The following is a 53,973-nucleotide window of genomic DNA, read 5'->3' on the forward strand; positions in this document are numbered from 1 at the left end:
GCGGGCGCCTTCGCTTTGGTGCTGCCGGCGCCGGAAGACCGCGCGGGCGATTGGCGGCGGATGGCGCGCGGCGTGCTCGCGCTGCTGCTGGTCGGGCTGGCGATGCAGGTTAAATATACCGTGCTGTTCGAGGGGATGTTCCTCGGGCTGTGGCTGATGTGGCGCGAGTGGCGGCTGGGGTCGGGACTGGCGAAGGTCGCCGCCTATGGCGCGGCGATGGTCGCGGCGGCGGTGGCGCCCACCGCGGCGGCCTGGGCCTGGTTCGTGGCGGCGGGACATGGCGACGCCTTTGTCTATGCCAATTTCACTTCGATCCTCGCGCGGCGGAGCGAGCCCTGGTTCCGGCTGCTCGGCGCGGCGCTCAAGGCGGCGCTGATCCTTGCACCCCTGCTGATCCTTGCGGGCTTCTCACGCCATACCCGGGTGGAGGGCGACCGGAAGCCGGTGCGCGACCTGATGTTCGGCTGGCTGATCGCGGCGGTCGGCGGGTTCGCGATCTTCGGGTCATGGTTCAACCATTATACGCTGCCGGTGATGGTGCCCGCTGCCATCTGCGCCGCGGGGGCGCTCGGCAGCCACGAACGCGGGCGCAGATGGGCGAAGACGATCGTCATCGCCGTGTTCGTGATCGGCCAGGCGGTGCTGATCAGCAACGCCTGGTTTCGCGGCAATGCCCGCCAGCTCGAGGCGCTCGCCGGGGCGATCGGGCATGGGCCGGGCTGCCTCTATGTCTATTCGGGCACGAGCATGATCTACGGCTATACCGGGCGCTGCGCGGTGACGGCGTGGATCTTTCCCAGCCATATCGCACGCGAACGCGAGAATGGCGCGCTGGGGACCGACCAGCTCGAGGAGGTCGACCGCATCTTCGCGCGCCGCCCGCAGTTCGTGGTGATGCGGCCGCCCTTTATCGGCGAGCGGATCGAGGCGCGCGATCGGGTGAGCGCGCATCTCAAGGCCGACGGCTACAGGCTCAAGGGACGCTGGCCGATCGGCGACCAGATGCTGAGCGTCTACGAAGCGCGCGCGAGCGGCGCGGTCTCGCCGCGCTTGGCGGCAACCAGCTCCGAATAATAGGCCATCAGGTCGATCGCATGGTCGCGGTCGGTGCGCACCTTGCCCGCAGCGTGGCGGGCGGCGGCGCGCAGGAAGCCCTGCTCGCGCGTGAACATGCGATGGATCGCCGCCGACGCCGAGCGCGGATCGCGCGCGCGATAGGTCTCGGCGAACAGCGGATCGGCGATCTCGGCGCAGCCGCCCTCGTCGGGGACGATCAGCGGCAGCCCCGAGGCGAGCGCCTCCGACGCGACCAGCCCGAACGGCTCGGTATCCGAACCGTGGATCAGCGCGTCGCAGCTGGCGATGATCCGCGACAGCCGCTTGCGGTCATAAACCGGGCGGAACATGCGGATATGCGGGCTGCCCGCCACCCGCGCCTCGAGCTTGCGGCGCTGCATCCCGTCGCCGAGCATGATGAGGCCGACCGGCATGTCCGCCCCCGCCGCCTCGACCGCATCGATCACCAGCGGCCAGCGCTTCTCGGGATGGTGCCGCCCGAGCCCGAGCAGCAAATGCCCAGTGGGCGGCAGCCCGCACTGGGCGAGCAAGGCCGCGCGGAGCTTCTCGTCGCGCAGATCGGGGGAGAAATCGCTGCGCTCGATCCCCAGCGCCATCTCGGCATGGACGGTCAGCCCGCGGCGGCGGAAGCGCTTGGCGAGCGCCGGGCCGTTGGTGACGAAGGCGTCGTAATGCTCGAGGAAGCGCGCCATGTAGCGCGTGTACCAGCCGAACGCGCGCTCGACCTGATCGTGGGTCGAGATGCCGTCGAGCCAGCGCTGCGGATAGGCGGCGAGATGGTCGTTGTGCGCGAAATGGACCTTGACCGCGTCGCCCTGCCAATGCGCGACCGACCAGGCCGACATGTGCGGGCAGCTATTCTCGACCACGTCGGGCTGGAGCTGATCGAGGATGCGCTGGATGCCGATCTCGTCGACGAAGATCGAATAGTTGCGGTCGACGATCAGCCGCGGCGATTTGAGCCAGTGGATCGCGCCGCCGCCCGGCCGCTCTTCGACATAGGTCCGGTCGCCCGGCGCGACCACGATCAGCTCATGGCCCAGATCGGCCATGATCCCCATCTTGCGGTCGAGATAGGTGCGTACCCCGCCGCCGGTGGGCGAATAATATTCGTTGACGTCGACGACGCGCATCAGTCGAGCCCCGCCTGGCGGGTGCCGCGGATGCTGCGGATCAGCGATTGCACGCCGAACGCGGCGATCAGTGCGATATGCGAGAGCAGGGTCAGCGCCGCGATCAGCGCGAGCAGCTCGGTCACCGATGCGCCCGATCCGCCGAGCAGGATCGCGAGCATCGGGGTCACGCCCTCCTTCATCGGGATGAAGGGCACGCGCGAGGCGAGCATGCGCAGCGCCGCATAGAAGAGCCAGGTGCCGACCGAGACCTCGGGCAGCGCGAAATGCCAGGCGAGCGCGACGAACAGGGTGCCGCTGGCGAGCCGCGCCATATGGAGCCCGAACACGCCCCACAGCTCGGACCGGGTCAGCGAGAAGACGCGCTTCGAGAAGAGGAAGAAGGGCAGGCTCATCGCGATCATCAGCGCCGCCGACGCGGTAATGGTGCCGGGATTCACTACATCCTTGGGCAGCATCCCCATGAACGGGATCACCAGCAGGATCAGGATCAGCGTGAAGGTGTTGCCCGCGATCGCCGACTGGATCGTCACGTCCTTGACCGCGCCGAAGGGCGCCGCGACCATCTGGGTCCGCTGCCGCGCCCAGGCATAGAAATAGGCCTCGCCCGAGTAGCCGACCAGCACCTCGTTCGCGATTCGTTTCTTGTGCAGCGCAACCATTCCGTCGAGCGGAATGCCCCAGAGCCGCCGGAAGATCAGGTAATCGAACGTCGGCGGACCAAGATAAAACAGCGCAAAAGCGATGTAGAAAAGCGGATTGGTTGGTATTTTATGTTGCAATCCAGCCAATCCGGACCCGAATAGCTCGCGCCCGAGCGCGGCCACCATCAACAGGCTCAGCACCGCGCCGAGGATCGTCGGCCAGCGCCGCTTGATCCGCTCGATCGGCTCCAAACCCGCGAGATCGGGCGCATTTGCGAGCGCCGTGCCAAGCACCGGCGTCAGCGAGGCTTCGGGACCTGTTCCGCTCACTTAGAAAAATTCCGCATCCGAAATGAAACTTTCGCGCAACAAACTTCGTTGAACTACGTACAAACCCCTAGAAAGGGATGCATCCGGCTGGTGACAGCCGAATGCGGTTTCTTCGGGGGGCGATTTGGGCATCAGAAAGGCCGTTCGCAAGCTATGCCGCACCGCAACGTTCGCATCGGTGAAAATATTCCCGCCGCGAAACATATTTTGGCCTTTGCCCAGACGCTGAAGGGCGGCGGGGTCGAGCGCGCGCTGATGCGCCTGTCGCGCGGATGGATCGGCGCCGGGCGCCGCGTCACCCTGGTGATCGGCAACACGGAGGGGCCGCTCGCGCAGGAATTGCCCGAGGGCGTGACGGTCCGGCATCTTCACAATGGCGACTACGGTTCACTCGTGCGGGAGGTTCCCGCGGCGGTGCGCGACACGAGTCCCGATCTGATCTTCTGCCCCGGCAATCATTACACCAGTGTTGCGGGATATTGCAGAGTGCGGTTGGGCCGCGATTGCCCGCCGATCGTCGGCAAGGTCTCGAACGCGCTCGTGCGCCCGGATCACCATCCCGCGCTCGCCTGGGGCTATCGCCGCTGGCTGGGCGCGCATCGCTGGTTCCTCGACCATGTCGTGGCGATGACGCGCGCGATGGCGGCCGAGGCGATGCGCGAGATGGGCTTCGCGCGCGATCGGGTCAGCGTGATCGCCAATCCGCTCGCCACCTCGATGCCCGGCGCGGTGCCGATAGCGCTGCCACAGGGCCGCTTCGTGCTCGGCGTCGGCCGGCTCGAGGCGCAGAAGCGCTGGGACCGGCTGATCGCGGCGATGCCCCTGCTCGACGACAGCGAGGCGCGGCTGCTGATCCTCGGCGAGGGGCGGCTGCACGGGATGCTGGAGGCGCAGGCCGCGCAGCTGGGCATCAGCGAGCGCGTCTGGCTGCCAGGCCATGCCGCCGATCCGCTGCCCGCGGTGCAAAAGGCCGCGGTGCTCGCGCTGACCAGCGAGTTCGAGGGCGTGCCCGGGGTGATCCGCGAGGCGCTGGCGCTCGGCACGCCGGTGGTCTCGACCGATTCGAGCGTCGCGGTGCGCGAGCTGATCGAGGTGCCGGCGCAGGGCGACGTGGTCGCGCGCGGCGATCAGGCGGCGCTGGTCGCGGCGCTCAACCGCTGGCTCGCGCCCGGTGCCGTCCGGCCCCAGCCGACCGGCGACAATGGCGGCGGCGACCCGGTGACCGACTATCTCGACCTGTTCGACCGGGTGACGGCTCAGCGCCGCGCGGCGTAACGCAAGCCCAGCCACAAGGTGCGCGGAGTGGCGCGCTCGACGATTCCCGGGCCGCTGATCCCCGCCTCGACACGCGCATCGAACAGATTCTCGCCACGCGCTTCGAGGCTCAAATCGCGGGCGAGCGGCAGGCGCAGCGCCGCGTCCACCGTGAAGGCCGGCGCGAGGCGACGGAGATTCTGATCGTCCTCATATTGCGCATCGGTCAGCCGAGCAGTGAGCGAGGCGCCCCAATGGCCGCGATGCCAGCCCAGGGTCGCCGAGCCCTGGTTGCGCGGGGTCTGGGCGGGGCGCAGGCCGTCGAGCGGGGCGGCGAGGCCCGAGGCGCGGACGCGCGAATCGGCGAGCGACCAGGAGGCGGAAAGGCTGACCTCGCCCGCCGTATAGCGCGCATCGGCCTCGATCCCCCTGGCCTCGACCGCGTCGAGATTCTCGCGCCGGCGGAACACCCCCGCCGCCGAGACGAAGCCCACGCCCGGAAAGGTGCCGGGGCCATTGGCGATGGTCACGTTGGCGATCGCGCCGTCGAGACGGCTCCAATAGGCGGTCGCCGACAGGGTGAAATCGGCGGAGGGGTTCAGGTCGATTCCGGCTTCCGCACCGGTCAGCCGCTCGGGATCGAGCGCGGCATTGGCGGCGGTGGCGTCGGCACCGACGCGGAAGGGACGGTAGAGCTCGTTGAGCGTCGGCAGCCGCCAGCCGCGATAGGCGGCGGCGCGCAGCGTGGCAGGGCCGGTGCGCAGCGCGGCGCCGATTCGCCCGGTCGCCTCCCAGCCGGTGCGATCGGGGAAGGCGCTGTTGGTCAGCGCCGCACCGCCCGCGAGCGGGGTTTCGAGCAGGTGCCCGCCGGCGATCGACCAATGATCGATCCGCCCGCCGAGATTGAACGTGAGCGCGCCCGATTCGAAACTGGCATCGGCGAACCCGCCGAGCGTGGTGCTGCGCCCGCCCGCCTCGCGGCGGCGGGTGGGCAGCCCGGCGACATAGGTGAACAGCTCCTGCGTGCGGCCCGAGACGGCGCGCGCGTCCATACCGAGGCGCAGGCTGATGCCGCCCCCGACCGGCGGGGCGATCTCGATCCGGCCGCCGATCCCGGTGGCGGGGACGCTATACTGGTCGAGCGTGGGCGTGGCGGCGGTGCGCGCGTCGTTGACGCTGGCGAAGCCGCTGCCGAAATCGCGCGCCTGGAGCCAGGCGAGCGCCGACCAGCCCCAGCGCCCGCGCGACACGATCCGCACGCTGGCATCGGCGCCGTCGCTGCGGATCGCGGTGAAGGGCACGCCCCGGTCGCGCCGGTCGCGAAAGGCCGAGACGTTCGCCTGAAGCTCGGGCCCGCCCAGATCGACGGCCGCGCGGACGGCGCCGCTCATCTGTTCATAGGGCGCGGCGCGGTCGATGGGGCCGCGGTCCTCGGCGGCGATCGGCACGAAGCCGTCGCCGCGGGCATATTGCGCCGCGGCGGTGAAGAAGCCCGAGCCGAGATCGGCCGATCCGACGAGGCTCGCATCGATACTGTCGCGGCTGCCATAGGCGAGGCTGGCGGTGAGCGGACCGAGCTCGCGGGGGCTGCCGCTGGTCAGCTCGATCGTCCCGGCGAGCGCCCCGGGCCCGGCATAGCCGCTCCCCCCGCCGCGGGTGACGCGGACCGAGCCGAGCCGTTCGGGCATATAGGCCGGGAAGGCGACCCAGCCGCCGAACGGATCGGCCTGGGGCACCCCGTCGAGGATCAGCAGCGCCCGGCTCGACGCATTGCCCCCCAGGCCGCGGAGCGTGATCCCCTGGCTGGTCGGATGCGCCGAACGCGAATCCGAACGGCGGAACGAGGCGATCCCGGCGGCGTCGCGCAACGCGTCTTCGAGGCGGTTCGAGGCGGTACCGGTGAGGCGCGTGCGGTCGATGGTGGTGTTGGCGTAGGCAGCCTCGCCGGGCGGGGCGTCGAGTCCGCGGCCGGTGACGACGATCTCGTCGGTTTCCTGCGCAAAGGCGGGGAGCGGGAGGAGAAGGGCCATGAAAAACACGGTTCCCCGGAACCATGGTTTCATACCGATGCGACCCGGTCCGGATGCGCCGCCGCGAAAGCCGGGAGCGCGGTCGCCGCCGCGTCCGCCGCCACCAGCCTGGGATAGTCCCCCAACGGCGTATCGAAGCGGCGCGCGTTGAACATTTGCGGCACGAGGAACAGATCGGCGATGTTCGGCGCCTCGCCCCCGAGGAACGGGCCGTCCCCCGCCATCGCCTCGAGCGCGGCGAAGCCCTCGGCGATCCAGTGGCGGGTCCAGTCGCCGCGCCTGGCTTCGTCCACGTCGAGCTCGTGCGCGAGATAGCGCATCACGCGCAGATTGTTGATCGGGTGGATATCCATCCCCACCGCCAGCGCCTGCGCCAGCGCGTGCGCGCGCGCCGCGGGCTCGGCCGGGATCAGCCGCGGTTCGGGATGGGCGTTGTCGAGCCAGTCGATGATCGCAAGGCTCTGGGTCAGCACCATCCCGTCCACCTCGAGCGCGGGCACCAGCCCCTGCGGGTTGAGCGCGAGATGCGCGGGGCTCCGCTGTGCGTTTTCGAGCAATTTCACCTCGTGCCGCTCGTACGGCAGCCCCTTGAGGTTCAGCGCGATGCGGACGCGGTACGCCGCCGAGGAGCGGAAATAGTCATGGAGCAGCATCGGGGGCCTCGTCGCGCTTCTTCCACCGCGATTTGCGCTCGGAGCGCGCCCCGGCCTTGGCCGCGCGCTCCGATTCGCGTTCGAGCGCGACCTTGATCATCGCGACCATCGGATCGGCCAGCGCCAGCCCCAGCACCCCGAACAAGGTGCTCGCCAGGATCTGCGCCGACAGCGTCAGCGCGGGCGGCAGATCGACGGTGCGCCTGGCGACCAGCGGGATCAGCACATAGCCGTCAAAGGTCTGTACCCCGAAATAGATGGCGATCGCCCAGAAGCCCTGGTCGGTCCCCGCGCTGAACCCCACCGAGACCATCAGCACGCCCGAAACGAACGCGCCGATATTGGGGACGAAGGCGAGGATGCCGGTGATGATCCCGAGCAGCAGCGCCATCGGCACGCCCGCGATCCCCAGCAAAATCCCCGTCAGCACGCCTTCGAACAGCATGCCGAGCAGCCGCCCCGCAAGCAGCACCCGGAGCGTCCGCGCCATTCGGGCGAGGGTCACCGCGAACTCGTCGCGCGCGCCCATCGGCACCATCCATTGCAGCCCGCGTTCGTAGAGCCGCGGCTCGATCGCGATGAACAGGCCGATCGTCATCACCATGATCAGGCTTCCGACCGCGCCGAGCACGGTCCCCACCGCCGAGGTAAGCCGCCCGACCGATCCCAGGGCCTGTTGCGCCATCCCCGTGAGGTCGGAGGCGCCGGGGGTGAATCCCAGGCTGGTGATGAAGGTGGTGACGCGGCTGGTCTGGTCGTTGAGCCGGCCGCGCAATTCCTCGATCTGCTGCGCGATCTGGATGCCGGTGAGATAGAAGATGCCCGAAACGAAGGCGATCACCAGCACCACGACGATCAGCAGCCGCAGCCAGCGCGGCAGGAAAGGCAGCCCGCGCCCGATCAGCCGCACGCCGCCGTCGAGCATCGAGGCGAAGACCAATCCGCCGAAGATGATGAGAAGCGGCTGGACCAGCAGCACCACCAGCGCCATCGCCGCACCGACCCCGAACCAGACGCTCGCCTTGCGCAGTTCGGCGCGGAGCACCGGATCGCGCATCTCGTTGGGACCGGGCTCGTGGACCACCGCGACGGCTTCGCGCGCGGCGTCCTCGGTGCCCGCGTCGCTCACTTGGCGGGTTGATCCTGGGGCGCGCGCTCGGGATGGAGCGAGGCGCCGGCGCGGCCGGGGCGGAACGAGCGGAACCAGCTCGCCGGGTTCCACCCCGCGCTGCCGTCGAGCGAGAAGGTGATGAACTCGGCGCGCCCGCCGATATTCTCCCACGGCACCGGCCCGCCCAGCCCGTCATTGAGCGTCGAATAGCGGCTGTCGGCGCTGTGATCGCGATTGTCGCCCATCAGGAAGACCGTTCCCTTCGGCACGCGGCGTTCGGCATAATTGTCGCCGGTGCTCATCCCCACGCCCAGATCGATCGTGTCGTAGGAGACGCCGTTGGGCAAGGTCTCGCGATAGATGGGCAGGCGGCAATATTTGCGGCCATTGGCGCCGATCGTCAGCGCGCCGGGATATTCGTCTGGCTTGCACTGGGTGTTGGTATCGACCGGGATCATCCGGAAGCCGAGCGGCTCGCGCGGCACCGCGACATCGTTGATATAGACCACGCCCGCGGTCACCCGGATGCGGTCACCCGGCAGCCCGATCACGCGCTTGATATAATCGGTGTCCTTCCCCGGCGGCGTGACGATCACGACATCGCCGCGCTCGGGCAGCCGGCCGAGCAGGCGGCCGTGCATGAAGGGCAGCAGATGGAAGGTCGGGGTGACGAACGAATAGCCATAGGGATATTTGGTCACGACCAGCCGGTCGCCCACCAGCAGGCCCGGCATCATCGATTCGGACGGGATGTAGAAGGGCTTGGCGATCAGCGAGTGGAAGCCGAGCACCGCGACGACCAGCCAGAAGATGCCGCGCACCTCCGCCCACCAATCGGTGCGGCGCGGCTCGTCCTCGATCTCGAACGGCAAGGCTTCGGCGTCGGTGGCCATCACTTGTCCCAAACTCTCACTCGCTCGGCAGCGCTTCGATGACCACAAACGCCATCGCCCATGGATGATCGTCGGTGAGCGTCAGATGAACCTTCGCGGCATGGCCAACGGGCACGAGCGCGTCGAGCCGCTCCCGCGCGCCGCCCGTCAGCGCCAGCGTCGGCGCTCCCGAGGGCGAATTGACCACACCGATGTCCTTCATGAACACGCCTGCCTTGAACCCCGTTCCCACCGCCTTCGAAAAGGCTTCCTTGGCGGCGAACCTTTTCGCGAGCGTCCCCGCCTTGGTGTGCGGCCGCCGCGCGGCCTTCCTTAGCTCGATTTCGGTAAAGACGCGGTTCTCGAATCGAGTCCCGAAACGGTCCAGCGAGTTCTGGATCCGCTCGATGTTGCACAGGTCGGAGCCCATGCCGATGATCATGTGCCCCACTCCAGCGTGGCGAACAGCATCGCGAACGACGCGACCGGCGCACCGAATAACAGCAGCACCCAGCGCTGGGGCAGACCGCCGCGCAGCTGGATGCGCCAGGCAAGCGTGATCATCGCCGCGCCGATCAGGAAGACCGGCAGCTTGCCCGTGACCAGCGCGGCCGGAAGCGATGCGAGCCGGATCACCGCGAATGCCGAAAGCAGGGCGGGGCCCCAGAACCAGAGGTCCTTGCGCTTCATCCGCGCGCGCCGCTCACCTGGCGGCGTCCATCAGCGCGCGCATCCGCTGCACCACCGGCGCGAGACCGTCGAAGATCGCCTCGCCGATCAGGAAATGGCCGATATTGAGCTCGGCGAGCTGCGGGATCGCAGCGATGGGGACGACATTGTCGAAGGTCAGCCCATGCCCCGCATGCGGCTCGAGCCCCGCCTTGACGGCGAGCGCGGCGGCATCGGCGATGCGCTTGAGCTCCTCGGCGCGGGCGCTTTCATCGAGCTCGCAATAGCGGCCGGTATGGACCTCGATCACCGGCGCGCGCAGGCGCAGTGCCGCGTCGATCTGGCGCTCGTCGGGCTCGATGAACAGCGAGACGCGGCAGCCGGCGTCGAGCAGCTTGGCGACCATCGGCGCGAGGTGGTTGTGCTGCCCCGCGGCGTCGAGCCCGCCCTCGGTCGTGCGCTCTTCGCGCTTTTCGGGGACGATGCACACGGCGTGCGGACGGTGGCGCAGCGCGATCGCCAGCATCTCCTCGGTCGCCGCCATTTCGAGGTTGAGCGGGATCGTCAGCTCGGCCGAAAGCCGCGCGATATCCTCGTCGGTGATGTGGCGCCGGTCTTCGCGCAGATGCGCGGTGATGCCATCGGCGCCCGCCTCCGCGGCCAACAGGGCGGCGCGCACCGGATCGGGATAGCCGCTCCCGCGCGCGTTCCTGACGGTCGCGACGTGATCGATATTCACGCCAAGGCGAAGCCTGCTCACGCCGCCACCCGGCTCCCCGGCTTGACCGCGGGGATCGCCGCCAGCTCGGGCGGGAGCGCGTCAGCGGGATAGGCGGGAATGTCGAGCTGGGCGAGGCTCACCAGCGGAATGCCGACATCGGCCTTGCCGCCCGAACGATCGACGATGCAGGCCAGCCCGAGCAGCTCTCCGGGATATTCGCGGATCGCCGCGATGCATTCGCGCGAGCTGAGCCCGGTCGTCACCAGATCCTCGACCACCACGATCCGCTGGCCTGCATGGATCTCGAATCCGCGGCGCAACTGGAATTCGCCGTCGACGCGCTCGACGAACACTGCCTTGCAGCCGAGCGCGCGGGCGGTTTCGTATCCGGGGACGATCCCGCCGATCGCGGGCGAGACCACCAGATCGACCTGGCCGAACGATTCGCGGATCACCTCGGCGAGCGCGCGGCACACCCGCTCGGTGCGCACGGGATCCTCGAAGATGCGCATCTTCTGCAGGAACACCGGCGAGCGCAGCCCCGAGGAGAGGATGAAATGCCCCTCGAGCAGCGCGCCCGCGTCACGGAATTCGTCGAGAATTTCCTGGCCTCTCACGCTGACTCCCGGGGTTGGTTAGGGCGCGTGTCACTTAGGCGCGGTGTGGCCCCGCCGCAACGGGAAGCGATTCCCAACTCAAAAACCTGTTGAGAACGGGGTTGAGCGGCGTATAGGCCCCTGCCATTGGCTTCATTCCTGCCTCCGGCGCTCCTGAACAGGGTAAAAACAGACGATGCGCATCCTTGGGTTGACCACGATTGCCTTGGCGGCGGGACTGGCGTTCGCCACGCCCGGCCACGCCCAGGCGCCTACGCAACCGGCGCCGACGGCCGCCGCGCCGGCGGCTGACGCCACGCTGGCAGCGCCCGGCGCTGAAGCGGCGAAGCTCGCCAAGCCCGCCGACCCCACGCTCAACCCGGACGGTTCGCACAAGACCGGGCCGAAGCCCGGCATCGGCCAGCCGGTCGATCGCGAGATCGGGCTCCAGCCGCAGGTTTCGCCCAACGGCCGCGAGGCGCTGAAATTCCACAATTGGGTGCTGTTCCCGCTGATCACGGTGATTTCGCTCTTCGTGCTGGCGCTGCTGCTGTGGGTGATGGTCCGCTATCGCCGCGCCGCGAATCCGGTGCCGTCGCGGACCTCGCACAACACCGCGATCGAAGTGATCTGGACGCTGGTGCCGGTGCTGATCCTGGTCGCGATCGCGGTCCCCTCGATCCGGCTGCTCGCGCACCAGTTCACCCCTGCCCCCGACAATGCGATCACCCTCAAGGCGATCGGCAACCAATGGTATTGGTCGTACGAATATCCCGATCACGGGGTCAGCTTCGACGCCAACCTGCTCAAGGAAAAGGGCCAGCAGGAGCCCGGCCAGCGCTATCGCACCGATGTCGACGGGCCCCGCCTGCTTGCGACCGACAACCGCGTCGTGGTGCCGGTCGGCGTGCCGATCCGGCTGATCACCACCGCGACCGACGTGATCCACAGCTGGGCGCTTCCCGCCGCCTGGATCAAGCTCGATGCCGTGCCGGGCCGTCTCAACGAGACGAGCTTCATCATCGACACGCCGGGCGTCTATTACGGCCAGTGCTCCGAACTGTGCGGCGCGCGCCACGGCTATATGCCGATCACGGTCGAAGCGGTTTCGCCCGAAGTGTTCGCGGCCTGGGTCGCCTCGAAGGGCGGCCACATGCCCGAAGCCAACAAACCGAGCGCCGCAGCGCCCGCCCAGCCGGGCAGCGACAAGGCCGACGACACAGCGACCCCCGCCAATGGCGCGGGCCCGGTCGAGAACGTAACCGCCACGCCGGCGACCACCAATCAGGCCGCGACCGCGAACCCGGGCGCAGGGAACCACTAAGATGACCGATATCGCTCTCGACCATGGCGCCGCGCATGACGATCACGCGCACCACGACGCCGATCACAAGCCGGGCTTCTTCGTCCGCTGGTTCATGTCGACGAACCACAAGGACATCGGCACGCTCTACCTGATCTTCGCGATCATCGCGGGCATCATCGGCGGCGGAATCTCGGGCATGATGCGCCTCGAGCTCGCGCATCCGGGCCTCCAGTATCTCGGGGCGTGGTACGAATTCCTGCACGGGCCCGGCAAGTTCGACGATGCCACCGAATTCTGGAACGTGCTGATCACCGCGCACGGCCTGATCATGGTGTTCTTCATGGTGATGCCGGCGATGATCGGCGGGTTCGGCAACTGGTTCGTGCCCATCATGATCGGCGCGCCGGACATGGCCTTCCCGCGCATGAACAACATCTCGTTCTGGCTGCTGATCCCCAGCTTCTCGCTGCTCCTCGCCTCGCCCTTCTTCGGTGGCGCGGGCACCGGCTGGACGGTCTATGCGCCGCTTTCGACCAGCGGCTCGCACGGGCCCGCGGTCGACATGGCGATCCTCTCGCTCCACCTTGCGGGCGCATCGTCGATCCTCGGCGCGATCAACTTCATCACGACGATCTTCAACATGCGCGCGCCGGGCATGACGCTGCACAAGATGCCGCTGTTCGTCTGGTCGATCCTGGTGACCGCCTTCCTGCTGCTGCTGGCGCTGCCGGTGCTGGCGGCCGCGATCACGATGCTGCTCACCGACCGCAACTTCCACACCGCCTTCTACGATGCGTCGGGCGGCGGCGATCCGATCCTCTACCAGCATCTGTTCTGGTTCTTCGGCCACCCGGAAGTCTACATCATGATCCTGCCGGGCTTCGGCATGGTCAGCCAGATCGTCGCGACCTTCAGCCGCAAGCCGGTGTTCGGCTATCTCGGCATGGCGTACGCGATGGTCGCAATCGGCGTGGTCGGCTTCATCGTGTGGGCGCACCACATGTTCACCACGGGCATGAGCGTGCAGGTGAAGATGTACTTCACCGCCGCGACGATGGTGATCGCGGTGCCCACCGGTGTGAAGATCTTCTCCTGGATCGCCACCATGTGGGGCGGATCGATGAGCTTCAAGACGCCGATGGTGTGGGCGCTGGGCTTCATCTTCATGTTCACCGTGGGCGGCGTGACCGGCGTGGTGCTCGCCAATGGCGGCGTCGACGACTTCATGCAGGACACCTATTACGTCGTCGCGCACTTCCACTATGTGCTGTCGCTCGGCGCGGTGTTCTCGCTGTTCGCCGGCTTCTATTACTGGTTCCCGAAGATGACGGGCCGGATGTACAACGAGCTGCTCGGCCAGCTCCACTTCTGGATCTTCTTCATCGGCGTGAACGTGCTGTTCTTCCCGATGCACTTCCTGGGCGCCCAGGGCATGCCGCGCCGCATGCCGGACTATCCGGACGCCCAGGCCTATTGGAACCTGATCGCGAGCTGGGGCTATGCGATCATGGGCGTCGGCATGGTCTTCTTCTTCGTCAACATCTTCTGGTCGATGTTCAAGGGCGAGAAGGCGGGCGACAACCCTTGGGGCGAAGGCGCGACCACGCTCGAATGGACGCTGTCGAGCCCCCCGCCCTACCACCAGTTCGACACGCTCCCGGTGATCGAGGATTCGCATCACCACTGAGCGCAGCGCTCAGGCTGAGAACGAAGCGCCCCGGGGGAAACTCCGGGGCGTTTTCGTTTTTCGGGGCCAGCGCGCTATGCAGGTGGTCCGATGATTTCGCTTGCGGGGCGGCGGGATGCACTACGTCACATTGTACGACGCTTCCGAACACGCCTTTGAAAACTGGTGGGTGATCGGCTTTGGCCTGATCTTCGTGGGTATCGGCGCAGTGCTGGTGTTCGCGCCGGGCCTCGTCGCGGCTTTCACCCGCCGGCCGCGCGGCCCCTTGTTTGGCTGGTTCTTCCTCCTGTTCTCGATCTTCTGGACAGGGGCCGCAGCCATGTCGGTACTCGGTCACGATGGCGAAATCGCCGGACACGCCAAGCGGCACGAGTGCGCAACGGTCGCGGGCCGCGTCCAGAACTTCCATCCGGCGCCCTACGAGGGGCATGATCTCGAATCGTTCGATGTCGCCGACGAGCATTTCGACTATTCGGACTTCGTCGCCACCGCCGCGTTCCACACCAGCGCATCGCATGGCGGCCCGATCCGCGACGGGCTGCAGGTCCGCATCTGCCACCGCAACGGGGTTATTCTGATCCTCGAGGCGGCGCGCTGACGGGGGCCTCTTCCCCGACCGCCTCCCTCCCCCTATAGCGCCCGCATCATGTCCTCCGCGTCCACGCTTGTCCCCACCGCCCTCCCCGCCGACTGGCGCGATTTCCTCGCGCTGACCAAGCCGCGGGTGATGACGCTGGTCGTGTTCACCGGGCTGTGCGGCCTGCTCGCGGCGCCCGTCACCATCCACCCCGTGCTCGGCTTCACCGCGATCCTGTGCATCGCATTGGGCGCGGGCGCGGCCGGGGCGCTCAACCAATGGTATGAGAGCGATATCGACGCGGTGATGAAGCGCACCGCCAGGCGCCCGCTGCCCGCTGGGCGGATGGACCGCCAATCGGCGCTGCATTTCGGCGTGGGGCTCGCCGCCTTCTCGGTGATCCTGATGTATTTCGCGATCAACCTGGTCGCCGCGGCGATCCTGGCGGTGTCGATCCTGTTCTACGTCTTCGTCTACACCATCTGGCTCAAGCGCCGGACGCCGCAGAACATCGTCATCGGCGGTGCCGCGGGGGCCTTCCCGCCGATGATCGGCTGGGCGGCGGCGACGGGCGATGTGACGCTGATGCCCGTCCTCCTGTTCGCGTTGATCTTCTTGTGGACCCCGCCGCATTTCTGGGCGCTCGCGCTGTTCGTGAAGACCGATTACGCCAATGCCGGGGTGCCGATGCTTCCGGTCGTCGCGGGCGAGCGCAACACGCGGATCCAGATCGGGCTCTACACGCTGCCGATGGCCGCCGCCGCGGTGCTGCCCTGGTGGCTGGGGCTGACCGGCAACCTCTATGGCGTGAGCGCGGTGCTGCTGAGCGCGGTGTTCCTCGGCCTCGCCGCCCATGTCGCGCTGCGCAACTCGGGCGCGGACGACGCGATGCTGCCCGAAAAGCGCCTGTTCAAATATTCGATCCTCTATCTCTTCCTCATGTTCGCCGCGGTGGCGGCCGACCGGTGGTTCGCATGACCGATCTCTCCAAGCCCGAATCCGATGCCATCCGCGCGCGCCAGCGTTCGCGCGCCAGGGTGATGGCGCTGCTGCTCGGCGCGTTCGTCGTCCTCATTTTCGCGATCTCGATCGTCAAGATCCAGCTGGGCTACGGATGATCAGCCGCAACCTTCGCACCGCGCTGCTGGCCGGGGTCGGCGTCTGTTGCATGGGCGGTCTCGGCTTCGCGAGCGTGCCGCTCTACCGCATGTTCTGCGCGGCGACCGGGCTCAACGGCACCACCCAGCGCGGGCTCGAGGCCCCGGGCGCGGTGCAGGGACAGAAGGTGACGGTGGCGTTCGACAGCAACGTCTCGCCCGCGCTCGCCTGGGAGTTCAAGCCCGAGCGCCGGTCCGACCGGATCGATATCGGCGGGCGCGACATGGCCTTTTTCACCGCGAAGAATCTCAGCAGCCAGACGCTCACCGGGACCGCGAGCTTCAACGTGACCCCGGCCCAGGTCGGCAAATATTTCACCAAGATCCAGTGTTTCTGCTTCACCCGCCAGACGCTCAAACCCGGCGAGGAGATACGGATGCCCGTCATCTTCTATGTCGATCCGAAGATCCTCGACGATCCGGATGCGCGCGACGTGAAGGAAATCACGCTTTCCTACACATTTTACCCGGTGGATTCCGCCGAAACCAAGCGCTAGAGCACCCGCAAAGTTACAGACAGGGAAGACCGATGGCCGGAGCCAGGAACCACCAGTATCACATCGTGAACCCCAGCATCTGGCCGTTGTTCGGCGCCATGGCGGCGCTGGCGATGGCCTCGGGCGGGATCATGTGGATGCATTCGGCGCCCAGCGCGGCGTTGGTCTTCTTCGCGGGCGTGGCCGGCGTGCTGATCACCTTCTTCGGCTGGTGGTCGGACGTGATCAAGGAAGCGCATCAGGGCGATCATACGCCCATCGTCCAGCTTCACCTGCGCTACGGCATGATCCTGTTCATCGCCTCGGAAGTCATGTTCTTCGTCGGCTGGTTCTGGGCGTGGTTCGATTTCTCGCTCTTCCCCTCGATGGCCGAGGCCGTGGGCGGCACCTGGCCCCCCAAGGGCATGGAAGTGCTCAACGCCTGGCAGTTCCCGCTGCTCAACACGCTGATCCTGCTCTGCTCGGGCTGCACCATCACCTGGGCGCACCACGCCCTGATCCATGGCCAGCGCGGCGGCGATCTCAAGGGACTGTGGGGCCTGATCGGCGTGGGCGAGAATGACAGCGTCAAGAAGGGCCTGTGGCTCACGATCCTGCTCGGCATCTCGTTCACCTGCTTCCAGGCCTATGAATATGCGGAGGCTCCCTTCCCCTTCAAGGCGACCAGCGAGGGCGGCAGCTCCTATGGCGGCGCCTTCTTCATGGCGACCGGCTTCCACGGCTTCCACGTCATCGTCGGCACGATCTTCCTGATCGTCTGCCTGGTGCGCGTCTATAAGGGCCATTTCACACCGAAGCAGCATTTCGGCTTCGAGGCGGCGGCCTGGTACTGGCATTTCGTCGATGTGGTGTGGCTGTTCCTGTTCGCCTCGGTCTATGTCTGGGGCGGCTGGGGCGCACCGGTCCACGGGGGATAAGTGACTTCCGGCTGGCATCTCGCGCAGTGCAATATCGCGCGGCTGCTGCTGCCCTTTGACGACCCGCGGCTGAGCGAATTCTTCGGCGAGCTCGCCCGCGTCAACGCGATCGCGGACCGGACCCCCGGCTTTGTCTGGCGGCTGCAGGGCGATAGCGGCGACGCGATGGCGCTCGCCCCTACCCCCGATCCCCAGGTCGCGCTCAACATGAGCGTGTGGGAGGATGCCGAATCGCTGTTCGACTTCGTCTATCGCAGCGCGCACACGCCGGTGATGGCGAAGCGGCGGCAATGGATCGAGCCCTGGGCCGGCGCCTATCAGGCCCTGTGGTGGATCGAGGCGGGGACGATCCCGACGATCGACGACGCGCTCGCGCGGCTCTGGCTGATCGACCGTTACGGCCCCACCCCCCGCGCCTTCACCTTCAAGACGCGCTTCCCGGCGCCGGGGATGGGCGGTGCGCCGGTCGATATGAAGCCCGACCCCTGGTGTGCCGGAAACGCCTGATCCCATGACCGAGGTCGCGCCCGCCCAAGCCGCGCTCCGCGGCGTCTGTCCGCGTTGCGGCAAGGGCAAGATGTTCGCGGGCTGGATCGCGTTCGCGAAGACCTGCGCCGATTGCGGCTTCGACTTCACCCGCTTCAATGTCGGCGACGGGCCCGTCGTGTTCCTGACGCTCGGGATCGGCGCGCTGGTGACTTTGCTCGCGGTCAGCGTCGAGCTGGCGTTCGAACCCGGGATCCTGATCCATGCGTTGCTATGGGTGCCGCTGACCGCGGCGCTGGTGATCCTGTGCCTGCGCTTCGCCAAGGGGCTGCTGCTCGCGCTCGAATATAAGAATGCCGCGAGCGAAGGGAGGCTCAAGGAATGAGACTGCCGCGCCTGCCGCTGATCCCCACGGCGATCGTCGCGCTGTGCATCGCCGCGATGATCGCGCTGGGCGTGTGGCAGCTCCAGCGCCGCGCCGAGAAGAACGCCGCGCTCGCCGTCTATGCGCAGAATCTGTCCAAACCCGATATCGATTTCCCGCGGCTGCCGGTTGGCGACGACTATCTCTTCCGGCATGCCAGCGCCTTGTGCCTCGAAGTGGTCGGCTGGCAGACCCAGGGCGGGCGCAGCCGCAAGGGCGGCACGGGCTGGCGCCACATCGCCCAGTGCCGCACCGGCACCGAGGGACCGCTGCTGCTGGTCGATGTCGGCGTCGCGCGCGATCCGAACTTCAAGCCCGTCTGGGGCGGCGGCCCGATCACCGGCACCATCACCCACGCCCCCGATTCGCGCACGCTGATCGGCCAGATCTTCGACCACCGGCCCAAGACGCTGATGCTCGTCGCCGATCTCGCGGCACCGGGGCTCGAGGTGACCGCCAGGCCCGATGTGTCGAGCGTGCCCAACAACCACCTGGCCTACGCGGTGCAATGGTTCCTGTTCGCGGGGGTGGCGGCGGTAATCTACCTGCTGGCGCTGGTTTGGCGCGAGAAGAAGGCTGGCCCGCCTCCGGCTTGACCGGGCGAAAGATTTGGCTCGCTTGCTCCGTCACGCCCCCGCCGCTAACCCGCCCGCATGCGCTACCAGAGCACCCGTGGCACCGCGCCGATCCTCGGCTTTCGTGACGTGACCCTGACGGGGCTCGCCAGCGACGGCGGGCTGTACGTCCCCGAGACCTGGCCGCAGTTCAGCCGCGACGACATCGCCGCGATGGCGGACCTCTCCTATGTCGAGACCGCGGTCCGGGTGATGCTCCCCTTCGTCGGCGAGGACCTCACCGAAGACGAACTCCGCGCGCTCTGCACCCAGGCCTATGGCCGGTTCAGCCATGCCGCGGTGACCCCGCTCGTCCAGCTCGACCACCGCCATTTCCTGCTCGAGCTGTTCCACGGCCCCACCCTCGCCTTCAAGGATGTCGCGCTCCAGCTGCTCGGGCTGCTCTTCGAGAAATTCCTGGCGGGCAGCGCGGAGCCGCTCACCATCGTCGGCGCGACCTCGGGCGATACCGGAAGTGCTGCGATCGATGCGGTCGCGGGGCGGCACGGCGTGGATATCTTCATGCTCCACCCCAAGGGCCGCGTCTCCGACGTCCAGCGGCGGCAGATGACCACGGTGCTCGCCCCCAATGTCCATAATATCGCGCTCGAGGGCGCCAGCTTCGACGACGCGCAGGCGCTGGTGAAGGCGATGTTCAACGATGCGGGCTTCGCGGGGCGCTTCCGGCTGTCGGCGGTCAATTCGATCAACTGGGCGCGGCTGATGGCCCAGATCGTCTATTATTTCTACGCCGCCGTCCGGCTCGGCGCACCCGAGCGCAAGGTCGCCTTCGCGGTGCCGACGGGCAATTTCGGCGACGTGTTCGCGGGCTATGCCGCGGCGCGGATGGGCCTGCCGGTCGAGCGGCTGATCGTCGCGACCAACGTCAACGACATCCTCCACCGCGCGCTTTCCTCGGGCGACTATTCGGCGGGCACCGTCACCCCCACCGCCGCGCCGAGCATGGACATCCAGGTCAGCTCGAACTTCGAGCGGCTGTTGTTCGACGCGGGCGGGCGCGACGGCGGCGCGCTCGCGGCGCAGATGCGCGGGTTCGAAGCGTCCAGGGCGATGCGCCTCACCAACGCGCAGCAGACCAACGCCGCCGAAATCTTCGCCAGCGACCGCATCGACGCGGGCGAGATGGCGCAGGCGATGCTCTGGGCGAGCCAATCGGGCGAGACGATCGACCCGCACACCGCGATCGGCCTCGCCGCCGCGCGGCGGGCCGAGGTGCAGGGGCCGGTGGTCACGCTCGCCACCGCCCACCCGGCCAAGTTCCGCGACGCGGTCGAGCGTGCCACCGGCCTGCGCCCCGCGCTGCCGGCGCGCCTCGCCGACCTGTTCGACCGCGAGGAGCGCTACGACACCCTCCCGGGCAGTTTCGATGCCGTCACCGCCTATATCGCCGAGCGCGCCCAACCCCGCTAAGGGGGTCCGCATGAACCTCGTCACCCTCACCGGCGAACCCTGGGCGGACTATGGCCTGATCGACTCGGGCCATGGCCGCAAGCTCGAGCGCTATGGCGATTACCGCTTCATCCGGCCCGAGCCCCAGGCCATGTGGGCGCCCGCGAGCGAGCAGTGGGACGCGCATGGCGAGTTCATCCCCGCCCCGGACGACGAGGGCGGCGGTCGCTGGCATTTCACCAAGCCTGTCCCGCGCGAGGGTTGGCCGTTGTCGTGGCGCGAGGTGCGCTTCACCGCCCAGACCACCCCCTTCCGCCATCTCGGCTTCTTCCCCGACATGGCGCCCGTCTGGGACTGGATGCGCGAGCGGCTCGAGGGCGTCGAAGCGCCCGAATGCATGAACCTGTTCGGCTATACCGGCGTCGGCACGCTCGCGCTGGCCGCCAAGGGCGCCAAGGTCACCCATGTCGATGCGTCCAAGAAATCGGTCGCCGAGGGCAAGGCCAATGCCGCGCTGTCGGGGATGGAGGACAAGCCGATCCGCTGGATGATCGACGATGCCGGCAAGTTCACCGCGCGCGAGGGGCGGCGCGGGCGGCGCTATGACGGGATCATCCTCGATCCCCCCAAATGGGGCCGCGGGCCCGAGGGCGAGGTGTGGAAGCTCGAGGAGGGCCTGCCCGGCCTGATCGCGGGTTGCCGGGCGTTGCTCGACGCGGAATCGCGCTTCCTGTTCCTGACGGTCTACGCCGTGCGCATGTCCGCGCTGGCGATCGGGGAGCTGGTTCGCCAGCATTTCGCCGACTTGGGCGGAACGGTCGAATGCGGCGAGCTGACGGTGCGCGAGGAAGCGCGCGGGCTCGAACTGCCAACGGCGATCTTTGCGCGGTGGAGCCGCTAAGCCGCGCGCAGCGCGGCTCCCATTCTTCTTCGCGTCTTTGCGTCTTTGCGGAACCAAACTATTTTTCCGCAAAGACGCAAAGGCGCGAAGAATTTGATGAGCTGCTTCGCAGCTAGGAGCGTCCCATCCGCATCGCCGCGCCCGCGACGAACGGGCAGCCCGCCACCAGCAACAGGCTGAACGCCGCGAGCAGTTTGAGCGCGCCGGGCGTCCCTTCCACCGACCCCGCGCCGAAGATCAGCAGCGGTACCGCGAAGGGCAGCATCACCAATCCCGCCAGCGCCCCCGCGCCGCGCAGCCCGCTCACCAGCGCGGCGGTCACAACGCCCAGCGCCGCCAGCCCGGGCGTGCCGATCAGCAGCCCCAGCTCGACCTGCACCAGCGTCTCCCCCGGCAGCCGCAACAGCCCCGCCGCGATCACCGTCGCCGCGAGCAAGGCGGGCGCGAAGCCCAGCCAATGCCCCGCCATCTTCGCCGCCGCCACGCCCGCGTCGGAGAGCCCGCGCACCGCGAACTGATCGAGCACCCCGCTTTCGGCGTCGGGCGCGATCAGCCGCTCGACCGGCAGCAGCGCCGCGAGCAGTGCCGCCGCCCAGATCACCCCGCCTCCGATTCGCGCGAGCAATTTGCCGTCGGGCCCGACCGCGAAGGGAAACAGGATCGCGACGAGCAGGAAGAAGGCGACCGGCAGCAACAGCCCGCCGCTGCTCCACGCGCGCCTTATCTCGCGCAGCACGATCGCGAGGAAAGGCCTCAAAGCGCCACCTCGACCGCACCCGGCAGGCTGACAGGCAGATGCGTCGCGACCAGCACCGCGCCGCCCGCGGCCCGGTGTGCCGCGATCAGCCCCTCGAGCATTGTCACCGATGCCGCATCGAGCCCGTTCGCGGGCTCGTCGAGCAGCCACAATTTCGATCCGCTCGCCAGCACCCGCGCGATCGCCGCCCGCCGCCGCTGCCCGGTCGAGAGGAAACGCACGGGTACTTCGGCCAGATCGGCGAGCCCCACCGCCGCCAGCGCGGGCGCCACCGCGCCGCCGTCGAGCGACGCCCAGAAGCCGAGCGCTGCCGCCAACGGCAATTCCGGATCGAGCGCCGTGGATTCGCTGAGCAAGGCGGGCAGGCATCCGCGCTCGACCGATCCCGCAGCCGGATCGAGCAGCCCCGCCGCCACCCGCACCAGGCTCGATTTGCCCACGCCGTTGGGCCCGGTCACCAGGCAGGCGTCGCCCGGCCCCAGATCGAGGTTGAGTCCTTCGAACAGCATCCGCCCGCCCCGCGCGCAGGCGATATCGCGAAGGACGAGCAGGCTCATGCCGCCGCATCCTCGAGCGCGTGGATATCCGCGTCGCTCAGCCCGAAATGATGCCCGACCTCGTGCACGATGATGTGCCACACCAGCCATTCGAGCGTTTCGCCGCCCATCGCCCATTCGTCGAGGATGGCGCGGCGGTAGAGGTGGATGCGATCGGGCAGCGCCCCCGAATCCATCGAACTCTTCTCCCCCACCGGCCGCCCCACATAGAGGCCGCTCAGATCGTACGGGTCCTCGATGCCCATCGCGTCGAGCGTTTCGTCATCGGCGAATTCCTCGACGATCAGCACCACGTCGGCGAGGTGCGACTGGAACGGCTCGGGGATTTGCGACAGCGCCTCGCGCGCCATTCGCTCGATCGCTGCCGCGTCTGGGGCTTGCCCGCTCATGGCCATGGGCATAGGCCGGACTATGAAGCGACGGCAAGGAGCGGATGATGGTGACGCGGCTGACCGAGGGATTGCGGGACGAGGCGCTGGCATCGCTCCCCGACTGGACCCACGAAAGCGAGCGCGACGCGATCGTCCGGCGCTTCACCTTCAAGGACTTTGGCGAAGCGTTCGGCTTCATGACCCGCGTCGCGCTGCTCGCCGAAAAGGCCGACCATCACCCGGAATGGTCGAACGTGTGGAACCGGGTGGACGTGCTGCTCACCACGCACGACGCGGGCGGCCTCTCCACCCGCGACATCCAGATGGCCCAGGCGATCGACGCGCTGGTCTGATTTAATCCTCCCCCGCCAGGGGGAGGTGGCGCGCGCAGCGCGACGGAGGGGGAGGATTCCCGCCGCCGATGTTCCGGACCCGCCCCCTCCGTCAGCTTCGCTGACACCTCCCCCTGGCGGGGGAGGATGGAGATCACCCCCGCCGCGTTTCCAAAATCCGGTTCCTGGCCTGTTTCCGGATCGCCCCGGGCATCCAGCGCGCGGCGAAGGCGAGCCGCTTGGCGGTCTTGCCGACGATGAGGTGGACCTTGTCGCCATGCACCCCGTCCCACACCGCCTTGGCCACCACCTCGACCGGCGTGAACTCCAGCCCGGCGTCGCGCACGCCCTCGCGCGCGGTGCGGTTCGTTCCCGGCGCCACCGTGTCGAGCAACGGCGTGTCGATGAAGCTCGGCATCAGCACGCGCACCTTGATCCCGTCCGGCGCCCATTCGCCGTCGAGCGCCTCGCTCAGGCCCCGCACCGCGAACTTGCCCGCCGAGTAGAGCGCCAGCCCCGCCGAGCCATAGATGCCCGCCGCCGAAGCGGTGTTGACCAGGCACGATCCCGGCGTCGCCTTGAGATAAGGGTGCGCGGCATAGGCGCCGTAGATCACGCCGTTGATGTTGATGCCCAGGACGCGATCCATATCCTCGGCCGAGGTGTCGGCGAAGGTGCCGCCCACCGCGATGCCGGCATTGTTGAACATCACGTCGAGCCGCCCGCCGCTCGCCGCGACGAAATCCTTGAGCGCCGCATCCCATTGGCCACGGTCGCGCACGTCCATCACATAGGTGTTGACCTTGTCCGCGGCGAACCCGGCCTTGGCCGCCTCCAGTCCGGCCGCGTTGACGTCCGCCAGCCCCACCCGCCAGCCCTGCGCCGCGAAATGCTTCGCGACCGCGAGCCCGATGCCCGACGCCCCGCCCGTGATGAAGATCGCCTTCGCCGTCATTCCAGTTCCCCTCGTCAATTCTGAAGCATGCGGATCAGCGATCCGTCGAGATCCACCATCGCCGCCATCCGCCCGCCCCACGGCATGGCGTGCGGCGGGTGATCGAGCCGCGGCCAGCCCTTGCGTGATTCCGGAATCCCGGCAGCACGGCACTCAGCGTAAAAGCCGTCGAGATCGTCGAGCCTGAGGCAGCTGCCGAATGAACTCTCCCCCGGATCGAGATCGGGCCAGGGGAAGAATTCGAGCATCAGCGTGCCGCGCTCGAGGATCATCCACACCTCGTCGCGATAGCGCCGGGTGAAACCGAGCGGTGCGTAGAAGGCCTCGGTCGCATCGAAATCGCGCGCGGGCAGGTTGGGGGTCGCCTGATCGGTCATCCTCGCCATCGCCTTTTGACGTTTCCCGCTTCATCCCGCACAACTCGGCCCGATGCCAGAGCAATCGCGCACCGTTACCTTCAAAAATGTCAGCAAGCGCTATGCCGGGGGCGTGGCCGCGGTCGATGGGGTGTCGGTCGAGGTCGCGGGGGGCAGCTTTGTCGCCCTGGTGGGCGCCTCGGGCTCGGGCAAATCGACCCTGCTCAAGACGGTCAACCGGCTGATCGAGCCGAGCGAGGGCGAGGTGCTGGTCGGCGGCGTGGCCGTGGGCGCCGAACCGGTCCATCTGCTGCGGCGGCGGATCGGCTATGTCTTCCAGAATGTCGGGCTCTTCCCGCACATGACCGTCGGCGAGAATGTCGCGATCGGCCTCAGGCTCGCGGGCGAGAAGGACAATGCGGCACGGATCGCCGAGCTGCTCGATCTGGTGGAATTGCCGGCGGAGATGGCTGCGCGCTTCCCCGACGCGCTGTCGGGTGGGCAGCGCCAGCGGGTGGGCGTGGCGCGCGCGCTCGCCTGCGCGCCCGGCATCATGCTGATGGACGAGCCCTTCGGCGCGCTCGATCCGGTGACGCGCGATGCGCTCGGCAAGGCGATCCGCGCGCTGCACGACCGGCTGGGGCTGACCACGATCATGGTGACCCACGACATGGCCGAGGCCCTCCTCCTCGCCGATCGCGTGCTGGTGATGGCGGGCGGGAAGATCGTCGCCGACGCCACCCCGCGCGACCTGATCGCCGGCAAGGGCGGCGCGGCGGCCGACGCGCTGGTCGCGGTGCCGCGCGAGCAGGCGCACCGGCTGAAGGAACTGGAGGGGTGAGGGAGGGCATCACCCAATTCCTCCCCGAGCCCATCTCGGGGAGGGGGGCCACCGCGAAGCGGCGGTGGAGGGGCGCCGTCGAAGACGGCGGCTGCGCCGCCGCCCCTCCACCATCCTTCGGATGGTCCCCCTCCCCCAGCAAGCTGGGGGAGGAATGATGGCCCAAGCCTTCGCCCGCGTCCCCGAGCTGCTCGCCCAGCATCTACTGCTGGCGTTCGCGGCGCTGCTGCTCGGGCTCGTCGTCAGCCTGCCGCTCGCGATCCTGTCCGCGCGCAACAAGACCGTCGGCCGCGTCGCGCTCGGGCTCGCCAGCCTGATCCAGACCATCCCCAGCCTCGCCTTGCTTGCGCTCTTCTATCCGATCCTGCTGTCGGTCTCGGCTTTGGTCGGCGGCGGCATTCCCGCGCTCGGCTTCCTGCCGTCCTTGCTCGCGCTGTCGCTCTACGCGATCCTGCCGATCCTGAGGAACGGCGTCACCGGCCTCGCCAATCTCGACCCCGCCGTGCTCGAAGCCGCCGACGGCGTCGGCATGACCCGCGCCCAAAAGCTCCGCCTCGTCGAGGCGCCGCTGGTCGCGCCCGTGCTCATGGCCGGCGTCCGCACCGCCGCGGTCTGGACGATCGGCGCCGCCACCCTCTCCACCACCGTCGGCCAGCCGAGTCTGGGCGACCTGATCTTCGCGGGCCTCCAGACGCAGAACTGGACGCTCGTCCTCGCCGGCTGTGCCGCCGCCGCGGGTCTCGCCCTCTCGGCCGATGCCCTGCTCGGCCTCGCCGAACATGGCATTGCGCGGCGCAAGCGGGGGCTGGTCTGGGGCAGCCTGGGCGTCCTGCTGCTCGCAGTGCTGGTCGCGCTCGCGCCCGCCATGCCCTCGGGCAAGGGGACCGTGATCGTCGGCGCCAAGGGCTTTTCCGAACAATATATCCTCGCCCGGCTGATCGGCCAGCGGCTCGAGGATGCGGGGTACAAGGTCGAATATCGCGAAGGGCTCGGCTCGGCGGTGGCGTTCAGCGCGCTCGCGAGCGGGGATATCGATGTCTATGTCGATTATTCGGGCACCGTCTGGACCAACCAGATGAAGCGCGCCGACGTTCCCGGCCGCGAGGCGATCGTCGCGGGCGTGGGAGCCTGGTGCCGCGACAAATACGGCATGCGGATGATGGGCAGCCTCGGCTTCGAGAATGTCTATGCCTTTGCGATGCGCGGCGACGACGCCCGGCGGCTCGGCGTGCATTCGCTGGTCGATCTCGCGCGGATCGCGCCGACGCTCGATCTCGCGACCGATGTCGAGTTCCTCGAGCGCCCGGAGTGGCGATCGGTGCGCGACACCTATGGCCTGCGCTTCAAGTCCGCCCATCCCTATCAGCCGACCTTCATGTATCGCGCGCTGGCGAGCGGCGAGGCCGATGTGATCCCCGCCTTCTCGTCGGACGGCCGCATCGCCGCCGACCGACTTGCGGTGCTCAGCGATCCCAGGGGAGCGCTGCCCGGATACGACGCGATCCTGATGGTCAGCCCCCGGCGCGCGAACGATGCCCACTTCCAGGCGGTGCTGCGCCCGCTGATCGGCGGCATCCGCGTCGAGGACATGCGCACCGCCAACTATATGGTCGACCGCGACACCGACAAGGCGAGCCCCGAGGCGGCCGCGCGCTGGCTGGCGCGCCGTTCCGGATTGTAGTAGGCGAGTAACACACTTGGACGGAGAGGCATGATGGCAAGGATGATCGGCACGGCGGCGCTCTGGCTGATGGCGCTCGCGGCCCCCGCCCAGGCGCAGTCCGCGCCGCGCTGGATCCCCGAGGCCGGCACTCATAGCTATCGCTACGAATCGATCACCCATATCCCCAATGCCCCGGGACAGAGCTTCCGGCTCGATTACGACCTGATCTCGGACGGCAAGGGCGGGTTGGTCGCGGTGATCAAGGCCGCGGGGCACCGCGACCGCGATGCCGGCGAGTGGAGCGATCCCGAGATCGACGATGCCTGCCGCACCGCGCTCCACGCCCAGGGCAGCGAGCTCGCGCGCGTCACCCTTTCGCCGATCGCGCCCGATGTCGCGCAGAGCCTCGGCTCGGCCTTCATGCCCGACTGCGCGCCGCCCGACATCTTTTTCCCGATCACCGATGTGCTCAACGTCGCGCTGATCCAGGTCGCGCCGCAATTCCAAATCGCCCAGCTCGCCAAGCCGGGGGACAGCCGCCGCTTCCCCGGCTACAAGACCAATATCGACCGGCCCGATACCGTGGTTGGCCTCGAATCGACCGGCGGGACGATCAGCTTCGCGTCGCTCGTCCCCGGTCGCGCGAGCATCGACTGGGCCTCCGATCCGCTCAAGATCAGCCTGATCCACCGCCGCGCCTATAACGGCGCCGATGTGACGCTGACCGGCACCGAGATGTTCGTCTTCCGGCTCGAAATCGATCCGCGCACCGGCGTGCTGCTGAGCGCCGCGACGGTCAGCGACCAGCTCGACATGACCATGTCGCTCCCCGGCGGCTATTCGCAACCGCTGCCGATCACCCGCGAGGTTTCGATCAAGCCGCTTCCCTGATCGCGCGCCTGACACCGCTGACAGTTTGGCTGGCAATCGCCCGCCAATCGGCTATCCAAGGCCCCAAGAAAACACCTTGGGAGAGAATCGATGCGGCAGGCCACCTTCTTGCTGGCGACCACCGTCATGTTCGCCGTGCCCGCGGCGGTCGCCATGCAGGATCCGACGCCTGCGCCCACCGTCGCCGATCCGGCGAACTGGCCCGCCGCCGCGAGCCAGGGTCTGGTCGATCCCAAGACCGAGGCCTTCATCACCGAGCTGATGTCGCAGATGACGCTCGAGGAGAAAGTGGGCCAGATGGTCCAGGGCGACATCAGCTATGTGAAGCCCGAGGACCTGCGCAAATATCCGCTGGGGTCGATCCTCGCCGGCGGCAATTCGCCCCCGCTCGCGGGCAATGACCGTGCCCCGCAAAAGGACTGGGTCGATACCGCGCGCGCCTTCCGCGCGGTGAACATGGAGGACCGGCCGGGCCGCAAGGTCAAGATCCCGCTGATGTTCGGGATCGACGCGGTCCATGGCAACGCCAACGTGATCGGCGCAACGATCATGCCGCACAATATCGGGCTCGGCGCGATGCGCGACCCCGCGCTGATGCGCAAGATCGGCTGGGTCACCGCGGTCGAGACCGCGGCAAGCGGGATCGACTGGGCCTTTGGTCCTACGGTCACCGTGCCGCAGGACGATCGCTGGGGCCGCGCCTATGAGGGCTATTCGGAGAATCCCGAGGTCGTCGCCTCCTATGCCGGCGAGATGGTGCTCGGCCAGCAGGGCGTGCCCGGCACCGAGCGTCGCATCCAGCAGGGCTATGTCGCCTCGAGCGTCAAGCATTTCCTCGGCGATGGCGGCACCTGGAACGGCATCGATCAGGGCGACACCCGCGTCGATGAAGCCACGCTCGCGCGCATCCATGCCGCGGGCTATCCGCCCGCGATCAACGCCGGCACGATGACGGTGATGGCGTCGTACAACAGCTGGAACGGCGTGAAGATGCACGGCAACCAGTCGCTGATCACCGGCGTGCTCAAGGGCAGGATGGGCTTCCAGGGCTTCGTGGTCGGCGACTGGAACGGCCATGGCCAGGTCCCCGGCTGCACCAGCGAGGATTGCCCCCAAACCTTCATCGCCGGGCTCGACATGGCGATGGCACCCGACAGCTGGAAGAAGCTGTTCGAGACCACCGTGGCGCACGCCCGGGACGGCAGCCTGCCGATGTCGCGCATCGACGACGCGGTGCGCCGCATCCTGCGCGTCAAGGCCAAGCTCGGCCTGTTCGATCCCGCGCGCCCGCTCGAGGGCAAGGAGGGTGTGCTCGGCGCGCCCGAGCACCGCGCGGTCGCGCGCCAGGCGGTGAGCGAATCGCTCGTACTGCTCAAGAACAACGGCGTGCTGCCGGTAAAGGCCTCGGCGAACGTCCTCGTCACCGGCCCCGGCGCCGATTCGATGCAGATGCAGACCGGCGGCTGGACCTTGAGCTGGCAGGGCGATGGCAACCCCAACGAGATGTTTCCGGGCGGCACCACCATCTACAAGGGGATCGCCGACGCGGTGACCGCCGGCGGTGGCAAGACCGAACTCTCGGCCGATGGCAGCTTCAAGACCAAGCCCTATGTCGCGATCGTGGTGTTCGGCGAACAGCCCTATGCCGAGATGCGTGGCGATATCCGCACGCTCGAATTCCAGCCCGGCGACAAGCAGGCGCTTGCCGTTCTCAAGAAGCTCAAGGCAGCAGGGATCCCGGTGGTGTCGGTGTTCCTCTCGGGCCGCCCGCTCTGGGTGAACCCCGAACTCAACCAGTCCGACGCCTTCGTCGCCGCCTGGCTGCCGGGCAGCGAGGGCAATGGCGTCGCGGACGTCCTCATCGGCGACGCCGCCGGCAAGCCGCGCCGCGATTTCCGCGGCACGCTCTCGTTCAGCTGGCCCAAGACCGCGGGCCAGTTCACGCTCAACTGGGGCATGGCCAATTACGACCCGCTCTTCCCGTTCGGCTTCGGCCTCACCTACGCCAAGCCGGGCACGCTCGGCACGCTGAGCGAGGAGCCCGGGGTCGATGCCAGCCTCGCCAACACCAGCACCTATTTCGCGCGCGGCGTCACGCCGGCACCGTGGAGCTTCGCCGCCGATGCGGGGATCACCCGCAAGGTGGTCGAGGGCCCGGCGCAGCAGGAGGGCGCGGCGCAGCTGAGCTGGACCAAGCCCGGGTCCTTGCGCATCGGCGGCAGCGGCCCGCTCGATCTGCTGCGCGAGGCCAATGGCGATCTCTCGCTCCAGATCAGCTACCGGCTCGACACCGCCGCGACCGGCCGGGTCGGGCTGCTGATGGAGGGCGGCAAGAACACCGGCGCGATCGACGCGACCGCGCTGTTCACCGGCCAGACGGGCACATGGCGAACCCTGAAAATCTTCCTCAAATGCTATCAGGCCGCGGGGGTCGATCTCGGCAACGTCACCTCGCCCTTCGTGGTGCAGGCATCGGCGCCGCTCAGCTTCTCGGTCGCCGATGTGCGGATCGTCTCCGATCCCAACAACTCGATCTGCCCGGGGGCGAAGTGATCCGCGCCCTCCTCGCGCTCGCGCTCGCCGCCCTGCCGCTCCCGGCGCTGGCGGCGAAGGCGGAGCTGCCGCGCATCGTCACCCAGAATGGCCGCCACGCGCTATTCGTCGATGGCCGCCCCTTCCTGATGCTCGGCGTGCAGGCGAACAATTCGAGCAACTACCCCGCGATGCTCCCGCTCGTCTGGCCGATGGTCGAGCGCGTCCATGCCAACACGCTCGAAATCCCGGTCGCCTGGGAACAGATCGAGCCGGCCGAGGGGCAGTTCGACTTCTCGTACCTCGATGTCCTGCTCAAGCAGGCCCGCGAACACGATACCCGCCTCGTGCTGCTCTGGTTCGGCACCTGGAAGAATGGGAGCAGCACCTATGTTCCCGAATGGGTAAAACAGAATCCTGCCCGGTTCCCGCAGGCGCGCACCGCGAGCGGCGGCTATAGTTCGCTCTCGTCTTTCGGCAAGAATACGCTGAATGCGGATCGGCGCGCGTTCGTCGCGCTGATGACGTATCTGCGCGATCATGATCCCGACAACAGCGTCATCATGGTCCAGGTCGAAAATGAGTCGGGACAATGGTCGCTCGGGCGTGATTACAGCCCGGAAGCCACCGCCTTGTTCGAGGGACCGGTGCCCGCTGCGCTCGTCAAGGGACTCGGGCGCACCGGAGGAACCTGGCGGCAGGTGTTCGGCAAGACCGCCGAGACCGCCTTCTCCGCATGGTACACCGCGCAATATATCGATGCGGTCGCGGCCGCGGGCAAGGCCGTCAAGCCACTGCCAATGTATTGCAACGCCGCGCTCAGCGATGCCTTCAATGCCGAGCCCGATCCGATGGGCGTGCCCGCTGGTGGGCCCAATTGGCCCGTTATTCCGATCTGGAAGGCCGCCGCGCCGCACATCGATCTGGTCGCGCCCGATATCTACGCGCACGATTGGAAAGCCTATCTCGCCTATCTCGATCACTATGCGCGGCCGGATAATCCCCTGATGGTGCCCGAAACGGGCAACGCCCTCGATCAGGCGCGCTTTTTCTGGCCGGCGCTGGGCAAGGGCTCGATCGGCTTTTCGCCCTTCGGCTTCGACGGCGACGACTATACCAACTATCCGCTGGGCGCGAAGACGCTCGACGACGCCACGGTCGAGGCCTTCGCCGCCAACTATCGCCTGTTCCGGCCGATGGCGCGGACCTGGGCGAAGATCGCGTTCGAAAACCCCATATGGGGTGTCGCCAAGGGCCCTGACGCGGCTGACCAATCGACCGTGATGGGCCGATGGAAAGCGACCGCGATCTTCGAGCAATGGCAGTTCGGCGAGCCCGACTGGACCTGGCTTCAGCGTGACCCGCATCCCACCAAGGGGCAGCCCGTCGGGGGTGCGGTGATCGCTCAGATCGGGCCTGACGAGTTCCTCGTCGCGGGCGCGAATGTCCGGATGCGTTTCAGCCTCGCCAAGGCCGCGCCCGGCGAACGTTCGCAACTGCTCCGCGTCGAGCAGGGCAGCTTCGACGCCAGCGGCAACTGGGTGATGCGCAACGTCTGGAACGGCGACCAGGTCGACTACGGCCTCAATTTCACGGCGCGTCCGGTGATGCTGCGCGTCCGCCTCGGGAGCGTCCAATGAGCGCCAAGGAAATGAGTGGCTGGCTGGTACAGGGCGGCACGATCGAGACGATCGCCATTTCGCGCGGGCCCTTCCGCGCGCAGCTGCTCAACCTCGGCGCGACGCTGCGCGCGCTCGAGGCGCCCGACCGCAATGGCGACAGCGCGAACGTCACGCTCGGCTATCGCGATCTCGAGGAATATCGCGGCCATCCGCGCTTCTACGGCGCGGTCGCGGGCCGCTACGCCAACCGCATCGGCGGCGCCCGCTTCGCGCTCGACGGGCGCACCTACACGCTCCCCAAGAATAACGGCGAGAACAACCTCCATTCGGGGCCCCTCGGGCTCGACCAGGTCTTCTGGGACGTCAGCCACCAGACCGATCATTCGGTCACCTATTCGACGCTGAGCCCCGCGGGCACCAACGGCTTCCCCGGCAACCTCCATGTCGATGTCGCCTATGTGCTCGAGGAAGACGGCCTCGCGATCACCTTCACCGCGACCACCGATGCCGCAACCGTGGTCAACCTCACCCACCACGCCTATTTCAACCTCGCGGGCGAGGCGAGCGCGAGCACGGTGCTCGACCACTGGCTCCAGATCCCGGCGAGCCGCACCACCCCGACCGACCCGACGATGGTCCCCACCGGCGTCTTCGCCGACGTGGCGGGCACCCCATTCGATTTCCGCACGCCCAAGCCGATCGGCCGCGATATCGGTTCGCAGGACGTCCAGCTGCTCCAGGGCAAGGGCTACGACCACAACTTCGTGCTCGACACGCCCCCGGGCCGCATCCGCCGCGTCGCCACCGCCTTCGATTCCGTCAGCGGCCGCGTGCTCGAAGTCCATTCGGACCAGCCCGGCGTCCAGCTCTACACCGGCAACCACCTCGCCGGCGGCGCCGCGGGCACGTCAGGCGCCAACTATCCCTCGCGCGGCGGCTTCTGCCTCGAACCCCAGAATTTCCCCGACGCGCCCAACAAGCCGCAATTCCCGTCGGCCCGCCTCGACCCGGGCCAGAAATACACCCATGCGATGGCCTTCCGCTTCCGCACGGCGGCGGACCAGGGCGAGGCGTTTCCCGCCTGAAAATCCTCCCCCGGAGGGGGAGGATTTTACAAGGTCGGCTTCCCGTCCACGCGCCGCGGGATGCCCGCATCGCCGTCCGCCAGATCCGCCGGCAGCAACGCCGCGGGGATGTCCTGGTAAGACACAGGCCGCAGGAAGCGGTCGATCGCGAGCGTCCCCACCGAAGTGCTCCGCCCGTCCGAGGTCGAGGGGAAGGGCCCGCCATGGACCATCGCGTCGGTCACTTCGACGCCGGTCGGCCAGCCATTCGCCAGAATGCGGCCCACCTTGCGCTCGAGCAGCGGCAGCAGCTTGCGCGCCACGTCGGTATCGCTCTCGTCGAGATGCACGGTCGCGGTCAGCTGCCCCTCGAGATGCCCGATCACGCTCAGCATCTCGTCGGCGTCGGCGCAGCGGATCACGAGGCTGGCGGAGCCGAACACTTCCTCCGAATGCCCCTCGGCATCGGCGATGAAGTCCTTCGCCGCGATCGAGAAGAGCGCCGCGCGGCCGCAATGCGGCCCGCCGGGCTCCTGGCCCGCGGCAAGCTGGCTTAGCGCGGGCGACGAGGCCATGCGCGCGACGCCGCTCTCATAGGCCTTGTGGATGCCGGGCGAGAGCATGGTCTGCGCAGGCGCCACGCCCACCGCGTCGGTGGCGGCGACGAGGAAGCGGTCGAGCGCTGGCCCGTCCACTGCGAGCACCAGCCCCGGATTGGTGCAGAACTGCCCCGCCCCCATCGTCAGCGAGCCGACGAACGCCGCGCCCAGCGCTTCCGCCTTCGCCTCGAGGATCGAGGGCAGCAGGAACACGGGATTGATGCTGCTCATCTCGGCATAGACCGGGATCGGCACCGGGCGGCTCGCGGCGAGCTTCATAAGCTGGGTGCCGCCGCTGCGCGAGCCGGTGAAGCCCACTGCCTTGACGCGCGGGTCGCTCACCAGCGCCGAACCCACCGAATTGCCCGGGCCGTTGAGCATGCTGAACACACCCGCGGGCATGCCGGTCTTCTGCGCGGCGCGCGTCACCGCGCCTGCGACCAGCTCGGCCGTCCCCGGATGCGCGCTATGCCCCTTGACGATCACCGGGCAACCGGCGGCCAGCGCCGAGGCGGTGTCGCCGCCCGCGGTCGAGAAGGCGAGCGGGAAGTTGCTCGCGCCGAACACCACCACCGGGCCCAGCGGCACCATGCGCAGCCGCAGGTCGGGCTTGCGGATCGGCTGACGGTCCGGGATCGCATGGTCGATCCGTGCACGCAGATACTCACCGAGCCGCAGCTCCTTCGCGAACAGCCGCAGCTGCCCCACGGTGCGCCCGCGCTCGCCGGTCAGGCGCGCGTGCGGCAGCCCGGTCTCGGCCATGGCGCGCTCGGTCAGCGTCTCGCCCAGCGCGTCGATCTCGTCGGCGGCGGCTTCGAGGAATTCGGCGCGCTTCTCACGCGGCAGGTTCGAATAGATCGGGAAGGCGGCCTCGGCTGCGGCGCAGGCAGCCTCGACATCATCGACGGTGGCGAGCGTGAAGGGCGGCTCGATCTCGGCACCGGTCGCCGGCGAAACCGCGCGGAAGGTGCCGTTGGCCCCCGCAACACGCTGGGTCGCAATGAACAATTCGCCGGTCAGCCCCATGGGTCGCTCCTCACCTGATTCGCCAAAGTTAGCGGTAACAATTCGAGGCGGGATTTAGGGACCAAAGCCCGTTCGTTCAAGCCGCGAGGGCATGGGCTGAATAGCGCGCGCTAGCAGCAGCCGCGGGCTTCCATCGTATCAGTCAGCCCGCGATCCACCAGCCCCGCCATCGCGTCATGCGCGCGCTGGGGGTCCTGCGCCTCGATCGCATGGAACACTTCGAGATGGACCGGCAGCGCGTCGAGCGCAGCGGGCAGGCGGTCCTGCTTGAACGCCGTGGTCAGCTCGATCGCGGTCGCGACACCGTTGGTCAGCGAGATCACGAAATCATTATGGCTCGCCTCGAGCAGCGCCGCATGGAATTCATGGTCGCACGCGCGGCCTTCCTCGGTCGCGAAGGTGTGCTTCGCCACCCCGGCAAGCCCCTCGCGCATCCGCTCGAGCTGTTCGGGGGTGCGCCGGATCGCCGCCAGCCGCGCCGCGTCGGGCTCGACGATGCGGCGAAGCTCGAACAGGCTCTCGATCAGCGCGGGCTCGGGATCGGTGGCCGCGAACATCCAGCCGAGCACATCGGGATCGAGCAGGTGCCAGTCGGCGCGCGCGCTCACCTGCGTCCCGATCTTGGGCCGCGAATGCACCAGGCCCTTGGCCGCGAGGATCCGGATCGCCTCGCGATAGGCGGTACGCGAAACCTTGAACTGCTCGCTCGCCGCGATTTCGCCCTCGAGCAGCTCGCCCGGCTGGAGCGCGCCCGTGACGATTCGGATGCCCAGGTCGCGCGCCACCGTGCCGTGCAGGCGCAGCGATTTTGGCCGCGAAGCGCGCTTCGATTTGGAGATTTTCGCCGCCGGGGCCGATAGGGCCATCCGGCTCCGGGGCTGGCGAGAGGCGCTGGCGGAGACGGAGGGATTCGAACCCTCGGTACGGGATTTACCCATACGGCGGTTTAGCAAACCGCTGGTTTCAGCCACTCACCCACGTCTCCGGAAAAAGGGCCAGAAGCCGCGGCTATAGCGGCGCTTTTGGGCGAGGGTCAACGCCTCCAACCGATCCGGCTTGATTTAGACTCGTCTTGTCGCCCGTTCATTGCCGGTGCAGGGCCACGGGCATAGCGTTTCCCATGCGTTTCTATGTGGGGATGGGGTTTATGCGTCTCGTATCGAAGATGCTGTGCATCGCTGCCGCCGGGCTCGCGCTGGTCGCGCCCGCGACGGCCCAGATCACCCGGATCGATCCGAACACCCAGATCGATTCGGACCTGCGCTCGCCGCCGCCGCCCGCGCAGCAGCCGCAGGACGCCCCGCCGCCCCAGACCGGCACCCCGGCCGATGGCGGCGATGCCGATCCCACCGCCAATCCTGTGGCGCTGCAGCAGCCGGCCGATGCCCGCGCGCGCGCGGCGGGCACCTATCAGCGCGACGATCTGATCGGCGCGGCGGAGGGGGTGTTCGGCAAGGGCGCCTCGGGCCTCGCCAAGATCATCGAGGACATCCTCAAGGACCAGGGCGAGCCCAACGCCTATATCGCCGGGCGCGAGGCCTCGGGCGCGCTCGTCTTCGGGCTGCGCTACGGCTCGGGGATGATGTTCCACAAGGTCGAGGGCGAGCGGAAGGTCTATTGGACCGGCCCCTCGGTCGGCTTCGATGTCGGCGGCGACGCCAACAAGGTCTTCGTGCTCGTCTATAATCTCTACGACAGCCAGGAGCTCTACAAGCGCTTCCCTGCGGGCGAGGGCCATCTCTATCTGGTGGGCGGCTTCTCGGCGAGCTATCTGCGCCGCGGCGACGTGGTGCTGATCCCGGTGCGGCTCGGCGTCGGCTGGCGGCTGGGGGTCAATGCCGGCTATATGAAGTTCACCGAGCGCCGCCGCTTCCTGCCCTTCTGAGGGCGCGGCGGCCGGCCAATTCGGGCGTGGAACACGGCCCCCGCCCGCCTATAGTCGCCCGATGAGCGACGCGCTTCCCGATTCGGATCCCGAGGCGCCGCGCGGCTTGCTCGCGACGCTCGGCCCGGGGCTGATCACCGGCGCCGCCGACGACGATCCGAGCGGAATCGGCACGCACAGCCAGGTCGGCGCGCAATTCGGCTATGGGCTGGCCTGGACCTTCGTGCTCAGCTTTCCGCTGATGGTCGCGATCCAGCTCGTCGCCGCCGAAATCGGCCGGGTCACCGGCGCCGGGATCGCCGGCAATCTGCGCCGGCATTATCCGCGCCCGGTGCTCTGGACGATGGTCGGGCTGCTGCTCGTCGCCAATATCGTCAATCTCGGCGCCGATCTGAGCGCGATGGGCGCCGCGCTCCAGCTGCTCGCGGGCGGCAATGCCGTGCTCTACACCTTGCTGTTCGGCATCGTCTGCGTCCTGCTCGAAGTCGCGCTCAGCTACCGGCGCTATTCGGCGATCCTCAAATGGACGACGCTGTCGCTGTTCACCTATGTCGCGGTGGTCGCGGTCGCGGGGGTGCCGTGGGGGCGCGCGCTGCGTTCGCTGGTCGTCCCCGAGATCCAGTGGAACGCCGCCTATGCGACCGCGTTCGTCGCGATCCTCGGCACCACGATCAGCCCCTATCTCTTCTTCTGGCAGGCCGCGCAGGAAGTGGAGGAACAGCACCGCCGCCATGCCAAGCCGCTCTGCGTCGCCCCGCGCGATGCGGGCCCCGAGCTCCGGCGCATCCGCACCGATACGCTGGTGGGGATGGCGTTCAGCACACTCGTCAGCCTCGCGATCGTCTTCGCCACCGCGGCGACGCTCAACGCCAACGGGATCACCGATATCGCCACCTCGTCGCAGGCGGCGGAGGCGCTACGTCCGATCGCCGGGCAGTTCGCCTTCGCGATGTTCGCGATCGGAATCATCGGCACCGGGCTGCTCGCGGTGCCGGTGCTCGCGGGCTCGGCGGCCTATGCCGTGACCGGGATGGTCAACGCCCCCGGAAGCCTCGATGCCAAGCCGCTCAAGGCGCGGCTCTTCTATGCCACGATCGCGGTGACGACGCTCGCGGGCGCCGCGCTTCAGACGATCGGGATCGATCCGGTCAAGGCGCTCTACTGGGCGGCGGTGGTCAATGGCGTGCTCGCCGCGCCGCTGATGGTGGTGATGATGCTGATCGCACGCAACCGCCGCGCGATGGGCCAGCTTACCCTGCCCTTCGGCACGACGCTGCTCGGCTGGGGCGCGACGCTGGTGATGGCCGCCGCGACCGCGATCTTCTTCCTGTTCGCGCTGTAGAAACTACCAGGGCGAGGCGCGTCCGTCCTTGGGCCCCCAATCGTCGAACACCATCGCCACGCCATCCGCCCCCACGAAGAAGCTCAGCCGCATCACGCCCTGGCGCGGGCTGAAGTCGATCGTTACCATATTGCCGCTGACCGAATAGCGCCCCTCGCACGCCGCGGGTTCGCAGTCGCTATTGGCCGCCTTGCCCTCGCCCGCCTTGCGGCCGGCGCGAAAGCTCAGCAGCCGGCTGGCGCTATTGCGCTGGTGCCATACGGGCACGCGCGAATGCTCGGGATAGCTGCGCGGGGTCTTGAGCACGCGGACGACCTCGTCCTGCGTCATCGCCCGCAGCCCGGCCAGCGGCACGCTGGCATAGGCCCCGGTCGGCGCCTCGGGCCCCAAAGTCCTTGGCCCGGCGATCCCGGACTCACCGCCCGGCGCGGGCGCCGCGGCGAGCAGCACCGCCATCAATCCCAGTCGCATCGCCGTCTCCCTCCGCGGCGAGACTAGCATCACGCGGGTTACGGCATCGTAACCCGGCGGTTATCGGCCTGGGACTCCACCAATGCCGCCAGGTTGGCGAGCGACGATTTGAGCCCCGCATCATGGTCGCGCTTGGTGATCCCCTGCGGCACATCCTCGCAGACGACCGCCACCCGCGTCCCGCCATCCGCCGACGCGAAGCGCCAGGTCACCGTCATCGTCCCGGCAAAGGCCGGGTCGTCCGCGACGAACTCGGCCTGCTGGACGATCCGCCTGCCCGGATCGAGCGCGACGAACCGCCCCTCGACCATATCCACATCCTCGCCGCTCTTGCCCGCGGTCTCGTGTTCGGCATCCAGATAGTGCAGCGCCATCCGATAGCCGCCCCCCGGCCGCGCATCGAAATCGAGCATCTCGCCGCGCATGCCCTCGGGCGGCAGCCAGCGCATCAGCAGCGCGGGATCGACGAATGCGCGATACACCACATCCACCGGTGCCTTGATCAGCCGCGACGCGCGATCGGTGCGGGTGACCGTCCTCACCCGAACTCCACGCTCTCGAACCGCACCGGAATCCCCGCCGCCGCATTGGCGAGCGCGCCTTCCCACATCACCCGCTCGCCGCGGATGATCGTCCCCAGCGGCCGCCCGGTCAGCGCCATCCCCGTGAAGGGCGACCAGCCGCAACGCGACGCCAGCCAGCTCTCCTCCACCGTCCAGCGCGCCTTGAGATCGACCACCGAGAAATCCGCGTCATAGCCGACCGCGATCCGCCCCTTGCCCGCGATCCCGAAGATGCGCTGCGGGCCTGCGCTGGTCATGTCGATCAGCCTTTGCAGCGTGAGCCGCCCCTCCGCCACATGGTTGAGCATCAGCGGCAGCAGCGTCTGCACCCCCGGCATGCCGCTTGGGGAGGCCGGATAGGCCTGCGCCTTCTCGGCGATCGTATGCGGCGCATGATCCGAGCCGATCACATCGGGCACCCCCTGCCGCAGCCAGTCCCATAGCCCGTCGCGGTGCGCGCCCGATCGGATCGGCGGGTTCATCTGCGCATAGGTGCCGAGCCGCGGATAGGCCTCCTCCCCGGCAAGCGTCAGATGCTGCGGCGTCACCTCGCACGTCGCGATATCCTTGTTCGCCCCCAGCAGCTCGAGCTCGGCCGGGGTCGTCACGTGCAGCACATGGATCCGCCGCCGCGCCGCGCGCGCCAGCCGCAGGATGCGCCGCGTCGCCAGCATCGCGCTCTCGTCGTCGCGCCACACCGGATGCGACGAAGGGTCCCCCGTCACCCGCTCGCCCAGCCGGTCCTGCATCCGGAACTCGTCCTCGGCATGGATCGCCACGCGCCGGTGCCCGCTCGCCAGCACCTTGGCGAGATTGGCGTCGTCCGACACGAGCAGGTCGCCGGTCGACGCGCCCATGAAGATCTTGACCCCCGCCGTCCCCGGCAGCCGCTCCAATTCGGCCAGGCTCGCAGCATTGTGATTGGTCGCGCCGACGTAAAAGGCATGGTCGCACCACATCCGCCCCTTGGCACGGGCGAGCTTGTCGGCGACGGCCTCGGCCGTGTCGGTATTGGGCTTGGTGTTGGGCATCTCGAACACCGCGGTCACCCCGCCGAGCACCGCCGCGCGGCTCCCGCTTTCGAGATCCTCCTTGGCCTCGAGCCCCGGCTCGCGGAAATGGACCTGGCTGTCGATCACCCCCGGCAGCACGTCGAGCCCGGTGCAATCGATCGTCTCGCCCGCATCGCCGACCGATCCGATCGCGACGATCCTGCCGCCGGTCACGCCGATATCGACCGCGGCCGGCCCGCCCGGCAGGTGCACGATCCCCCCGGTCAGCTTCAGATCGACGCTCGCCATAATCGCCTCTTTCGCTAGGGACTGACGCCCCCTACCTCTTGACGATGAGCGAAGCCACCCTCCTCCCCAACCGTGCTCTGCTCCGCCTCGCGGGCGAGGACGTACGCGGCTTCCTGCAGGGCCTTTTCACGCAGGACATGGCGCTGGTCACCCCCGGGGCGCCGCAATGGGCGGGCCTGCTCACCCCGCAGGGCAAGGCGCTGTTCGATTTCATCCTGTGGGCAGAAGGCGAGTCGATCCTGATCGATTGCGAAGCCGATCAACGCGAGGCGCTTGCCCGCCGCCTCACCCTCTACCGCCTCCGCCGCCCGATCGCGATCGAACCCGTCGAGGGCGGCGTCCATTGGTCCCCGGGCGGCGAACACGGCGTCCCCGACCCCCGCCTCGCCGCGCTCGGCCGCCGCCGGCTCGGCCCCGCGGAGGGCGCCCCCGCCACCGCCTGGCGCGCGCACCGCCTGAGCCTCGGCGTTACCGAGGGCGCAGCCGAGCTCGGCCAGGACAAGACGCTCTGGCTCGAAGCCAATGCCGCCGAGCTGAACGGCGTCAGCTTCACCAAGGGCTGCTATGTCGGCCAGGAAAACACCGCGCGCATGCACTATCGCGCCAAGGTCAATCGCCGCCTCGTCGCCGCCCCCTTGGCCGAACCCGGCGAGCGCACCCGCGCCACCTACCCCGATCTCGGCCTGATGGTGGAGCTCCGCCGCGTCGAAGCGCTGGGCGATGCGCTGGTTCCCGAATGGCTGGCGACCGCGCTGGCTGAATCGGGGCCCGCCGGATGAGGGCCCTCCCCACGCTGGTGCTGGCGGTGCTGGCATCAGCCTGTGCGCCCGATGCCCCCCGACCTGCTCCCGCCGAACGCGAAGCGCTTCAGGCCAGCTGGCGCTACGATCCGCAGTTGATGCCCGACAATCTGGCGCTGACGCTGGAGAATCGCGGCAACGCCCCGGCCTGCGTCCCCCAGGTCGATATCGATGAGGGCCTTCAGCTCTCGCAAAACGGCGCCGTGGTCTTCCGGAACGATCAGTCCAACCGGCTAGTACTGCGATGGAAGGATGCCGATCTGGCCGGAGGCATGGCGGTCATCCCGCCCGGGCGATCGATCACGGTCTTCTCCCTGTTGCCAAAATGGCCATTACGGCCGGGCGCGGTAGCGGCGACGCTTCGGATTCCCGTCTATGACTGCGAAAGCTATTTCCGCCTGCCAAAGCCCACGCCGCGTCGACTGGAGTCGCGTTTCACCTTCCGGCAATAGGCCGGCGGGCCGAACCGGGCACGCCCGCAAACGTCCCGGAATGGCGCGGGCCGCATCTGCGCGGGCGGGCATGCCGTTGCCACGTCGATTTCGGCGCGTTAACCTTATTCCATGGACTATGACCTGATTGGGAACGCCGCCATCTACGGCGCACTGGCCTCGCTGGCGGTCGCCAGCCTGGGCCTTGGGGTTTCGGGCCGCTTCAGCGGCGGGCTGGCGCTGGTGATCGCGATCGCGGCGATGGCGCTCAGCGGCTGGGTGCTCGTCGATTGGACCCATGTCACGGGCGCGCAGGTCATGCAGATGCTGCCGCGCCTCGGCACGATCGCCGGGGGCGCGCTCGCGGGCGCGGTGATCGGCGTGATCCTCCCGCTGATCCTCAATGCGATCGGCGAGGCGATGCGCGGCGACATGATCTAGCCGGCCGGCGCACCCGTCCATCCCGCGAATCCGGGAGCGTAACGAACAACGCTTGCCGGGCACCGGCGCCCGCGACTAGCCTCGCGCCATGCGCAGCGCGCTCCTGCTCCTCGCCGCACTCCCGCTCGCCGCCTGTACCGGCGACGACTGCGCCGACACCGTCGCCGCCCGCGCTCTCTCTCCCGACGGCAAGCGCGAGGCGGTGCTGTTCGATCGCAATTGCGGCGCGACCACCGGCTTCTCGACCCAGATCTCGGTCCTCCCCGCCGGCGCCGCGCCCTCCGGCACGGGAAACGCCTTCATTGCCGACAGCGCCCCTGCCGCATCCTGGGGCGGCCCTTGGGCGGAGATGCGCTGGCTCGGCCCGGACCGGCTCGAGATCCGCTATGATTCGAGGGCGGATGTGTTCCTGAAGGCGCGTGTCGTGAGCGGCGTGCAGGTCGAATTCCGTGCCACCGACCCGCCGCCCGGCGCGGTCGCACCCTGAAGGCGCCGCCGGGTTCGCGCTGATCCACGCTAGCGGCATGCTTGCCGTCCGCTCCAGCCGCACTCGCGATTCGCACCCATCGGTCATGTACGTCGCGCAAAGAAAAGGCGATTATGTAGTTTGCAAACCCAATCTCTTTGCCCGCGGCGGGTTGAAAGCCACCATGGGCATCACTGCCCTTTCAATTCGCCTCGTCTTTCGTCGAACCACGGCTCAGCGACCTCTTCGAAGAAAAGGCCCAACTCCTGTAGGCACCGATCATAGGTGCTTCCCGTCTCAGCATTGAAGCGGTGATGGTAGCAATAGCCGGTAGGGCGACGGATCATCGTCGTGGTGTGGCGGCTGAGGTAGGCGCGCTTATTGTCGCTTACTCGCGTCGATGAGAGATCGAGTTGTAATGAAATGCTAGGCGAGTAGGGCGCACCATAAGTGGCTCCGCTTCTGGAGACATGAATAGTCTCCTCCAAGCCGTCGATCTGCCGCACCCATTTTCGTCCAGCCCCTCGTTTGAAGCCGACTGGCTGCACAATTTTCGTGAATGCGCTGCAAGCTCGCTTCATCCCTTCGGCAACAATCTTCGAATAGCTTTCCATGAGGCGAGTTTAGCCTTTGGGCTAAAGTCCGCAATTGGGTGCTAACGGTCGAGCGCTGGCGGGTTTGTAAAAGACATAAACCCAAAGAAAAAGGGAGGCCGGTCGCCCGGCCTCCCCGATTCTGTTCAGTCCCTGACGGGAACCGAGGCTTAGTTGCCCGAGCCCGGTCCGTAGGTGACTTCCACGCGGCGGTTCTGCAGCTCGCGCACACCGTCTTCGGTGGCGACACGCGGCTGGCTTTCACCGAACGCCTGGGTGGCGATCACGCCGCCCGGGATGCCCCGAGCCGTGAGGTACGCCTTGACGTTGTCGGCGCGGCGCTGCGACAGCCCGACATTGTAGCTCGCCGAACCCGAACGGTCGGCGTGGCCCGCCAGCATCACCGAAGCGTTGCCGCAATTCTGGTAGTTGCTGATGGCGTTGTCGAGGATGCCCGCGGCTTCCGCGGTGATGTCCGCCTTATCCCAGTCGAAGAACACGATATACGGTCCCGGGGTGCAGACGATCGGCGTGGGCGTCGGCGCCGGGGTCGGCGTCGGGGTCCATTCCGGGGTCGGAGTCGGGGTCGGGGTCGGGGTCGGGGTCACGACCGGGGTCGGGCCACCGAAGTTGAAGGTCAGGCCACCCAGGATCGAGTGCGAGCGGAACCGGCCCTCGAAGGAACGGCCCGTCACGTCGACCAGACGGACATTGTCGGCGTTGAAGAAGCGATACTTCAGCGTGACGTCGACATGATCCGAGAGCGGAGCGCGAACGCCGGCAAAGGCCTGCCACGCGAACACGGTGTCCGAATCGTCGAGCGTCGAACCGCGGGTGCTCAGCTCGAGGTTCGAGCTGACGCGGGCGATACCGGCGCCGCCGCCAACGAAGCCCGAAAGGACATCGTCGTCGCCGAAGTCGAACATGCCGTTGACCATGAAGCTCAGCGCCGAGTCCTTGCCGCCGGCATAGTTATACGTCCCCGCCGGAAGCGTGCCGAGCGTACCGTTGGCGTTGTACACCGGCGTGCGGAGACCCGAGGTCCATGCGGTGATGCCGGCCTCGCGATAGCCGACCTCGGCCTCGGCGCGGAAACCGCCAAAGTCGTAGCCGATGACGCCATCGACGTCCCAACCGGCATAGTGGTCGACCTTGCCAGCGCGCGGCGTGGTGCCGATGTCGAAATTGATATCCTCGACGAGCATCGCACCGCCTTCGACACCCACGTACCACGAGTCATCGCGGGCGAGGGCAGGCGTGCTCAGCGCGGTCGTCGCAAGTGCCATAATGACGGCAAGCTTCCGCATCTTAATCCCCTTTCTGAGTTGTCACTACGGACAGCGCAAACTCACTACCGAAACGTTGGTTTCCGCGCAAGCTCACAAATCAGGGGACTGTTGCATCCACGTCACAGGTTAGGCCGGATCGACGAGTCCATGTTCCCTCAGCGCAACGAGAATCGCCGCGATCGCCGCGCGCGCCTCGCTGTCGATCGTCGTGCCGCCATCGGGATCGTCGATCGCCTCGGCGCGCGGCCCCACCACCTGCTCGCCATCGACGATCAGCCGGCCATGCGCCTCGCCCACATGCCAGGCGCCCTCGGAAAACAGTGCGAATCCCGCGTCTTCCACCACCCATGCAGTCATGCCGTCCCGGGGATCGAGGAAGCGCCAGCCGGCCGCGGTCCAGCCCGCGATCGCCTTTGCGTGCCCCGCCCAGGCGTCCTCCGGGGTGCTTCCCAGGATCCAGGCATCGCCGGGCGCGGGGTCCGCGGGCGGAATATTCGCATCCGCAGCGATCACCGCGGGCTGCGCCGCCAGATCGAGCCGCGCCAGCGCCTCATTATGATACATTTCCTTCTGCGCCTGTCCCGGCTGCAGCAGCGGCAGCGCCAGGCGCGGAGTCGGCAGGTCGGTCATGGTGATTCTCTCCCCCTTGATTCTTGAGCTCATTCGGCAGCTTCGAGCGTCAGGCTGGCGGGCGGCGAGAGCCCGTGCGAGCCGATCTGCCGCACCGTCACCGTCGCGCCGCCGGCGCACTCCGCCGCGCTCAGCGTCACCGCCGCCTCGCCGGTCTCGGCCGTGCGCGCATCCCCGCCCGCGGGCGCTATCGTCACGCGATAGCGCTCGCTTTCCTCGCCCAGCGGCGCATCGACCCCGTCGATCCAGCGCCACCCGCTTCTGCTGCGCCGCACCCAGGTCACCTCCGCGCCGCCATCGCCGCCCCGAATCGCCGCGAGGTGAACCGGCGCCGGCGGCACCACCGAGGCGCCGGTGACCGCCGCTTCGGCCTCGACGCCCATACTGTCCCCCGCCCCCTCCGCCAGCACCGCTGCCGTCCCCCCGATCGCCTCGATCGGCAGCGTGACCCCGGTCAGCGCCTCGGCTTCGATCAGCACGAACGAATCGCCCGCGGCCTGTCCCCCGATCGCCGCCTCGGTCCCCCGCCGCCCGCGCCACAGCCCGCTCAACCGCCAGCGATTCGCGCCCAGCGGCGCGGCGGACGCAAACTGGATCAGCTCATCCCCCAGCATCGCCAGATTGGCCCCCGAATCGCGCGAGGCCGCATCGGCATCGCCCAGCGCCATCCCCGCATGCGCCAGTTCCACCACGACGCTGTTCGCCCGATCCTCCAGCCCGGCGGGCGCCGCGCCCGGCGGGGTCACGATGCTCCCGATCACCGCCGGCAGCGCGGTCGCCCCCGCGCCCGCCCAGCGCACCCCGCCGTCGATGCTCGTCAGCAGCGCCGCGCGGCGCCAGCCCGGCGCGCTCCCCGCCGCCGCGATCGCCAGCCGTGGCGCCGCGGCCAGGCTGCCGTCGAGCGGCACCAGCTCGAACGCCCGCAGGATCGTCTCGCCCAGCGGCACATCGGGCGCGGGCAGCACCCGTCCGCCGCTCGCCTCGGCCGCCATCGTTCCGGGAGCGAGCGCCACGCAGCCGAGCGTCACCACCATCGCCTCGAGGCTCCAGCGGTCGACCCGCCACAGCCCCGGCACGCCGTCGATGCTCACCCGCTCGCCGGGCCGCACCCCCAGCGCCTCCCAGCCCATCGCGATGCTGCGCCGCTCGCGCTCGGCATCCATCCGCGCCAGCGCCGCCTCGGCGATCGTCTTGGCGCTCCCCGCATCGATCGCCGCGGGCAGCTCGAGCCGCGCCTCGCGATTCCCCGCTCGGCGAGATGCTCTTGAGCACCGCGTCGATCTGCGCGTCGATGCTCTCGGGCACCGCATAGCCGCCGCCCGAGTCGCTCGTGCCGGTGAACGCCTTCATCTCGATCCCGCCGCTGCCCGACCGCAGGAAGCCCTCGAACGCCGCACCGCCCGGCGCCCCGCCCCCCAGCATCGGCCGCGCACCGGTATATTGGGCCGGCAACCCCATCTTCTCCACCGCCTCGAAGCTCGCCTCGAGCCCGTCCGCCTTGATCTCCATTTCCCGTCTCCCCACGCCAAAGAAAAAGGGCGCCGCAATCGCGACGCCCCTGGTTGTCCCCGAAAACCAAAATGCGGCCTAACCAGACCGCTTCACCCCTATCCGTCATCCCGGCGAAAGCCGGGACCCAGAGTCACAAACGTCGTCGCCCGCCACCCTGGGTCCCGGCTTTCGCCGGGATGACGTTCGTTGCTGCCCCTATTCCTCCGCCGCCGTGATGTTCGACGCCTGCTTGCCCTTGGGCCCCTCGATCACCTCGAACGCCACCCGCTGGCCTTCGCGCAACGATTTGAAGCCGTTCATCTGGATCATCGAGAAATGCGCGAACAGATCCTCGCCGCCATCATCGGGCGTGATAAAGCCGAAACCCTTGGAATCATTGAACCATTTGACAATGCCGGTCGCCATACGACTCGCCTCCCCCATAACCCCGCGCGCAGCCTATCCCGCCGCCGCGCACTCCGCCAGCCCGGCCTCCGTCACCGCATGCACCCGCGCCAGCGGCTGCATCGGCGACGCGACCAGGCTGACCTCCTGCAGCTCGACCTGCAGCAGCTCGCGCCACCTGTTCCGGGCCGCCTCGCGCACCCGGTATCCGAACGACAGTCCGTTCACCGCCCCGCTCGCCACCGCCGCCGCCAGCCGCGGCTCGGTCACCGATCCGATCACCCTGAGCCCTCGCGAATCCTCCTCGATCCGCTCGATCGCGCCCACCGGCTCGCCCCCATGCTGCCACAGCAGCGGCACGCCGCCCCGCACCCGAAACGCCCCCCGCCGCACCACATCGCCCCCCCGGTCCGGCGCATCGAACACCGCCGCATAACCAGCGAACCTTACGCTCCCTCTCCCCTCCGGGGAGAGGAGTTCCGGGTCGGCCATGCCCCCGGCATGGCCTGAACAGCGCGGGGCGCTGTTCACCCGGAACTGGGCCCGCCGCGAAGCGGTGGGAAGGGAGAGGGGCAGTGACGAGCCCCTCACTTCACCCACCCCCAAAACCCCAATTTCACCGCCAGCCCCACCAGCACCAGTGCCAGCACCAGCCGCACCACCCAGGCCGCGGCCTCCTTCACCACCGACCGTTTGGCATCGCGCCACGCCGCCAGCAGCTCGCGCAGCTCCGCCATATCCTTGCCCGCGCCGACATCCGCGAGCCCCAGCCGGGCCAGGGCACGCCCGGCCCCCAGCTCCCCGGCTTCCTCGGCGATCGCCCGCAGCGTCGAAAGGTCCGCCCCTTCCTCCGCCGCCTGCCCGATCAGCTGCGCCAGCAACGCCCCGTCACTCATTGTTTTCTCCTCAAATCCTCCCCCGGAGGGGGAGGAATGTTCACCCCGCCCCGATCCCCAGCACCGCCCGCTTCTCCTCGGGCGTCAGGAAATCCGCCGCGCCCACCTGCCGCCACAGCCGCTCGCGGTCCTCCGCCAGCGCGGTCACCCGGTCGGCATCCACGCTGAGCGCCGCCCCCGGAAACCAACCGCTCACCCCTTGCGCGATCCCGCTGAGGATCTTGTCCGCCAGCGGCAGGATCGCCAGCCGCCACAGCGCCCGGTTCGCCTCGCGATAGTTCGCATAGGCATTGTCCCCCGGCAGCCCGATCAGCATCGGCGGCACCCCGAAGGCCAGCGCGATCTCGCGCGCCGCCGCCGCCTTGAGCCCGACGAAATCCATGTCCGCCGGGGTCAGGCTCATCGCCTGCCACCGGACCCCGCCCTCGAGCAGCATCGGCCGCCCCGCATTCGCCGCCCCCGCAAACCCCGCCTCCATCTCGGCGCGCAGCCGCTCGAACTGGTCGGGCGCGAGCACGCTCCCGTCCCCCGGATCGTGCACCAGCGCGCCGCTCGGCCTTGCGGCATTATCGAGCAGCGCCTTGTTCCATTTGGCCGCTGCATTGTGGATCGCCACCGCCGGCGCCGCCGCGCCCAGGCAGCCCAGTCCATAATGATCGTCGAGCGGGTGAAAGGCCTTGATATGCACCACCCCCGGCCGCCCGCCCGGCGCCTCGGCCGCCAGCCGCATCCGATGCTCGCCCAGCCGATAGCAATACGCCGCCGGCCAGCCGCCGGCATCGGGCTCGACCGTCACCCGCTCGGGCCTCAGCGCGAACAGCTCGCTCACCGCGCCGTCGCCGTCGCACAGGATCTGGACATAGGCGTTGCCGTGGAGCAGCAGCTGCGCCGCCACCGTCTCGGTGAGCAGCTGCCCCCCCGACCGCGCCGTCGCCAGCCTGACCAGCGCCGGATCCGAGCCCTTGAGCGGCGCCCCGCCCACGCCCTCCGCCACCAGCTTCACCGCGCGCTGCGCCACCGGATTGGCCAGATACGCCTCGCGCAGCTGTGCATCGTAGCTCCGCGGCCATTCCCCGAACGCGCTCAGCACACCGGCACGCGACAACGCCGGACGCGCATCATCGCGCCCGGTCTTCCGCCCGAACCATTTCATCCCGTCGCTCCCCAATAGTTGCGCGCCCTCACGGGCTCTGCGACATTCCCGCCCCACGGAGGGACGCCATGAAATCGCTCGCGATCCTGCTGCTATTGCTGACCAGCCAGGCCGCTCCCCGCCCGGCCTGGGAAGTTGCGGGCAAATGGACCTGCGAAATGGCGCAACTCCGCATCTGCCAGGGGCTGGGCGGCAAGTGCGAGCTGATCCCCAATCAGGCCAGGTTCCGCATCGATTTCACCGGCAGCCGCTTCGGCGTCGATATCCCGGCCAGCATCTATTCCCAAAGCGCCGCCGCGACACCGGCGCATGATTTCTCCGAAGCGATCGTCGCCCGCACCTGGTTCGCGCCGAAGGACAAGGATCCCGGTTTCACCAAGCTGGTCCTCGACAGCGGCGACGGCGTCACCCTCGCCGGCCGCCCCCGCACCGGCGAAACCCGCGAAGCGATCCTCACCCGCAATGGAATCGACAGCCAATATCACTGGTACGGCACCTGCAGCCCGGATGAGGCCAAACCCTAGCGTCGCACCCCGAACCAGATCACATGCCGCGGCCCCTTGCCGTTCGCCCGCGCGCGCACCGCCACCTCTTCCACCGCGAAATCCGCTTCCTTCAACCGCCGCGCGAACCGCGGATCGGGCCCCGCCGACCACACCGCCAGCACGCCCCCAGGCCGCAGCGCCGCCCGCGCCGCCTCCAGCCCGCGCGCGGTATAGAGCCGGTCGTTCGCCAGCCGCGTCAGCCCGTCCGGGCCATTGTCGACATCGAGCAATATTGCGTCGAACGACCCGCGCGCGCCCGCGATCATCGCCGCCACATCGCCGATCTCGACGTGCACCCGCCGGTCGTCGAGACACCCCGCCGCCAGCGCCGCCATCGGCCCGCGCGCCCAGCCGATGATCTCGGGCACCAGCTCGCCCACCACCAGCTCGGCATGCGGCCCCGCCACCGCCAGCGCCGCGCGCAGCGTGAACCCCATCCCGTATCCGCCGATCAGCACCCGCGGCGCATCCACCTTGAGCCGCGCGAAGGTCATCGTCGCGAGCTGCTCCTCCGATCCGCTCATCCGGCTGTTCATCAGCTCGTTGCGGTCGAGCACGATCATATAGTCGCCCCCGCGCCGGAACAGCCGCAGCTCCTCCTCCCCGCCGGGGACAATCGCCGTATCGATCAGTTCGCGCGGTACCATCGGGGTCCCCTGCCAGCCCGGGCGCTTTCATGCTAGCCTCGCGCGCATGAACCTCCCGCTCCTCTTCGCCCTCGCCCCCCTGCTCGCGCAGGCCGCCGACCGTCCCGCCTGGGAGATCGCCCCGCGCTGGGATTGCCAGGCGGACAATCTGCGCATCTGCAAGGGGCTCGGCGGCGACTGCACATTCGCGCCCAACGCCGCCCGCTTTCACATCGATTTCGAGACCGCCCGCTTCACCCCCGGCATCGGCGGTGGCTCCGAGCATATCGTGGGGCGCAACTTCTACGAGGGCCGTTACGGCCCGGGCTTCACCAAGCTCGTCTTCGACAGTGGCGACAGCGCCGCTCTCGCCTCTCGGCCGAGCGCGGACGGCAAGAGCTGGGAGATGGTCGTCACCCGCGCCCAGCCCGCCCAGCAATACAGCTTTCTCGGCACCTGCAGCCCCGCCGCCTGAGCTACATCAGCCGCACCCGCGGCGTCCCCCGCTTGGTCAGCATCAGCTCGGAAAGCGCCCAGACCAGCGCATCCGCCCGGTCCGGCGATCCGCCCGGCCCCGCATAGCCGCCCCCCGCCATCAACCCGCACAATTCGTCCTCGAGCACGGGAAACGCCCCCGCATGCTTCACCCTCCCCGCCTCATAGAGCAGCGCCACCGGCTCGGCCCGCGCGCTCTTGCCGCGGCTGGCATGCACCAGCGCGAGCGGCAGCCGCGCATCCGCCGCGCGCAGCACGCTCGCCACCATCTCGCCGCCCTGGTTCTTCTCGGCGATCACCCGCTCGGCCCGATGCCGCGCCGCGCACGCCGCCACCGCCCGCGCCCAGCGCTCGGGCGAGGCGCCGGCCACGCTCGCATCCTCGATCACATAGCCCTGGCCGCCGCGCCCCAGCCCCACCGCCACGATCCCGCAGGCGTCCCCGCCCGCGCTCGCGGGCGGATCGACCCCCACCACCACGCGCACCAGCTCGGGCATTTCCGCCACCCGGCACCCCTCGATCATCGCCCGGCTCCACAGCGCGCCCTCGGCATCCTCGAGCATCTCCCCGTCCAGCTCCTGCCGCCCCAGCCGCGTGCCGCCATAATCCGCGGTCATCGCCTCGGCGAAGCTCGCGGGCAGCCAGATATTGTCGCGGGTGTGCCCCCGCGTCTCGATCATGTCCGGCCGCGCCATCACGCGCCGCATCAGCGCGACGGGCTTCGGCGTCGTCGTCACCAGCACGCGCGGATCATCGGTCAGGCGCAGCCCGAGCATCAGATTGTCCCAGGCCGCGCCCGCGCTCGCGGCGGGCCATTTCGCGAGCTCGTCGCACCAGGCGGCGCTATGCTCGGGCCCGCGCAATTTCTCCGCCGCCCCCGCCGAATAGACATAGCCGCGGGCCCCGGACGCAAAGATCAGCTCGCCCCGGTTGCGCAGCCATTGGTGGCGCTCGTCGGGACGCGCCACGCTGAGCAGCCCGCTCACCCCGCCGATCATCACCGCGCCCACCTCTTCGGCGGTCGCGCCGACCAGCGCGATCCGGGCCGCCGGATCGTTGCGCGCGATCTCGCTCACCCATTCCGCCCCGGCGCGCGTCTTGCCGAAGCCGCGCCCGGCACGGATCAGCCACACCCGCCATTTGCCGGGCGGCACGCGCTGGCTCGCCAGCGACCATTGCCACCAGCGCTCGTCATACTCGCGCAGCTGCGATTTGCTCAGCGATCGGATCACCTGCCCCCGCTCCTCCGACGATAATGTCAGCAGGCGCGCGAACACGGCATCGCTGTCCGGTTCACGCGCGGCGCGCCGTTTCCGCGCGCTCAAGCGACGCCGGCCTTCCGGGCGCGCTCGATCATCTCGATCTTCTTCAGGATCGCCATATCGGTTTCCTGGCGCGTCGCGCGCTTGAGCGGCGGACCGCCCCGGTACGCCTTGCCGGTCAGCGTCGCCCGATGCTGCGCGAGCAGCCGCAGCCCTGCCTCGAAATCGAGCTTGCCGAACGGCATCGCGACCGTCCCGTCATCGCTGCGCCCGAGCGCATGGCCGAGCAGCGCCGTCTCCAGCACGGCATAGCCCGCCAGCAGCGCCGCGTGCCATTCCGCCGCGAACGCCTCCTCGCGCCGCCGCAGGGCATAGGCGCTCTCCGTCGATACGCCCGCCGCCTTCGCCGCAGCGGTTACGTTGCAGCTCCCGGCAAGATGATCGAGAAACGTCGCACGGTCCTTCAATGGCCAACGCACCCATGTCCGCCCCGGCGTTCCCATCGCCCTCTCCCCAAACGCAATCGGGCCGGCGCACCTAGGGTGCCCGGCCCGACTCGCAATTCTCCGCATGAGGCCCAAGACCAGCGCGAAGCGCTGGGCGCGGACCAGCCGAATGCCGGCCGGCGCGGCCTTGCCGCGACCGACGGCGTGGCTTTGCCACGACGCTACGCCGCCGACCCGAGCCACCCGACTCGCAATTCCCCAGCGTTCCTGATTTGTACCAGATCAGCGTTACGATGTCAAGCGAAAAGTGCCTATTTGGTTATTTCTGTCTCGGAAGTTGAGCCTGCTTGGCCGCGGCTGTCTTCAGAAACTCCCCGACAGGCAATAGCCAGGTCCGCTGCAAGACAGTGTAACTCCCGTGAAGCGAGACTGGCACCACGAGTTGGACGCCATTCGCTTGCATCTGGCTGGTCTGAGCCTCCGAGATGCCGGTTTCAATCGTCACGAGATATTTCTGCTTCACCCGGGCGGCCTCAGGCAGAATCTGCCGCCACCGCTCCTTGCAGACCGATTTCGCGGCGAGCATCGTCAGCAAATTCTCCGGAAAATCCGGATCACTGTAAGCGGCTTGGCCGGGAAACAGAAAGTCCGGCTTGTTGCCAAGTTCCGTTACTGCCTGCCTGCTGAACAGCAGGCCATTGGCTTCAAACAGGGCGGCAAGCTGATTCTCGAATGAGTGTCCCATACGGGACTTCCGCCGGTTCTGCACGCCGAGCGAGAATTTGATGAAGCCATCAACATCAGCCTCACCATTCTCCATGAATCCGGCTTCCAGCCGCTTGCCGACGATCTTGCGCTCCAGCCGCCGGAACATCGCCTCTTCGTGATCGAGCCATGCCATGAGGGCGAGGTCAGGGTTGGCGACTGCATCGACTTCAGGGAGTGTCTGCCGCGCCAGTTTGGAAAACGGCGCGGTCTTCGGCCAGTTCAGGCCGAAAGGCTTGATGATCTCGTCAAGCGTGTTCGCATTGGGGTCCTCAAATTCGATCCCGAGTTCGTCGAGGATGAAGCGCGCGGTAAAATCGATCTCGGCATCATTCGAATTTTCGAACGGCTTGGCCTGAAACTCGAAGGTCGGCTGCGAATCGATACCGAACAGCCAGAGCAGTTGATGCTCGATCGTGCAGCCTTGCCGGGCGATGATGATGAGCAGCGCGTTCGCCCGGCTGCGCTTGGCGATGAACAAGGTGTCGCCCGGCTCCATCAGGGCGGTGACGCTATTGGAGTCGTAATATACCCGCCACTCCGCCGCGCGATGCGGCTGGTTTGCACGGGAATCATACATCGTCGCGGAACCATAGTCCGGCACGCCTTCCTGCTCGCCGCCGAACCAGACGTAGGTGGTGTCAAACTTCCGGTACTCGGCACCGAGAAATTCGCGCATTGCGCGTGTGGTGCCGAATTCGTGCTGATTGGAGACCGCAGGATCCGCTTCAACGTCCGTAAGGCGCTTGACGGCGACGCCGTCAAAATAGTCCGAGAGAAATCCCTTCTTCATTGCCAGCGACCTCGCCATCTCGTTCCGCGGTGAGAAGCCACCCTGCGCATCTGGATATGACATCTTCTGCGGGATGCCTATTTCGTCCTTTGAGCGCGCACTCCCAGACAGTCAGTTGACGCCAACCGAGTTCGCTGAGCTTGCCGTGATTTCTGGCATCCCGAACCTTGTTTTGCCCGATTTTCTCACGCCAGAAATCAGGTCTGCTGGTCGGCCATTTGAACAGCGGGCAGTCGTGCCCGTGCCAGAAGC

Annotated in this window: 63 protein-coding genes and 1 tRNA gene (2 of these 64 only partly in view); 30 read left to right on the forward strand and 34 right to left on the reverse strand. The window is 68.3% G+C overall.

Going from position 1 to position 53,973, the window contains the following annotated elements; genetic code table 11:
• Positions 1–1,074, forward strand: the 3' portion of a protein-coding gene (locus OF829_RS03925) for a hypothetical protein (protein WP_264938640.1). Its footprint begins 417 nt before the window's first position; 1,074 of the gene's 1,491 nt are visible here — the last part of the coding sequence; its start codon lies off the left edge, out of view; its stop codon occupies positions 1,072–1,074.
• Here the strand turns inward: OF829_RS03925 and OF829_RS03930 are convergent.
• Both OF829_RS03930 and OF829_RS03935 read right to left on the reverse strand, forming a co-directional pair.
• Positions 1,014–2,210: a glycosyltransferase gene (locus tag OF829_RS03930; RefSeq protein ID WP_264938641.1), complete on the reverse strand. Its 1,197-nt coding sequence runs from the start codon at positions 2,208–2,210 to the stop codon at positions 1,014–1,016. The two genes, OF829_RS03925 and OF829_RS03930, sit on opposite strands and share 61 nt — an antisense overlap.
• Entirely contained in the window at positions 2,210–3,184 is a 975-nt protein-coding gene (locus tag OF829_RS03935; protein ID WP_264938642.1) for a hypothetical protein, read from the reverse strand. The genes OF829_RS03930 and OF829_RS03935 overlap by 1 nt, the downstream gene beginning before the upstream one ends.
• A gap of 207 nt (positions 3,185–3,391) precedes the next feature.
• Between OF829_RS03935 and OF829_RS03940 the strand changes: the two genes are divergently transcribed.
• Positions 3,392–4,459, forward strand: a complete 1,068-nt coding sequence (locus OF829_RS03940; RefSeq protein ID WP_264938643.1) for a glycosyltransferase — start codon at positions 3,392–3,394, stop codon at positions 4,457–4,459.
• On the opposite strand, the gene OF829_RS03945 is transcribed toward OF829_RS03940, so the two are convergent.
• The 8 genes from OF829_RS03945 to pyrE all read right to left on the reverse strand — a co-directional run bounded on the left by OF829_RS03945 (position 4,441) and on the right by pyrE (position 11,111).
• Positions 4,441–6,468, reverse strand: coding sequence for a TonB-dependent receptor (locus OF829_RS03945; RefSeq protein ID WP_264938644.1), 2,028 nt, complete (start codon positions 6,466–6,468; stop codon positions 4,441–4,443). The two genes, OF829_RS03940 and OF829_RS03945, sit on opposite strands and share 19 nt — an antisense overlap.
• A 29-nt stretch (positions 6,469–6,497) precedes the next feature.
• Positions 6,498–7,121 carry a maleylacetoacetate isomerase gene (maiA, locus tag OF829_RS03950; RefSeq protein WP_264938645.1) on the reverse strand — a complete coding sequence of 208 codons (624 nt, stop codon included), beginning with the start codon at positions 7,119–7,121 and terminating at the stop codon, positions 6,498–6,500.
• Entirely contained in the window at positions 7,108–8,178 is a 1,071-nt protein-coding gene (locus tag OF829_RS03955) for an AI-2E family transporter (protein WP_264938803.1), read from the reverse strand. Before OF829_RS03955 ends, maiA begins: the two co-directional genes overlap by 14 nt.
• Positions 8,179–8,246: 68 nt before the next feature.
• The gene (gene lepB / locus OF829_RS03960) at positions 8,247–9,125 is read right to left on the reverse strand and encodes a signal peptidase I (protein WP_264938646.1); all 879 of its coding nucleotides are present in this window, start codon (positions 9,123–9,125) and stop codon (positions 8,247–8,249) included.
• A 16-nt stretch (positions 9,126–9,141) separates the two neighbouring features.
• Positions 9,142–9,546: a holo-ACP synthase gene (acpS, locus tag OF829_RS03965; protein WP_264938647.1), complete on the reverse strand. Its 405-nt coding sequence runs from the start codon at positions 9,544–9,546 to the stop codon at positions 9,142–9,144.
• A complete protein-coding gene (locus OF829_RS03970) occupies positions 9,543–9,794 on the reverse strand; it encodes a hypothetical protein (RefSeq protein ID WP_264938648.1) in 252 nt (83 codons plus the stop codon). Before OF829_RS03970 ends, acpS begins: the two co-directional genes overlap by 4 nt.
• Positions 9,795–9,807: 13 nt before the next feature.
• Positions 9,808–10,533, reverse strand: coding sequence for a pyridoxine 5'-phosphate synthase (locus tag OF829_RS03975; RefSeq protein WP_264938649.1), 726 nt, complete (start codon positions 10,531–10,533; stop codon positions 9,808–9,810).
• Positions 10,530–11,111 (reverse strand): orotate phosphoribosyltransferase, encoded by a 582-nt coding sequence (gene pyrE / locus OF829_RS03980; RefSeq protein ID WP_264938650.1) that lies wholly within the window; start codon positions 11,109–11,111, stop codon positions 10,530–10,532. Before pyrE ends, OF829_RS03975 begins: the two co-directional genes overlap by 4 nt.
• 175 nt (positions 11,112–11,286) lie before the next feature.
• Here pyrE and coxB point away from each other — a divergent pair, with 175 nt between their 5' ends.
• From coxB to OF829_RS04040, 12 genes are all read left to right on the forward strand, one after another.
• Positions 11,287–12,414: a cytochrome c oxidase subunit II gene (coxB, locus tag OF829_RS03985; protein ID WP_264938651.1), complete on the forward strand. Its 1,128-nt coding sequence runs from the start codon at positions 11,287–11,289 to the stop codon at positions 12,412–12,414.
• Position 12,415: 1 nt separating this feature from the next.
• Positions 12,416–14,083: a cytochrome c oxidase subunit I gene (gene ctaD, locus OF829_RS03990; protein ID WP_264938652.1), complete on the forward strand. Its 1,668-nt coding sequence runs from the start codon at positions 12,416–12,418 to the stop codon at positions 14,081–14,083.
• 115 nt (positions 14,084–14,198) lie between these two features.
• Positions 14,199–14,681, forward strand: a complete 483-nt coding sequence (locus OF829_RS03995) for a hypothetical protein (RefSeq protein WP_264938653.1) — start codon at positions 14,199–14,201, stop codon at positions 14,679–14,681.
• A gap of 48 nt (positions 14,682–14,729) precedes the next feature.
• Positions 14,730–15,638, forward strand: coding sequence for a heme o synthase (locus tag OF829_RS04000; RefSeq protein WP_264938654.1), 909 nt, complete (start codon positions 14,730–14,732; stop codon positions 15,636–15,638).
• On the forward strand, positions 15,635–15,778 hold the full coding sequence (locus tag OF829_RS04005; RefSeq protein ID WP_264938655.1) for a hypothetical protein: 144 nt from the start codon (positions 15,635–15,637) through the stop codon (positions 15,776–15,778). Before OF829_RS04000 ends, OF829_RS04005 begins: the two co-directional genes overlap by 4 nt.
• A complete protein-coding gene (locus OF829_RS04010; protein WP_264938656.1) occupies positions 15,775–16,314 on the forward strand; it encodes a cytochrome c oxidase assembly protein in 540 nt (179 codons plus the stop codon). The genes OF829_RS04005 and OF829_RS04010 overlap by 4 nt, the downstream gene beginning before the upstream one ends.
• 32 nt (positions 16,315–16,346) lie before the next feature.
• On the forward strand, positions 16,347–17,231 hold the full coding sequence (locus OF829_RS04015; RefSeq protein WP_264938657.1) for a cytochrome c oxidase subunit 3: 885 nt from the start codon (positions 16,347–16,349) through the stop codon (positions 17,229–17,231).
• Entirely contained in the window at positions 17,232–17,738 is a 507-nt protein-coding gene (locus OF829_RS04020) for a DUF3291 domain-containing protein (protein WP_264938658.1), read from the forward strand.
• A 4-nt stretch (positions 17,739–17,742) separates the two neighbouring features.
• Complete coding sequence (locus tag OF829_RS04025) at positions 17,743–18,102, forward strand: DUF983 domain-containing protein (RefSeq protein WP_264938659.1); 360 nt, start codon at positions 17,743–17,745, stop codon at positions 18,100–18,102.
• A complete protein-coding gene (locus OF829_RS04030; protein ID WP_264938660.1) occupies positions 18,099–18,737 on the forward strand; it encodes an SURF1 family protein in 639 nt (212 codons plus the stop codon). Before OF829_RS04025 ends, OF829_RS04030 begins: the two co-directional genes overlap by 4 nt.
• Before the next feature lie 57 nt (positions 18,738–18,794).
• Positions 18,795–20,186 (forward strand): threonine synthase, encoded by a 1,392-nt coding sequence (thrC, locus tag OF829_RS04035; protein ID WP_264938661.1) that lies wholly within the window; start codon positions 18,795–18,797, stop codon positions 20,184–20,186.
• Between the two features lie 10 nt (positions 20,187–20,196).
• Positions 20,197–21,066, forward strand: a complete 870-nt coding sequence (locus OF829_RS04040; protein WP_264938662.1) for a class I SAM-dependent methyltransferase — start codon at positions 20,197–20,199, stop codon at positions 21,064–21,066.
• A gap of 112 nt (positions 21,067–21,178) precedes the next feature.
• On the opposite strand, the gene OF829_RS04045 is transcribed toward OF829_RS04040, so the two are convergent.
• Genes OF829_RS04045 through OF829_RS04055 form a run of 3 tightly spaced genes read right to left on the reverse strand, consistent with a single transcriptional unit; the run spans position 21,179 to position 22,775 of the window.
• Positions 21,179–21,823 (reverse strand): heme exporter protein CcmB, encoded by a 645-nt coding sequence (locus tag OF829_RS04045; RefSeq protein WP_264938663.1) that lies wholly within the window; start codon positions 21,821–21,823, stop codon positions 21,179–21,181.
• Entirely contained in the window at positions 21,820–22,380 is a 561-nt protein-coding gene (gene ccmA, locus OF829_RS04050) for a heme ABC exporter ATP-binding protein CcmA (RefSeq protein WP_264938664.1), read from the reverse strand. The genes OF829_RS04045 and ccmA overlap by 4 nt, the downstream gene beginning before the upstream one ends.
• Complete coding sequence (locus OF829_RS04055) at positions 22,377–22,775, reverse strand: metallopeptidase family protein (RefSeq protein ID WP_264938804.1); 399 nt, start codon at positions 22,773–22,775, stop codon at positions 22,377–22,379. The genes ccmA and OF829_RS04055 overlap by 4 nt, the downstream gene beginning before the upstream one ends.
• A gap of 38 nt (positions 22,776–22,813) precedes the next feature.
• On the opposite strand from OF829_RS04055, the gene OF829_RS04060 reads away from it, so the two are divergent.
• A complete protein-coding gene (locus tag OF829_RS04060; RefSeq protein ID WP_264938665.1) occupies positions 22,814–23,104 on the forward strand; it encodes a 4a-hydroxytetrahydrobiopterin dehydratase in 291 nt (96 codons plus the stop codon).
• 133 nt (positions 23,105–23,237) lie between these two features.
• Here OF829_RS04060 and OF829_RS04065 read toward each other — a convergent pair whose 3' ends face one another.
• Both OF829_RS04065 and OF829_RS04070 read right to left on the reverse strand, forming a co-directional pair.
• A complete protein-coding gene (locus OF829_RS04065) occupies positions 23,238–24,038 on the reverse strand; it encodes an SDR family oxidoreductase (protein ID WP_264938666.1) in 801 nt (266 codons plus the stop codon).
• 14 nt (positions 24,039–24,052) lie between these two features.
• A complete protein-coding gene (locus OF829_RS04070; RefSeq protein WP_264938667.1) occupies positions 24,053–24,415 on the reverse strand; it encodes a bleomycin resistance protein in 363 nt (120 codons plus the stop codon).
• Between the two features lie 52 nt (positions 24,416–24,467).
• On the opposite strand from OF829_RS04070, the gene OF829_RS04075 reads away from it, so the two are divergent.
• The 6 genes from OF829_RS04075 (at position 24,468) to OF829_RS04100 (ending at position 33,028) form a co-directional block, all read left to right on the forward strand.
• Complete coding sequence (locus OF829_RS04075) at positions 24,468–25,235, forward strand: ATP-binding cassette domain-containing protein (RefSeq protein ID WP_264938668.1); 768 nt, start codon at positions 24,468–24,470, stop codon at positions 25,233–25,235.
• Positions 25,236–25,392: 157 nt separating this feature from the next.
• Positions 25,393–26,916, forward strand: a complete 1,524-nt coding sequence (locus OF829_RS04080) for an ABC transporter permease/substrate-binding protein (RefSeq protein ID WP_264938669.1) — start codon at positions 25,393–25,395, stop codon at positions 26,914–26,916.
• A gap of 33 nt (positions 26,917–26,949) precedes the next feature.
• Positions 26,950–27,789: a hypothetical protein gene (locus OF829_RS04085; protein WP_264938670.1), complete on the forward strand. Its 840-nt coding sequence runs from the start codon at positions 26,950–26,952 to the stop codon at positions 27,787–27,789.
• Positions 27,790–27,879: 90 nt separating this feature from the next.
• Positions 27,880–30,342: a glycoside hydrolase family 3 protein gene (locus OF829_RS04090; protein WP_264938671.1), complete on the forward strand. Its 2,463-nt coding sequence runs from the start codon at positions 27,880–27,882 to the stop codon at positions 30,340–30,342.
• Positions 30,342–31,961 carry a DUF5597 domain-containing protein gene (locus OF829_RS04095; RefSeq protein WP_406701400.1) on the forward strand — a complete coding sequence of 540 codons (1,620 nt, stop codon included), beginning with the start codon at positions 30,342–30,344 and terminating at the stop codon, positions 31,959–31,961. The genes OF829_RS04090 and OF829_RS04095 overlap by 1 nt, the downstream gene beginning before the upstream one ends.
• Positions 31,958–33,028 (forward strand): aldose epimerase family protein, encoded by a 1,071-nt coding sequence (locus tag OF829_RS04100; RefSeq protein WP_264938672.1) that lies wholly within the window; start codon positions 31,958–31,960, stop codon positions 33,026–33,028. Before OF829_RS04095 ends, OF829_RS04100 begins: the two co-directional genes overlap by 4 nt.
• Before the next feature lie 26 nt (positions 33,029–33,054).
• Here the strand turns inward: OF829_RS04100 and OF829_RS04105 are convergent, their stop codons facing one another.
• The 3 genes from OF829_RS04105 to OF829_RS04115 all read right to left on the reverse strand — a co-directional run bounded on the left by OF829_RS04105 (position 33,055) and on the right by OF829_RS04115 (position 35,617).
• A complete protein-coding gene (locus tag OF829_RS04105; protein WP_264938673.1) occupies positions 33,055–34,632 on the reverse strand; it encodes an aldehyde dehydrogenase (NADP(+)) in 1,578 nt (525 codons plus the stop codon).
• Positions 34,633–34,742: 110 nt separating this feature from the next.
• Positions 34,743–35,498, reverse strand: coding sequence for a FadR/GntR family transcriptional regulator (locus OF829_RS04110; RefSeq protein WP_264938674.1), 756 nt, complete (start codon positions 35,496–35,498; stop codon positions 34,743–34,745).
• 26 nt (positions 35,499–35,524) lie between these two features.
• Positions 35,525–35,617, reverse strand: a tRNA-Ser gene (locus OF829_RS04115).
• 153 nt (positions 35,618–35,770) lie between these two features.
• Here OF829_RS04115 and OF829_RS04120 point away from each other — a divergent pair.
• Positions 35,771–36,517, forward strand: a complete 747-nt coding sequence (locus OF829_RS04120; protein ID WP_264938805.1) for a DUF1134 domain-containing protein — start codon at positions 35,771–35,773, stop codon at positions 36,515–36,517.
• Positions 36,518–36,578: 61 nt separating this feature from the next.
• Positions 36,579–37,859, forward strand: coding sequence for an NRAMP family divalent metal transporter (locus tag OF829_RS04125; protein ID WP_264938675.1), 1,281 nt, complete (start codon positions 36,579–36,581; stop codon positions 37,857–37,859).
• 3 nt (positions 37,860–37,862) lie between these two features.
• Here OF829_RS04125 and OF829_RS04130 read toward each other — a convergent pair whose 3' ends face one another.
• From OF829_RS04130 to OF829_RS04140, 3 genes are read right to left on the reverse strand one after another with little or no spacing between them, the layout of a single operon-like run.
• A complete protein-coding gene (locus OF829_RS04130) occupies positions 37,863–38,330 on the reverse strand; it encodes a hypothetical protein (RefSeq protein ID WP_264938676.1) in 468 nt (155 codons plus the stop codon).
• 38 nt (positions 38,331–38,368) lie between these two features.
• Positions 38,369–38,872, reverse strand: a complete 504-nt coding sequence (locus tag OF829_RS04135) for an SRPBCC family protein (protein ID WP_264938677.1) — start codon at positions 38,870–38,872, stop codon at positions 38,369–38,371.
• Entirely contained in the window at positions 38,869–40,194 is a 1,326-nt protein-coding gene (locus OF829_RS04140) for a dihydroorotase (protein ID WP_264938678.1), read from the reverse strand. The genes OF829_RS04135 and OF829_RS04140 overlap by 4 nt, the downstream gene beginning before the upstream one ends.
• Positions 40,195–40,238: 44 nt before the next feature.
• Between OF829_RS04140 and ygfZ the strand changes: the two genes are divergently transcribed.
• From ygfZ to OF829_RS04160, 4 genes are all read left to right on the forward strand, one after another.
• Positions 40,239–40,973, forward strand: a complete 735-nt coding sequence (gene ygfZ / locus OF829_RS04145) for a CAF17-like 4Fe-4S cluster assembly/insertion protein YgfZ (protein ID WP_264938679.1) — start codon at positions 40,239–40,241, stop codon at positions 40,971–40,973.
• Positions 40,970–41,446, forward strand: coding sequence for a hypothetical protein (locus tag OF829_RS04150; protein ID WP_264938680.1), 477 nt, complete (start codon positions 40,970–40,972; stop codon positions 41,444–41,446). The genes ygfZ and OF829_RS04150 overlap by 4 nt, the downstream gene beginning before the upstream one ends.
• A gap of 111 nt (positions 41,447–41,557) precedes the next feature.
• Complete coding sequence (locus tag OF829_RS04155; protein ID WP_264938681.1) at positions 41,558–41,866, forward strand: hypothetical protein; 309 nt, start codon at positions 41,558–41,560, stop codon at positions 41,864–41,866.
• 88 nt (positions 41,867–41,954) lie between these two features.
• Positions 41,955–42,353, forward strand: coding sequence for a hypothetical protein (locus tag OF829_RS04160; RefSeq protein WP_264938682.1), 399 nt, complete (start codon positions 41,955–41,957; stop codon positions 42,351–42,353).
• 170 nt (positions 42,354–42,523) lie between these two features.
• Here the strand turns inward: OF829_RS04160 and OF829_RS04165 are convergent, their stop codons facing one another.
• From OF829_RS04165 to OF829_RS04180, 4 genes are all read right to left on the reverse strand, one after another.
• Positions 42,524–42,946 carry a hypothetical protein gene (locus OF829_RS04165; RefSeq protein ID WP_264938683.1) on the reverse strand — a complete coding sequence of 141 codons (423 nt, stop codon included), beginning with the start codon at positions 42,944–42,946 and terminating at the stop codon, positions 42,524–42,526.
• 149 nt (positions 42,947–43,095) lie between these two features.
• Complete coding sequence (locus tag OF829_RS04170) at positions 43,096–44,232, reverse strand: OmpA family protein (protein ID WP_319951528.1); 1,137 nt, start codon at positions 44,230–44,232, stop codon at positions 43,096–43,098.
• A gap of 108 nt (positions 44,233–44,340) precedes the next feature.
• Positions 44,341–44,844 (reverse strand): DUF2793 domain-containing protein, encoded by a 504-nt coding sequence (locus OF829_RS04175; RefSeq protein ID WP_264938685.1) that lies wholly within the window; start codon positions 44,842–44,844, stop codon positions 44,341–44,343.
• Between the two features lie 29 nt (positions 44,845–44,873).
• Entirely contained in the window at positions 44,874–46,154 is a 1,281-nt protein-coding gene (locus OF829_RS04180) for a phage tail protein (protein WP_264938686.1), read from the reverse strand.
• Between the two features lie 26 nt (positions 46,155–46,180).
• On the opposite strand from OF829_RS04180, the gene OF829_RS04185 reads away from it, so the two are divergent.
• Positions 46,181–46,435, forward strand: a complete 255-nt coding sequence (locus tag OF829_RS04185) for a hypothetical protein (RefSeq protein ID WP_264938687.1) — start codon at positions 46,181–46,183, stop codon at positions 46,433–46,435.
• A 116-nt stretch (positions 46,436–46,551) separates the two neighbouring features.
• On the opposite strand, the gene OF829_RS04190 is transcribed toward OF829_RS04185, so the two are convergent.
• From OF829_RS04190 to OF829_RS04205, 4 genes are all read right to left on the reverse strand, one after another.
• Positions 46,552–46,761: a cold-shock protein gene (locus OF829_RS04190; protein ID WP_264938688.1), complete on the reverse strand. Its 210-nt coding sequence runs from the start codon at positions 46,759–46,761 to the stop codon at positions 46,552–46,554.
• A 33-nt stretch (positions 46,762–46,794) separates the two neighbouring features.
• Entirely contained in the window at positions 46,795–47,232 is a 438-nt protein-coding gene (locus tag OF829_RS04195) for an HK97 family phage prohead protease (RefSeq protein ID WP_264938689.1), read from the reverse strand.
• 95 nt (positions 47,233–47,327) lie between these two features.
• Positions 47,328–47,636, reverse strand: a complete 309-nt coding sequence (locus OF829_RS04200) for a DUF6127 family protein (RefSeq protein WP_264938690.1) — start codon at positions 47,634–47,636, stop codon at positions 47,328–47,330.
• Between the two features lie 40 nt (positions 47,637–47,676).
• Positions 47,677–48,789 carry a phage portal protein gene (locus tag OF829_RS04205; protein ID WP_264938691.1) on the reverse strand — a complete coding sequence of 371 codons (1,113 nt, stop codon included), beginning with the start codon at positions 48,787–48,789 and terminating at the stop codon, positions 47,677–47,679.
• A 68-nt stretch (positions 48,790–48,857) separates the two neighbouring features.
• On the opposite strand from OF829_RS04205, the gene OF829_RS04210 reads away from it, so the two are divergent.
• On the forward strand, positions 48,858–49,313 hold the full coding sequence (locus tag OF829_RS04210; protein ID WP_264938692.1) for a hypothetical protein: 456 nt from the start codon (positions 48,858–48,860) through the stop codon (positions 49,311–49,313).
• Here OF829_RS04210 and OF829_RS04215 read toward each other — a convergent pair.
• The gene (locus OF829_RS04215) at positions 49,310–49,981 is read right to left on the reverse strand and encodes a spermidine synthase (protein WP_264938693.1); all 672 of its coding nucleotides are present in this window, start codon (positions 49,979–49,981) and stop codon (positions 49,310–49,312) included. The two genes, OF829_RS04210 and OF829_RS04215, sit on opposite strands and share 4 nt — an antisense overlap.
• Positions 49,982–50,027: 46 nt before the next feature.
• Between OF829_RS04215 and OF829_RS04220 the strand changes: the two genes are divergently transcribed.
• Positions 50,028–50,435 carry a hypothetical protein gene (locus OF829_RS04220; RefSeq protein ID WP_264938694.1) on the forward strand — a complete coding sequence of 136 codons (408 nt, stop codon included), beginning with the start codon at positions 50,028–50,030 and terminating at the stop codon, positions 50,433–50,435.
• A 1-nt stretch (position 50,436) separates the two neighbouring features.
• Here the strand turns inward: OF829_RS04220 and OF829_RS04225 are convergent, their stop codons facing one another.
• From OF829_RS04225 to OF829_RS04240, 4 genes are all read right to left on the reverse strand, one after another.
• A complete protein-coding gene (locus OF829_RS04225; RefSeq protein WP_319951529.1) occupies positions 50,437–51,687 on the reverse strand; it encodes a DNA-packaging protein in 1,251 nt (416 codons plus the stop codon).
• 89 nt (positions 51,688–51,776) lie between these two features.
• The gene (locus OF829_RS04230) at positions 51,777–52,184 is read right to left on the reverse strand and encodes a hypothetical protein (RefSeq protein WP_264938695.1); all 408 of its coding nucleotides are present in this window, start codon (positions 52,182–52,184) and stop codon (positions 51,777–51,779) included.
• 298 nt (positions 52,185–52,482) lie between these two features.
• Positions 52,483–53,721: a type II restriction endonuclease gene (locus tag OF829_RS04235; RefSeq protein WP_264938696.1), complete on the reverse strand. Its 1,239-nt coding sequence runs from the start codon at positions 53,719–53,721 to the stop codon at positions 52,483–52,485.
• Positions 53,690–53,973, reverse strand: partial view of a very short patch repair endonuclease gene (locus OF829_RS04240; RefSeq protein WP_319951530.1) — the 3' portion only. Its footprint extends 256 nt past the window's final position; only the last 284 of its 540 coding nucleotides appear in the window; its start codon lies beyond the right edge, outside the window — the gene reads right to left on this strand; its stop codon occupies positions 53,690–53,692. The genes OF829_RS04235 and OF829_RS04240 overlap by 32 nt, the downstream gene beginning before the upstream one ends.

Origin of the sequence: Sphingomonas caeni, from assembly GCF_026013415.1 — a bacterium.
GTDB classification, from domain to species: Bacteria; Pseudomonadota; Alphaproteobacteria; order Sphingomonadales; family Sphingomonadaceae; genus Sphingomonas; species Sphingomonas caeni.

Bases quoted from the DNA above. Each gene is read 5' to 3' on its own strand.
- OF829_RS04165 (WP_264938683.1), bottom strand. From the start codon at position 42,946: ATGGAAAGCTATTCGAAGATTGTTGCCGAAGGGATGAAGCGAGCTTGC.
- OF829_RS04105 (WP_264938673.1), bottom strand. From the start codon at position 34,632: ATGGGGCTGACCGGCGAATTGTTCATTGCGACCCAGCGTGTTGCGGGG.
- OF829_RS04215 (WP_264938693.1), bottom strand. From the start codon at position 49,981: ATGGTACCGCGCGAACTGATCGATACGGCGATTGTCCCCGGCGGGGAG.
- OF829_RS03955 (WP_264938803.1), bottom strand. From the start codon at position 8,178: ATGCGCGATCCGGTGCTCCGCGCCGAACTGCGCAAGGCGAGCGTCTGG.
- OF829_RS04220 (WP_264938694.1), top strand. From the start codon at position 50,028: ATGAACCTCCCGCTCCTCTTCGCCCTCGCCCCCCTGCTCGCGCAGGCC.
- OF829_RS04205 (WP_264938691.1), bottom strand. From the start codon at position 48,789: ATGAAATGGTTCGGGCGGAAGACCGGGCGCGATGATGCGCGTCCGGCG.
- OF829_RS03930 (WP_264938641.1), bottom strand. From the start codon at position 2,210: ATGCGCGTCGTCGACGTCAACGAATATTATTCGCCCACCGGCGGCGGG.
- lepB (WP_264938646.1), bottom strand. From the start codon at position 9,125: ATGGCCACCGACGCCGAAGCCTTGCCGTTCGAGATCGAGGACGAGCCG.
- OF829_RS04125 (WP_264938675.1), top strand. From the start codon at position 36,579: ATGAGCGACGCGCTTCCCGATTCGGATCCCGAGGCGCCGCGCGGCTTG.
- OF829_RS04110 (WP_264938674.1), bottom strand. From the start codon at position 35,498: ATGGCCCTATCGGCCCCGGCGGCGAAAATCTCCAAATCGAAGCGCGCT.
- maiA (WP_264938645.1), bottom strand. From the start codon at position 7,121: ATGCTGCTCCATGACTATTTCCGCTCCTCGGCGGCGTACCGCGTCCGC.
- thrC (WP_264938661.1), top strand. From the start codon at position 18,795: ATGCGCTACCAGAGCACCCGTGGCACCGCGCCGATCCTCGGCTTTCGT.
- OF829_RS04120 (WP_264938805.1), top strand. From the start codon at position 35,771: ATGGGGTTTATGCGTCTCGTATCGAAGATGCTGTGCATCGCTGCCGCC.
- ygfZ (WP_264938679.1), top strand. From the start codon at position 40,239: ATGAGCGAAGCCACCCTCCTCCCCAACCGTGCTCTGCTCCGCCTCGCG.
- OF829_RS04195 (WP_264938689.1), bottom strand. From the start codon at position 47,232: ATGGCCGACCCGGAACTCCTCTCCCCGGAGGGGAGAGGGAGCGTAAGG.
- OF829_RS04160 (WP_264938682.1), top strand. From the start codon at position 41,955: ATGCGCAGCGCGCTCCTGCTCCTCGCCGCACTCCCGCTCGCCGCCTGT.
- OF829_RS04040 (WP_264938662.1), top strand. From the start codon at position 20,197: ATGAACCTCGTCACCCTCACCGGCGAACCCTGGGCGGACTATGGCCTG.
- OF829_RS04000 (WP_264938654.1), top strand. From the start codon at position 14,730: ATGTCCTCCGCGTCCACGCTTGTCCCCACCGCCCTCCCCGCCGACTGG.
- OF829_RS04180 (WP_264938686.1), bottom strand. From the start codon at position 46,154: ATGCGGTGCCCGAGAGCATCGACGCGCAGATCGACGCGGTGCTCAAGA.
- OF829_RS04005 (WP_264938655.1), top strand. From the start codon at position 15,635: ATGACCGATCTCTCCAAGCCCGAATCCGATGCCATCCGCGCGCGCCAG.
- OF829_RS04030 (WP_264938660.1), top strand. From the start codon at position 18,099: ATGAGACTGCCGCGCCTGCCGCTGATCCCCACGGCGATCGTCGCGCTG.
- OF829_RS04150 (WP_264938680.1), top strand. From the start codon at position 40,970: ATGAGGGCCCTCCCCACGCTGGTGCTGGCGGTGCTGGCATCAGCCTGT.
- OF829_RS04080 (WP_264938669.1), top strand. From the start codon at position 25,393: ATGGCCCAAGCCTTCGCCCGCGTCCCCGAGCTGCTCGCCCAGCATCTA.
- OF829_RS03970 (WP_264938648.1), bottom strand. From the start codon at position 9,794: ATGAAGCGCAAGGACCTCTGGTTCTGGGGCCCCGCCCTGCTTTCGGCA.
- OF829_RS04060 (WP_264938665.1), top strand. From the start codon at position 22,814: ATGATGGTGACGCGGCTGACCGAGGGATTGCGGGACGAGGCGCTGGCA.
- OF829_RS04140 (WP_264938678.1), bottom strand. From the start codon at position 40,194: ATGGCGAGCGTCGATCTGAAGCTGACCGGGGGGATCGTGCACCTGCCG.
- OF829_RS04200 (WP_264938690.1), bottom strand. From the start codon at position 47,636: ATGAGTGACGGGGCGTTGCTGGCGCAGCTGATCGGGCAGGCGGCGGAG.
- acpS (WP_264938647.1), bottom strand. From the start codon at position 9,546: ATGATCATCGGCATGGGCTCCGACCTGTGCAACATCGAGCGGATCCAG.
- ctaD (WP_264938652.1), top strand. From the start codon at position 12,416: ATGACCGATATCGCTCTCGACCATGGCGCCGCGCATGACGATCACGCG.
- ccmA (WP_264938664.1), bottom strand. From the start codon at position 22,380: ATGAGCCTGCTCGTCCTTCGCGATATCGCCTGCGCGCGGGGCGGGCGG.
- OF829_RS04075 (WP_264938668.1), top strand. From the start codon at position 24,468: ATGCCAGAGCAATCGCGCACCGTTACCTTCAAAAATGTCAGCAAGCGC.
- OF829_RS04235 (WP_264938696.1), bottom strand. From the start codon at position 53,721: ATGAAGAAGGGATTTCTCTCGGACTATTTTGACGGCGTCGCCGTCAAG.
- OF829_RS04170 (WP_319951528.1), bottom strand. From the start codon at position 44,232: ATGCGGAAGCTTGCCGTCATTATGGCACTTGCGACGACCGCGCTGAGC.
- OF829_RS04085 (WP_264938670.1), top strand. From the start codon at position 26,950: ATGGCAAGGATGATCGGCACGGCGGCGCTCTGGCTGATGGCGCTCGCG.
- OF829_RS04010 (WP_264938656.1), top strand. From the start codon at position 15,775: ATGATCAGCCGCAACCTTCGCACCGCGCTGCTGGCCGGGGTCGGCGTC.
- OF829_RS04190 (WP_264938688.1), bottom strand. From the start codon at position 46,761: ATGGCGACCGGCATTGTCAAATGGTTCAATGATTCCAAGGGTTTCGGC.
- OF829_RS04130 (WP_264938676.1), bottom strand. From the start codon at position 38,330: ATGCGACTGGGATTGATGGCGGTGCTGCTCGCCGCGGCGCCCGCGCCG.
- OF829_RS04210 (WP_264938692.1), top strand. From the start codon at position 48,858: ATGAAATCGCTCGCGATCCTGCTGCTATTGCTGACCAGCCAGGCCGCT.
- OF829_RS04025 (WP_264938659.1), top strand. From the start codon at position 17,743: ATGACCGAGGTCGCGCCCGCCCAAGCCGCGCTCCGCGGCGTCTGTCCG.
- OF829_RS04090 (WP_264938671.1), top strand. From the start codon at position 27,880: ATGCGGCAGGCCACCTTCTTGCTGGCGACCACCGTCATGTTCGCCGTG.
- OF829_RS04055 (WP_264938804.1), bottom strand. From the start codon at position 22,775: ATGGCCATGAGCGGGCAAGCCCCAGACGCGGCAGCGATCGAGCGAATG.
- OF829_RS04065 (WP_264938666.1), bottom strand. From the start codon at position 24,038: ATGACGGCGAAGGCGATCTTCATCACGGGCGGGGCGTCGGGCATCGGG.
- OF829_RS04070 (WP_264938667.1), bottom strand. From the start codon at position 24,415: ATGACCGATCAGGCGACCCCCAACCTGCCCGCGCGCGATTTCGATGCG.
- coxB (WP_264938651.1), top strand. From the start codon at position 11,287: ATGCGCATCCTTGGGTTGACCACGATTGCCTTGGCGGCGGGACTGGCG.
- OF829_RS03945 (WP_264938644.1), bottom strand. From the start codon at position 6,468: ATGGCCCTTCTCCTCCCGCTCCCCGCCTTTGCGCAGGAAACCGACGAG.
- OF829_RS03995 (WP_264938653.1), top strand. From the start codon at position 14,199: ATGCACTACGTCACATTGTACGACGCTTCCGAACACGCCTTTGAAAAC.
- OF829_RS04015 (WP_264938657.1), top strand. From the start codon at position 16,347: ATGGCCGGAGCCAGGAACCACCAGTATCACATCGTGAACCCCAGCATC.
- OF829_RS04100 (WP_264938672.1), top strand. From the start codon at position 31,958: ATGAGCGCCAAGGAAATGAGTGGCTGGCTGGTACAGGGCGGCACGATC.
- OF829_RS04155 (WP_264938681.1), top strand. From the start codon at position 41,558: ATGGACTATGACCTGATTGGGAACGCCGCCATCTACGGCGCACTGGCC.
- OF829_RS04175 (WP_264938685.1), bottom strand. From the start codon at position 44,844: ATGACCGACCTGCCGACTCCGCGCCTGGCGCTGCCGCTGCTGCAGCCG.